The sequence below is a fragment of the Corallococcus sp. bb12-1 genome (assembly GCF_026626765.1).
Taxonomy (GTDB): Bacteria; Myxococcota; Myxococcia; order Myxococcales; family Myxococcaceae; genus Corallococcus; species Corallococcus terminator.
This window is the reverse complement of record NZ_JAPNJZ010000027.1, coordinates 459305-514878: the sequence shown is the minus strand read 5'-3', so window position 1 is coordinate 514878 and position 55574 is coordinate 459305. Positions and strand designations below refer to the sequence as shown.

54 protein-coding genes and 2 tRNA genes (2 of these 56 running past the window's edge) are annotated in these 55574 nt (G+C 68.2%); 27 read left to right on the top strand and 29 right to left on the bottom strand.

What is annotated here, in order from left to right; translation table 11 throughout:
* Together OV208_RS33205 and OV208_RS33200 are read left to right on the top strand one after the other, a co-directional pair.
* Window positions 1–184: the 3' portion of a hypothetical protein gene (locus tag OV208_RS33205; protein WP_267577933.1), read on the top strand. The gene continues 641 nt to the left of window position 1, outside the view; the window shows 184 of its 825 coding nt (coding positions 642–825); its start codon lies beyond the left edge, outside the window; it ends in the stop codon at window positions 182–184.
* Window positions 185–310: 126 nt separating this feature from the next.
* Window positions 311–916 carry a PDZ domain-containing protein gene (locus tag OV208_RS33200; protein ID WP_267577932.1) on the top strand — a complete coding sequence of 202 codons (606 nt, stop codon included), beginning with the start codon at window positions 311–313 and terminating at the stop codon, window positions 914–916.
* 95 nt (window positions 917–1011) lie between these two features.
* Here OV208_RS33200 and OV208_RS33195 read toward each other — a convergent pair whose 3' ends face one another.
* From OV208_RS33195 to OV208_RS33185, 3 genes are all read right to left on the bottom strand, one after another.
* Window positions 1012–2622 (bottom strand): hypothetical protein, encoded by a 1611-nt coding sequence (locus tag OV208_RS33195; RefSeq protein WP_267577931.1) that lies wholly within the window; start codon window positions 2620–2622, stop codon window positions 1012–1014.
* Between the two features lie 123 nt (window positions 2623–2745).
* Window positions 2746–3327: a DUF2780 domain-containing protein gene (locus tag OV208_RS33190; protein WP_267578060.1), complete on the bottom strand. Its 582-nt coding sequence runs from the start codon at window positions 3325–3327 to the stop codon at window positions 2746–2748.
* A gap of 63 nt (window positions 3328–3390) precedes the next feature.
* Complete coding sequence (locus OV208_RS33185; RefSeq protein ID WP_267577930.1) at window positions 3391–3879, bottom strand: NUDIX hydrolase; 489 nt, start codon at window positions 3877–3879, stop codon at window positions 3391–3393.
* 315 nt (window positions 3880–4194) lie between these two features.
* Here OV208_RS33185 and OV208_RS33180 point away from each other — a divergent pair, with 315 nt between their 5' ends.
* From OV208_RS33180 to OV208_RS33170, 3 genes are all read left to right on the top strand, one after another.
* A complete protein-coding gene (locus tag OV208_RS33180) occupies window positions 4195–4701 on the top strand; it encodes a Spy/CpxP family protein refolding chaperone (protein ID WP_267577929.1) in 507 nt (168 codons plus the stop codon).
* 383 nt (window positions 4702–5084) lie between these two features.
* Window positions 5085–5156: transfer RNA gene (locus OV208_RS33175), tRNA-Val, on the top strand.
* Window positions 5157–5167: 11 nt separating this feature from the next.
* Window positions 5168–5241 (top strand) — tRNA-Asp (locus tag OV208_RS33170).
* Window positions 5242–5419: 178 nt separating this feature from the next.
* On the opposite strand, the gene OV208_RS33165 is transcribed toward OV208_RS33170, so the two are convergent.
* Together OV208_RS33165 and OV208_RS33160 are read right to left on the bottom strand one after the other, a co-directional pair.
* Entirely contained in the window at window positions 5420–6865 is a 1446-nt protein-coding gene (locus OV208_RS33165; RefSeq protein ID WP_267577928.1) for a sigma-54-dependent transcriptional regulator, read from the bottom strand.
* The gene (locus OV208_RS33160) at window positions 6855–8351 is read right to left on the bottom strand and encodes a HAMP domain-containing sensor histidine kinase (RefSeq protein ID WP_267577927.1); all 1497 of its coding nucleotides are present in this window, start codon (window positions 8349–8351) and stop codon (window positions 6855–6857) included. Before OV208_RS33160 ends, OV208_RS33165 begins: the two co-directional genes overlap by 11 nt.
* A gap of 173 nt (window positions 8352–8524) precedes the next feature.
* On the opposite strand from OV208_RS33160, the gene OV208_RS33155 reads away from it, so the two are divergent.
* Window positions 8525–10294, top strand: coding sequence for a SulP family inorganic anion transporter (locus OV208_RS33155; RefSeq protein ID WP_324291435.1), 1770 nt, complete (start codon window positions 8525–8527; stop codon window positions 10292–10294).
* A gap of 168 nt (window positions 10295–10462) precedes the next feature.
* On the opposite strand, the gene OV208_RS33150 is transcribed toward OV208_RS33155, so the two are convergent.
* The 4 genes from OV208_RS33150 to OV208_RS33135 form a co-directional block, all read right to left on the bottom strand.
* Entirely contained in the window at window positions 10463–11017 is a 555-nt protein-coding gene (locus tag OV208_RS33150; RefSeq protein ID WP_267577926.1) for a hypothetical protein, read from the bottom strand.
* Window positions 11018–11089: 72 nt separating this feature from the next.
* Window positions 11090–11230 carry a hypothetical protein gene (locus OV208_RS33145; RefSeq protein WP_267577925.1) on the bottom strand — a complete coding sequence of 47 codons (141 nt, stop codon included), beginning with the start codon at window positions 11228–11230 and terminating at the stop codon, window positions 11090–11092.
* Window positions 11231–11706: 476 nt separating this feature from the next.
* Window positions 11707–12060, bottom strand: a complete 354-nt coding sequence (locus OV208_RS33140; protein WP_267577924.1) for a calmodulin — start codon at window positions 12058–12060, stop codon at window positions 11707–11709.
* Window positions 12061–12266: 206 nt separating this feature from the next.
* Window positions 12267–12482 carry a hypothetical protein gene (locus OV208_RS33135; protein ID WP_267577923.1) on the bottom strand — a complete coding sequence of 72 codons (216 nt, stop codon included), beginning with the start codon at window positions 12480–12482 and terminating at the stop codon, window positions 12267–12269.
* Window positions 12483–13377: 895 nt separating this feature from the next.
* Between OV208_RS33135 and OV208_RS33130 the strand changes: the two genes are divergently transcribed.
* From OV208_RS33130 to OV208_RS33105, 7 genes are all read left to right on the top strand, one after another.
* Window positions 13378–13860 carry a hypothetical protein gene (locus tag OV208_RS33130; RefSeq protein WP_267577922.1) on the top strand — a complete coding sequence of 161 codons (483 nt, stop codon included), beginning with the start codon at window positions 13378–13380 and terminating at the stop codon, window positions 13858–13860.
* Between the two features lie 373 nt (window positions 13861–14233).
* On the top strand, window positions 14234–14779 hold the full coding sequence (locus tag OV208_RS33125; protein WP_267577921.1) for a hypothetical protein: 546 nt from the start codon (window positions 14234–14236) through the stop codon (window positions 14777–14779).
* A 62-nt stretch (window positions 14780–14841) separates the two neighbouring features.
* Complete coding sequence (locus tag OV208_RS41435) at window positions 14842–15297, top strand: DUF1398 family protein (protein WP_420715074.1); 456 nt, start codon at window positions 14842–14844, stop codon at window positions 15295–15297.
* A gap of 378 nt (window positions 15298–15675) precedes the next feature.
* Window positions 15676–16329, top strand: coding sequence for a beta-ketoacyl synthase N-terminal-like domain-containing protein (locus tag OV208_RS33120; RefSeq protein ID WP_267577920.1), 654 nt, complete (start codon window positions 15676–15678; stop codon window positions 16327–16329).
* 4 nt (window positions 16330–16333) lie between these two features.
* On the top strand, window positions 16334–17470 hold the full coding sequence (locus tag OV208_RS33115) for an AHH domain-containing protein (RefSeq protein ID WP_267577919.1): 1137 nt from the start codon (window positions 16334–16336) through the stop codon (window positions 17468–17470).
* Between the two features lie 44 nt (window positions 17471–17514).
* A complete protein-coding gene (locus OV208_RS33110) occupies window positions 17515–18105 on the top strand; it encodes an imm11 family protein (RefSeq protein ID WP_267577918.1) in 591 nt (196 codons plus the stop codon).
* 17 nt (window positions 18106–18122) lie between these two features.
* A complete protein-coding gene (locus OV208_RS33105; protein WP_267577917.1) occupies window positions 18123–18926 on the top strand; it encodes an Imm49 family immunity protein in 804 nt (267 codons plus the stop codon).
* Window positions 18927–19056: 130 nt separating this feature from the next.
* Here the strand turns inward: OV208_RS33105 and OV208_RS33100 are convergent, their stop codons facing one another.
* The 5 genes from OV208_RS33100 to OV208_RS33080 form a co-directional block, all read right to left on the bottom strand.
* On the bottom strand, window positions 19057–19452 hold the full coding sequence (locus OV208_RS33100) for a type II toxin-antitoxin system PemK/MazF family toxin (RefSeq protein WP_267577916.1): 396 nt from the start codon (window positions 19450–19452) through the stop codon (window positions 19057–19059).
* Window positions 19453–19557: 105 nt separating this feature from the next.
* A complete protein-coding gene (locus OV208_RS33095; protein WP_267577915.1) occupies window positions 19558–20100 on the bottom strand; it encodes a DUF2378 family protein in 543 nt (180 codons plus the stop codon).
* A gap of 319 nt (window positions 20101–20419) precedes the next feature.
* On the bottom strand, window positions 20420–20890 hold the full coding sequence (locus tag OV208_RS33090; RefSeq protein WP_267577914.1) for a hypothetical protein: 471 nt from the start codon (window positions 20888–20890) through the stop codon (window positions 20420–20422).
* 46 nt (window positions 20891–20936) lie between these two features.
* A complete protein-coding gene (locus OV208_RS33085) occupies window positions 20937–21158 on the bottom strand; it encodes a hypothetical protein (RefSeq protein ID WP_267577913.1) in 222 nt (73 codons plus the stop codon).
* A 194-nt stretch (window positions 21159–21352) separates the two neighbouring features.
* On the bottom strand, window positions 21353–21805 hold the full coding sequence (locus tag OV208_RS33080; RefSeq protein WP_267578058.1) for a GNAT family N-acetyltransferase: 453 nt from the start codon (window positions 21803–21805) through the stop codon (window positions 21353–21355).
* Window positions 21806–22050: 245 nt separating this feature from the next.
* On the opposite strand from OV208_RS33080, the gene OV208_RS33075 reads away from it, so the two are divergent.
* Window positions 22051–22404 carry an EthD domain-containing protein gene (locus tag OV208_RS33075; protein WP_267577912.1) on the top strand — a complete coding sequence of 118 codons (354 nt, stop codon included), beginning with the start codon at window positions 22051–22053 and terminating at the stop codon, window positions 22402–22404.
* 172 nt (window positions 22405–22576) lie between these two features.
* Here OV208_RS33075 and OV208_RS33070 read toward each other — a convergent pair whose 3' ends face one another.
* The gene (locus OV208_RS33070; RefSeq protein ID WP_267577911.1) at window positions 22577–23281 is read right to left on the bottom strand and encodes a lysoplasmalogenase; all 705 of its coding nucleotides are present in this window, start codon (window positions 23279–23281) and stop codon (window positions 22577–22579) included.
* Between the two features lie 157 nt (window positions 23282–23438).
* Here OV208_RS33070 and OV208_RS33065 point away from each other — a divergent pair, with 157 nt between their 5' ends.
* From OV208_RS33065 to OV208_RS33050, 4 genes are all read left to right on the top strand, one after another.
* Entirely contained in the window at window positions 23439–23630 is a 192-nt protein-coding gene (locus OV208_RS33065) for a hypothetical protein (RefSeq protein WP_267577910.1), read from the top strand.
* A gap of 494 nt (window positions 23631–24124) precedes the next feature.
* Entirely contained in the window at window positions 24125–24331 is a 207-nt protein-coding gene (locus tag OV208_RS33060; protein ID WP_267577909.1) for a hypothetical protein, read from the top strand.
* Window positions 24328–24486 carry a hypothetical protein gene (locus tag OV208_RS33055; RefSeq protein WP_267577908.1) on the top strand — a complete coding sequence of 53 codons (159 nt, stop codon included), beginning with the start codon at window positions 24328–24330 and terminating at the stop codon, window positions 24484–24486. Before OV208_RS33060 ends, OV208_RS33055 begins: the two co-directional genes overlap by 4 nt.
* A gap of 222 nt (window positions 24487–24708) precedes the next feature.
* On the top strand, window positions 24709–25131 hold the full coding sequence (locus OV208_RS33050) for a hypothetical protein (RefSeq protein ID WP_267577907.1): 423 nt from the start codon (window positions 24709–24711) through the stop codon (window positions 25129–25131).
* A 24-nt stretch (window positions 25132–25155) separates the two neighbouring features.
* Here the strand turns inward: OV208_RS33050 and OV208_RS33045 are convergent, their stop codons facing one another.
* Both OV208_RS33045 and OV208_RS33040 read right to left on the bottom strand, forming a co-directional pair.
* Window positions 25156–25818, bottom strand: a complete 663-nt coding sequence (locus tag OV208_RS33045) for a LysM peptidoglycan-binding domain-containing protein (protein WP_267577906.1) — start codon at window positions 25816–25818, stop codon at window positions 25156–25158.
* A gap of 124 nt (window positions 25819–25942) precedes the next feature.
* On the bottom strand, window positions 25943–26779 hold the full coding sequence (locus OV208_RS33040) for an SDR family oxidoreductase (protein ID WP_267577905.1): 837 nt from the start codon (window positions 26777–26779) through the stop codon (window positions 25943–25945).
* A 74-nt stretch (window positions 26780–26853) separates the two neighbouring features.
* Here OV208_RS33040 and OV208_RS33035 point away from each other — a divergent pair, with 74 nt between their 5' ends.
* Window positions 26854–27747, top strand: coding sequence for a LysR family transcriptional regulator (locus OV208_RS33035; RefSeq protein ID WP_267577904.1), 894 nt, complete (start codon window positions 26854–26856; stop codon window positions 27745–27747).
* A gap of 27 nt (window positions 27748–27774) precedes the next feature.
* On the opposite strand, the gene OV208_RS33030 is transcribed toward OV208_RS33035, so the two are convergent.
* Window positions 27775–28896: a hypothetical protein gene (locus OV208_RS33030; RefSeq protein ID WP_267577903.1), complete on the bottom strand. Its 1122-nt coding sequence runs from the start codon at window positions 28894–28896 to the stop codon at window positions 27775–27777.
* A gap of 73 nt (window positions 28897–28969) precedes the next feature.
* A complete protein-coding gene (locus tag OV208_RS33025; protein ID WP_267577902.1) occupies window positions 28970–30952 on the bottom strand; it encodes a fibronectin type III domain-containing protein in 1983 nt (660 codons plus the stop codon).
* Between the two features lie 142 nt (window positions 30953–31094).
* Between OV208_RS33025 and OV208_RS33020 the strand changes: the two genes are divergently transcribed.
* Window positions 31095–32420 (top strand): hypothetical protein, encoded by a 1326-nt coding sequence (locus tag OV208_RS33020; RefSeq protein WP_267577901.1) that lies wholly within the window; start codon window positions 31095–31097, stop codon window positions 32418–32420.
* Window positions 32421–32485: 65 nt separating this feature from the next.
* Here OV208_RS33020 and OV208_RS33015 read toward each other — a convergent pair whose 3' ends face one another.
* Window positions 32486–36436 (bottom strand): hypothetical protein, encoded by a 3951-nt coding sequence (locus OV208_RS33015; RefSeq protein WP_267577900.1) that lies wholly within the window; start codon window positions 36434–36436, stop codon window positions 32486–32488.
* Between the two features lie 327 nt (window positions 36437–36763).
* Here OV208_RS33015 and OV208_RS33010 point away from each other — a divergent pair, with 327 nt between their 5' ends.
* Window positions 36764–38740, top strand: a complete 1977-nt coding sequence (locus OV208_RS33010) for a hypothetical protein (protein ID WP_267577899.1) — start codon at window positions 36764–36766, stop codon at window positions 38738–38740.
* A gap of 69 nt (window positions 38741–38809) precedes the next feature.
* On the opposite strand, the gene OV208_RS33005 is transcribed toward OV208_RS33010, so the two are convergent.
* Genes OV208_RS33005 through OV208_RS32965 form a run of 9 tightly spaced genes read right to left on the bottom strand, consistent with a single transcriptional unit; the run spans window position 38810 to window position 50253 of the window.
* Window positions 38810–40183 (bottom strand): aldehyde dehydrogenase family protein, encoded by a 1374-nt coding sequence (locus OV208_RS33005; RefSeq protein WP_267577898.1) that lies wholly within the window; start codon window positions 40181–40183, stop codon window positions 38810–38812.
* Window positions 40184–40215: 32 nt separating this feature from the next.
* Window positions 40216–42393: a 3-hydroxyacyl-CoA dehydrogenase NAD-binding domain-containing protein gene (locus OV208_RS33000; RefSeq protein WP_267577897.1), complete on the bottom strand. Its 2178-nt coding sequence runs from the start codon at window positions 42391–42393 to the stop codon at window positions 40216–40218.
* A 38-nt stretch (window positions 42394–42431) separates the two neighbouring features.
* The gene (locus OV208_RS32995; protein ID WP_267577896.1) at window positions 42432–43643 is read right to left on the bottom strand and encodes an acetyl-CoA C-acetyltransferase; all 1212 of its coding nucleotides are present in this window, start codon (window positions 43641–43643) and stop codon (window positions 42432–42434) included.
* A gap of 32 nt (window positions 43644–43675) precedes the next feature.
* Window positions 43676–44824, bottom strand: coding sequence for an acyl-CoA dehydrogenase family protein (locus tag OV208_RS32990; RefSeq protein ID WP_267577895.1), 1149 nt, complete (start codon window positions 44822–44824; stop codon window positions 43676–43678).
* A gap of 28 nt (window positions 44825–44852) precedes the next feature.
* On the bottom strand, window positions 44853–45992 hold the full coding sequence (locus OV208_RS32985) for an acyl-CoA dehydrogenase family protein (protein ID WP_267577894.1): 1140 nt from the start codon (window positions 45990–45992) through the stop codon (window positions 44853–44855).
* Between the two features lie 24 nt (window positions 45993–46016).
* Window positions 46017–47855, bottom strand: coding sequence for an AMP-dependent synthetase/ligase (locus OV208_RS32980; protein ID WP_267577893.1), 1839 nt, complete (start codon window positions 47853–47855; stop codon window positions 46017–46019).
* Between the two features lie 48 nt (window positions 47856–47903).
* Window positions 47904–48746 (bottom strand): SDR family oxidoreductase, encoded by an 843-nt coding sequence (locus OV208_RS32975; RefSeq protein ID WP_267577892.1) that lies wholly within the window; start codon window positions 48744–48746, stop codon window positions 47904–47906.
* The gene (locus OV208_RS32970; RefSeq protein WP_267577891.1) at window positions 48743–49414 is read right to left on the bottom strand and encodes a TetR/AcrR family transcriptional regulator; all 672 of its coding nucleotides are present in this window, start codon (window positions 49412–49414) and stop codon (window positions 48743–48745) included. The genes OV208_RS32975 and OV208_RS32970 overlap by 4 nt, the downstream gene beginning before the upstream one ends.
* Window positions 49411–50253, bottom strand: a complete 843-nt coding sequence (locus OV208_RS32965; protein WP_267577890.1) for an enoyl-CoA hydratase-related protein — start codon at window positions 50251–50253, stop codon at window positions 49411–49413. Before OV208_RS32965 ends, OV208_RS32970 begins: the two co-directional genes overlap by 4 nt.
* Before the next feature lie 106 nt (window positions 50254–50359).
* Here OV208_RS32965 and OV208_RS32960 point away from each other — a divergent pair, with 106 nt between their 5' ends.
* The 6 genes from OV208_RS32960 to OV208_RS32935 form a co-directional block, all read left to right on the top strand.
* Window positions 50360–51133 carry an SDR family NAD(P)-dependent oxidoreductase gene (locus OV208_RS32960; protein ID WP_267577889.1) on the top strand — a complete coding sequence of 258 codons (774 nt, stop codon included), beginning with the start codon at window positions 50360–50362 and terminating at the stop codon, window positions 51131–51133.
* A gap of 17 nt (window positions 51134–51150) precedes the next feature.
* A complete protein-coding gene (locus OV208_RS32955) occupies window positions 51151–52374 on the top strand; it encodes an acyl-CoA dehydrogenase family protein (protein ID WP_267577888.1) in 1224 nt (407 codons plus the stop codon).
* Between the two features lie 3 nt (window positions 52375–52377).
* Window positions 52378–53394, top strand: coding sequence for a phosphotransferase family protein (locus OV208_RS32950; protein ID WP_267577887.1), 1017 nt, complete (start codon window positions 52378–52380; stop codon window positions 53392–53394).
* Window positions 53387–53749, top strand: a complete 363-nt coding sequence (locus OV208_RS32945; RefSeq protein WP_267577886.1) for a DUF6285 domain-containing protein — start codon at window positions 53387–53389, stop codon at window positions 53747–53749. Before OV208_RS32950 ends, OV208_RS32945 begins: the two co-directional genes overlap by 8 nt.
* A 136-nt stretch (window positions 53750–53885) precedes the next feature.
* The gene (locus OV208_RS32940) at window positions 53886–54917 is read left to right on the top strand and encodes a hypothetical protein (protein ID WP_267577885.1); all 1032 of its coding nucleotides are present in this window, start codon (window positions 53886–53888) and stop codon (window positions 54915–54917) included.
* An 11-nt stretch (window positions 54918–54928) separates the two neighbouring features.
* Window positions 54929–55574: the 5' portion of an AHH domain-containing protein gene (locus tag OV208_RS32935; protein ID WP_267577884.1), read on the top strand. Its footprint extends 395 nt past the window's final position; only the first 646 of its 1041 coding nucleotides appear in the window; the start codon lies at window positions 54929–54931; its stop codon lies beyond the right edge, outside the window.

Here is a 55574-nt window from a genome sequence, read left to right as displayed (position 1 = left end):
CTCCCGCTCCTTCTCGGTGGGGCCCATCATCACCGCGTCGATTGGTAACTACACGGTGCGCACCGGAACCCAGACGCTGAACATCACCGGCGTGGGCGAACGCCCTGGGACGCTGGCCAACGTGGATGACGGCTTCCACGGGCTGTTCACCGTGGGCTTGCGGTTGGCCATCCTCCCGCTCTGAACGTCGGAAGGCCCGGCCTGTCACGGGCCGGGTCTTTGGGAGACGGGTAGAAAAGCGGGACGGCCCTGGAACCGGGGCCCCGGGTGAGGTGTCTTGGGGCGCGACCCCCACCTCCCCGGAGGGAGCATGTCTCGCAAGGTCTTGGCGGCGTTGGCCGGGCTGGTGCTCGTGCTGTCCCTGGTCTTCGTGTGGCTGCGCGCGGGCGTGCAGCCCGTGACCGTTCGCGAGGACTCCGCGACAGCGTCCACGCCAATAGGCGCTCCGGCGTCCGGTGGCCCGCGGGCCTCAAGGCAGGACGTGGCGACGGCCTCCGTGGAACAGCCGATGCGAGAGGCGGACGGACGCTTCGAATTGAAGGACCTGGCGCCGGTCGCGCACCGGCTCACCGCCTGGAGCCGGGGCAGGGAGCTGGTGGACCGCCAGGTGACGCTCGCCTCCGGCAAGACGCAGGCCCTGGGGGACTGGCGCCTGGGTCCTCAGCGCGTGGAGCCGGGGCGGCTGGGGCTCGGCTTCGCGATGACAGGCAAGGACGTCATCGTCAGCGCCATCCTGGAGGGCGCGCAGGTCGCGGGCCTCCAGGTGGGAGACGTGGTGCGCTCCATCGACGGGGCGGTGGTGCTGGACACGGGCGAGGCACGGCGGCGCGAACTGGGCGCACCGGGCAGCCCGGCGGTGCTGTCATTCCACCGGGCAGGTCAGCCACTGTCGCTCACCTTCACGCGCGCACGCTGAAATGGCCTGGGACTGCATGGAGGAGACGCACGTCGCGCGGGCCGTCGCGACGTGCATCTCCTCCATCGAAATGCGCAAGGGGACGCCGGGACGGCTCAGGCCGCCTTCTGCGTCTGCTGGGATTCCATCCACTCGGCCAGGTCCGCGGCGGTGCCCTTCTTCTCCATCGGCGGGACGATGGCCGTGCGCCGCGACACCTCCAGCTCCCAACTGGCGTTGAAGTAGGGGCCCACCTTGATTTCAGGCGCCAGGGCGATGCCCTTCTGCGTGTACGGCGTCGCCTTGAGGCTCACGTCCGCGTCCTTGCCCGCGGCCTTCAGCGAGCCCGGCACGTCGCCGGTGAGCAGACGGCCCAGGGCGCCGCTCTCCTGGAGCTTGCGCGAGTTGCCCTCGATGCTGACCTCCACCGCCACGCCCGCGCCGTTGCCCTGGTACGTGCCGGAGCCTTCCATCGACAGCGTGACCTTGCTCTTCTTGCCGGCCCCCATCTCCTCCTTCGCGGCGCCGAGCGTGCCCTTCGGATCCTCCAGGAGCTTGTCCACCGTCACGCCGGAGGGGATGGGATAGCGCGTCTCCATCTCCACCTTGCCGTTGACCTTGCCGCTGCCGCCCAGCGACACGCCGCCCTCGAAGGGCAGCTTCATGTTGTCCGGCCCCGTGAGCGTGCCCTTCGGACCCAGGCCCTTGCTCAGGCCGCCGCTGAGCTCCACCTGCATGTTCTCCTTCAGCACGAGCTCGGAGGGCTTTCCGTCCTTGTATTCGATGCGCAGCGACTTCTCCGCGCGGCCCTTGATGCCCCCGCTCACGGAGTCCGCCAGCGTCCCCTTGAGATCCAACTCCACGGCCACCTGCGCGACGCTGGCGCCACGCACCTCCAGGGCGGACATCTTGCTCTGGAGCCAGTCGAGCTCCTCGGCGGAGGGCTGCGGCCTGGGCGTGCCGGCGATGTTGCACTCCGCACCGGACTGCATGCGCCCCAGGATGTCCTGCGCCTTGGCCACGTCCTGCGGTGTGTCGAGCTTGTATTCGACCTTGCCTCCGCCACCACCCAGGGCCTTGAGGTCCAGCGCCTTGACCTTGCCGGGGCCAATCCCTCCCAGCACCTCCGCGTCCATGCTCAAGGTGTAGACAGGCTTCTTTTCCTTCACGCCCGTGTTCGGGTCTGTCTTTTCTTCCGCGTCGCAGCTGACCTCGTACTGCGCCTTCGTGTTCAGCCGGCCCATCTTGAAGCCACCGTCGAAGCCACCGGAGAGCGAGTACTTGTCGCCCGGCTTCATGGATTCGATCTGCTTCTGCGCGTCGAGCACCTCGGGCTTCGCGTTGCTCAGCGCCTTCAGCGTCCCGTCCACCTTGGACTCCAGCCAGGCGTAGCCGGGCAGGTTCTGGCGCGCGGACTCCTGCAACTGCTCCAGGACCCCCGGCGGCTCCGCGGAGGCCCCCACGCCCCCCGACGCCTGCAACCCGGGCAGGGCGGCCCCCTCAACGCCGCCCGCCACTCCCAGGCCCCCGTGCGCAGCCTCCACCCCACCCGCGACACCGCCACCGGCAAGGGGCCCCCCCGGTCCCCCTGCCTCGAACACATCCGCCGCGCGCCCGATGGCGGGCTGCTGCGCCGGACGGTTCGCGGGTCCCTGCGTCGGCGGCTCGGGCGGCCGACGCGGGGCGACCGGAACCATCGAAGGCTGCATGCGCGAGAGGAAGGTCATGGCCAGGCTCCTGGGCAGGGTGGAAGCTGCCTCACCCTTCCAGGACATCCGGGCCGGAATTCTTTTGCATTCCTGGCCGCATCTTCCGAAACCCCGGGACGTTTCCGGCCCGGGGCCCGGGTGCTACTTGCCCAGGAGTCCGCCGAGCATTCCGCCCAGCCCGCCCCCGCCCTGGGAGCCGCCCCCGCCCGCGAGCATGGGGGCCACGGCGAGGATCTTCCCCACGAGGCCCGGGTCCAGCCGGGACTTGAGGAAGTCGAGGAGGAGGGGGGCGACCAGGGTGGCCTTGCCCGCGTCCAGGTTGAAGCGCTGGAGGATGGCGACCACGCCGGCCACCTCGCCCGCGTGGGCCGCCGCGCCGCCCAGGGCGCCCATCAGGCCGCCGCCTCCGCCACCGCCCATGAGACCGCCCAGGGCGCCCATCAGGCCCCCGCCGTCGGCCGCGGGGGCCTGGGCCTCCGCCTTCTGCTGCCAGCCCTGCATCTCCGGGATGGCCTGGTCCATCTGCTTCGCCGCGTCCGGGCCGACCTTCTCCTGCACCGTGCCCTGCACCATCTTCAGGAGGGAGCCCGCGAGCCCCTGTGCCTGCGTGCCATCCACTCCAAGCTGCTGCGAGAGCTGTCCGATGAGGTCCATGCCGCGCTCCTTCGTGTCCGCGTGAGAGGCGGAGGTTGTAGCGGGCCGGAAGGGAAAGCTCGCGGGAATCCGTGAGGGGCGGTCGCGCGAGCGTTGGTCCGCGGACGGGCCCCAGGCCCTGCGTCCGGGCCGCTACAGTCGGGTGAAGGACCAGCTCACCGCGTGGCCGTTGGCGTAGGGCATGACGCCGTGGAAGGGGCGGGGGTCCGCGTCGAACACGAGCGGCAGGAAGTGCCGGTCCCCGTCCCAAAGCGACAGGGACAGGATGGACGACACCGGGACCCAGGACAGGGAGCCCTCGGGGTTCTTCTCCAGGGGCGTGCCCTCGAAGGCGTCGATGCGGAAGATGAAGCCCAGCCAGTCCTCGCCGTGCTTGCCGAAGCCGGGCCAGGACAGGGTGCCCCGGAGCACCATGCGCGTGCACTCGATGCCGGCCTCCTCACGGATCTCCCGGCGCATGCACGCGGCCATGTCCTCATCCCGGTCCAGCTTGCCGCCCAGCCCGTTGTACTTGCCGTAGTGGGCGTCCTCCGGCCGTGCGTTCCGGTGGATGAGCAGGACCTGCTGCCCGTCCGGCGACAGCACGTAGCCCAGCGTGGCGACGATGGGGGTGTAGGGCATGAGCGCGTCTCCTGGAGGAGGGGAAGGGACGCGCGGACATACCGCGACCGTGCCTGCCCGCAAGGTGGGAAAGCGGTCGTACGGACCGTCGGAGTGGGAAACACAATCGGTAACGCGAGGGACATTTTCGCGGCACATGCGCGGCGCACCATCTCGTCCTGTCAGCCCGGAAGCCCCGGGCCTCGGCGACACGGGCCTTCGTGGGGGGCAAACCCCTCCCAGTCGGCCCCCCACGGTGTCCACGTGCCGCCAGGCCCCGGCTTCCGGGTGCGGTCATCCCGCGCACCCCGCGCGAAACCATGGAGGAGCGTCACCATGAAGCGCCACCTGTTCATGTTGGGCCTGCTGCTGTCCGTTCCCGCCTTCGCCGAAGCCACCACCTCCACCACCCAGTCCGCGCCCCGGCCGCCCCACGAGCGCAAGTCCCAGGTCCAGATGCTGCTCGAGCACCGTCAGGACCTGGCCCTCACCGACACCCAGGCCGCGGGTCTGGAGCGGATCCAGTCGGCGCTGGACACGAAGAACGCGCCCCTGAAGCAGTCCCTCGAAGCGCTGAGGCCGCCCCGGCCACCCGGAGACGGGATGCGCCCCCAGGGCCCGCCGTCGGGAAGCGGCACGGACGACGCCACGCGCCGTGCGAACCGGGAGCAGGCCCAGGGCCTCTTCGACCAGCTGCGCACGAACGACACCCAGGCCTACCAGGAGGCCGAACAGCTCCTGAGCGATGCCCAGAAGACCCATGCCCGGACGCTCATCCAGGCGGAGATGGCGGCCCACCGGCCAGGGCATGGAGGCCGGGGCGGTCCTCCCCCTGGGGAGTAGCCCAGGAAGCGCGTGGCCTGACCTCCCGTCCGCCCGGAGGACCGGAAACCCGCCTGTTGGAACGTCGTTTCCTGAAAGTCACGAACTCCCCGTCAGGATGTCAGAGGGTCTGCGTATGTTTCCGGGAACATGGGGGCGCAGATGCAGACGATGTTGGTGTTCGTACCGGTGGTCCTGTTGGTGGGGGCCGTGTTGATGATTCCCCGCTCCCGTCGCCGCGTGCGGCGGTGGAAGGTGCGGGCCGGGTAGGGTGGATCCGGGGTCCGGATCCGACCCCCGAAAAGGGGGTGGAACGGAATGATCAGGGGGACGAAAACGTATGCTTGACTGAGGCGTACGGGCTCGGTACAAGCGGCCTCACTGAAGCAACGGCGGGCCGCCAAGGGCGGATAGCTCAGCGGTAGAGCGGCGCCTTTACAAGGCGATGGTCACAGGTTCAATCCCTGTTCCGCCCAAGAGATTTTGTGGGGAGTTAGTTCAGTTGGTTAGAACGCCGGCCTGTCACGCCGGAGGCCACGGGTTCAAGTCCCGTACTCCTCGTCACTGAAGGGCCCGGAACCGAAAGGTTCCGGGCCTTTCGTCTTTCTGCGCTTCCCCAGCGCGCCCCTCCGACGTGGCGCGTGGGCCCTCACCAATTACCGCGCAGCCGAAGCTCCGCGCACCCACGCAGGCGTGCGTCAGCGCACCCACGCGTAGGCTCCGCGTCCGACGCGCGGGCTCAGCGTGAGAGCCCACCCTCGGATGTTCCTTTGAAGTCTGCGGCCGACAGTCCGTGCCGCTTGAGCAGGTCGTAGAAGTCGCTCCGGTTGCGCCCGGCCATTCGAGCCGCGGCACTGACACTGCCGTTGCTGCGGCGCAGGGCCTCCTCGAGGTAGGCGCGCTCGAACGCATCGCGTGCTTCGCGCAGCGAGGGCAAGGCCGCTGTCCCGCCTGGAACGCCTGGCAGTTGCGCGCTCTCGGCTGGGGGGCGCTCCAGCGCCTGACCGAGGCGAGGCACATGTCGCGGTTGAAGTTCGTCCGTGCCGGCCAGGAGCACCGCGGCCTCCATCTCGTGGATGAGCTCCCGGACGTTGCCAGGCCAGCCATAGCGCTGCAGGAGCTCCACCGTCGCAGGCGCAAGGCGCGGCGGGCGCAGGCCATAGCGGTTCGCCGTGCGCTCTAGGAAGAGCTGCGCGAGCAAGGGGATGTCCTCGATCCGCTCGCGCAAGGGTGGCAGCTCGATGGGCACCACGTGCAGCCGGAAGTAGAGGTCCTGACGAAAGCGCTTCGCGGCCACCTCTTCCGCGAGGTCTCGGTTGGTGGCGGCGACCACCCGCACGTCCACGGGCTCTTCCACGTCCGCGCCCACGCGCGTGAGCCGCTGCTCCTGCAGCACGCGCAAGAGCTTCACCTGCACGGACGGGGACGCCTCGCCAATTTCATCCAAGAACAGCGTGCCGCCGTTGGCCGCGCCAAACAGGCCTTCGCGCTCGCGCACGGCCCCGGAGAACGCGCCCTTCACGTGTCCAAACAGCTCGCTCTCCAGCAGCTCTGGCGGAAGGGCGCCGCAGTTGACGGCGACGAAGCGCTTCGCGTTGCGGCGCGAAAGCACGTGGAGCATCCGCGCCGCCAGCTCCTTGCCGGTGCCACTCTCGCCGGTGAGCAGGACGGTGGCGTCGGTGGGGGCAATGCGGGCAATCACCTCGCGCACGCGCGAAGTGGCCTCGCTGATGCCCAGGAGCAGGGGCTCACCGTCTTCACCCATGCGCCGCCGCAGCTCGGCCACCTCCCGGCGCAGCCGCGAGCGCTCGAGCGCGTGCGTGAGCTTCTGCATGAGCTCGTGGTCGTGAAACGGCTTGGTGAGAAAGCCGTAGGCCCCCTCCTGCATTGCCTGCACCGCGGTTTCGATGGAGCCGTGCGCGGTGAGCATGATGACAGACAGCTCGGGAGCACGCTGTCGCGCGGCCCGGAGCACATCCATTCCATCCATGTCCTCCAGGCGCAGGTCGAGCACCATTGCGTCCACGCGCTCCTGCGCGAGCCTGCGCAGGGCGCCTTTGCCCTCGCTCTCCACGGTCACGTGGTAGCCGCGTGAAGTCATCCGGATGGACATGAGCTCCGCGAGCTGGAGGTCATCGTCCACCAGGAGCACATGGGGCTGCTGGACGGAGGGCTCATGTGTCAAGGCGGCTTCCAGGTGACGTAGGGTCTTCAAGGGGAATCCAGAAGGTGAAGGTGGCTCCAGGCCCGGACGTGTCCGCGAGCGACAGCTCGCCTCCGTGCGCGGTGATCATCTCGCGCGCGATGGCAAGGCCCAGGCCCGTGCTGCGGCGCCCGCCCACCTCGAGGCTCGCGAAGGACCGGAAGATCCACTCGCGCGCGTGCACGGGCACGCCTGGGCCCTGGTCCGCGACGGACAGCTGGACCGCGGGCATGGGGCTGGCGGCGCCAGGGCGCTTGCGGCTCACCAGCTCACACGTGATGCGCACCGTCTGGCCCGCGCTGGAGACCGCGATGGCGTTGCTCACCAGGTTGGACAGGGCGCGCTCGACAAGAGGGTCATCCATGGGCGCACGCACGGGCTTCGCGGCTGCGTCGTACACCAGCTGGACCTTGCGCTCATCCGCTTCAAAGACGAGGTCCTGAAGGACGTTCTGGACAATCTGGTCCACCGAGGCCCCGGCATTGCGCTGCAGCGGCTGGCCGGACTGCACGCGTGACAAATCCAACACGGAGGTCACCAGGCGGATCTCACGCTCGCACGCTGCCTGTGCGAGCTTCACCACGCGGGCCTGCTGCTGCGTCAGGGGGCCTGTGCTGCCATCGCCCAGGAGCGAGAGGGCTCCGCGCACGCGGGCCAGCGGCGTGCGCAGGTCGTGCGACACCGAGGCCACGAACGCGCTCTTGAGCTGGTCCAGCTCCGCCAGGCGCCCACGCATGCGGTCCAGATCCAGCGAGAGCGCGCGCAGCTCCTCGGGTCCGCGCAAGGGGGGCAGCGGGCTGAAGTCGCCCTGGCCAATGCGGCGCGCATGCGTGGAGAGCAGCGCCACCGAGTTCGACACCGCGCGCGCCTGGGCGAAGGCGAGCCCTCCCGCGGCGAGGATGCCCAGGAGGCCGAAGAGTCCGCCTGAGCGCAGCGCCGCCGAGGCGATGGAGCGCGCGCGGTCCTCCTTCGCCTGGATGGCCAGGCGCATGTCCCGCGTGCGCTCGGACCACACCGTGGTGAGGGCCTCATCCAGCTGCAGCCGCCGCTCACGCAGGGGAAACGACAGCATCGACTCACAGGTGCCGGCCTGCTCCAATTGCAGGGCGTACCGCACATAGTCCTGGGCGCTCGCGCGGATGCCCGCATCGAGCTGCATCGTGCCGGCGCCGAGCGCGGTCTGGAGCACCTGGCGTGAGCTGGCGACAGCGCGGTGCACGGTGGGCGCGCTGCTGTCGTGCTGCTCGCAGGCCACCACACCGCGCCGCACCGCCAATTCGAGCGCCCAGGCCGCGACGTACACACGCTGCTCTTGCTCGAAGGATGCGAGCTCCTGCTGGCGCAGGCTTGCCACCAGCTCGTGGGTGCGCATGAGGCCCACGGCCATCTGTGAGAACGCCGCCACCAGCAGCGCGGTGACCACCGCGTAGGACAACAGGAGCCGGGAGCGCAGTCGAAGCACCAACATGGCGCGCAATCTAACGCGCTTCCATGCGCGCGCCCCGTCACTTCGCATGGCCGTCTGTCGGCCCCGACAGTGTTGGTCTGAGCCGACAGGGGGTCTGCTGGGATGGACCGACAGCGGGGGCACGCTGCCCTCGGACACGGCCTTGGCACGACATCTGAAAGACGCCGTCGTCCATGCGTTCGACGACCGTTTTCTCCAAGCGACCTTTCTGGACCCAGCGTGCGGGCGAGCTCATCCACGGCTGGCGCGAGATGGTGCACCCAAGCAGCCTGCCAGCCGATGCGGCCGCCGGCTTGAGCGTGGCGTGCGTGGCACTTCCTCTCAATGTCGCGCTCGCGACCGCGGCGGGACTGCCCGCGAGCGTGGGGCTCGTCTCCGGCGTGGTGGCTGGAATCGTGGGCGGGCTGCTCGGTGGCAGCCGCTTCCAGGTCACGGGCCCGGAGGCGGCGCTGCTGCCCCTGGCCGCGGCCATCGTGGCGGCGCATGGGGCCGCGGGCCTAGCCATTGCCACGGTGCTCGCGGGCGCCATGCAGGTGGCGTTGGGGCTCGTGCGCGCCGGGCGGTTCGCGCGGCTCATCCCCCGTCCGGTGGTGATGGGCTTCACGGTGGGCATCGGGCTCTTGCTGCTCAACACGCAGTTGCCGCGGCTGTTCGCGGTGGAGGGCACGCACGCGGATGCCGTGGCGCTCGTGCTGCAGCGCACCTGGGGCGGGCACGTGGGCTGGCTCGGGGTTGCTGCCGGAGCCCTCACGGCGCTGGCCATGTTGACCCTGCCCCGGCTGCACAAGCGCATCCCCGCGGTGCTCGTGGGGCTGACGCTCGGCACCGGGCTCATGGTCTGGCTCGGGGCGGGCTACGACGCGGTGGGCGCCTTGCCGCGCTCGCTGCCCATGCCGACGCTGCCGTCCTTCGAAGGCGTGCACCTCGCGGGACTCCTGCCGGCGGCCTTGGGCCTCGCGCTGCTTGCGTCGCTCGGCTCGCTGCTCGCGACGAGCTCGCTCGATGCGCTCACGGGTGCGCGCACCCACAGTGACCTGGACCAGGACCTGGTCGCGCAAGGGCTGGCCAACGTCGCGGCCGGACTGTGCGGCGGCTTCCCGGTGATGGGCGCCATCGTGCGCGCCAGCGCGTCCATTCAAGCGGGCGCGCGCACCCGCGCCGCCTCCGTCATGCATGCACTGTGGCTCTTCGTGGCCATGGCGCTTCTCGCGCCGCTGGTGGCGCGCATCCCCATTGCCGCACTCACCGCCATCCTGCTCGTCGTGGGGGTGCGGCTGCTCAACCTGGAGGGCCTTGTTGCCATGTGGAATCAGTCCAAGTCGACGTTGAGCGTGGTGCTCGTCACCGCGCTGGGCATTGCGATGTTCAACGTGTTCGCCGGCATCGGTGCCGGGCTCGCGCTGGCGACCCTCCTCTACGTGCGGCGCCACGGCGCCCTGCGGCTGGAGGTGCAGCGGGTGACGGATGCGTCGCAGCTGCAGCGCAACCTGCACGTGCAATCCCCGGAAGCGCCCAACGCCCCCCAGGCGCTGGACCTCCTGGTTGCGCGCGTGGGCGGGCCCATCCTGTTCATCAACCACCTCAAGCTCTACGATCTCGTCGACGGCCCACCCTGGGCGAAGCTCGTGGTCATCGACCTGTCGCGTGTGTCGCTCGTGGACGCCGCCGGTGTGGCGACGCTCAAGTATCTGGCGGAGTTCCTCTCCGTGCGCAGCGCGCACCTGGCCCTGGTGAAGGTGCCGCCCCAGTTGGAGGCCGCGCTCGAGCCGCTTGCGCAACACCTGCTCGAAGCGCGGATGCACGGCTCCCTCGAGGAGGCGCTCTTGGGAGCAGGCCTCGTGCATCCAGCGCCCATGGAGCCCGCGCATGCGCATCGGCAGGAGATGGGCCATGTCCCTGTTGGAGGTGAGGGCTGGAGGGGCGGAGCCGAGGAGGCCCGCTGACGGGGCCGCCCGAGCAGTGAGCCCGGCCGGTGGAGCGGCCGGGCAGCCCCCTTGGGGTACATGCCGGCCCTGGCCACGCTCCCATGGGGTGCGTGGCAGAGGCCAGGCGCTCTTGGCTGTGACGGCTTGAGCCTCGACACCCCGGGGCTCGCGGGGGCTCTCTGGAGGCTACGGGACCGGATAGACGCAGACGGCGAGCGCGCCGCAGCCGAACTCGACCGCGAGCTTGTTGCAGCCCGGCTTGAAGTCCGACCGGTACATGGAGTGGGTCTGGGTCCGGCTGTAGGGCCCATTGACGCCCACGCCGCTGTAGCTGATGGACACGGTGAGGTCGCCGTTGTTCCCGGTGCCAGGAGGGATGAGCGTCGTGACGCTGCACGCGGTCTCCGCGCTCGCCTTCACCGGGATTCCTTCACCGCCAATCTTCACGCTGTTGATCTTCGTCTCCCCGCTGTTGTCGAAGACCACGTAGGCGGTGGCCGAGTTGTCGATGAGCTCGCCGTCCTTCAGCGTGAAGTCGCAGGCCCCGGGCGTCCAGGTGCCCTGCTGGTACTGGCCCAGGAACGTGTTGGTGCCGTTCTGGGGCTTGAAGCGCATGGTGGTGCCCTCGAACACGACCTCGTAGTCGGGCAGGTTGTGGTTCGCATCCCAGCGGATCATCCGCGGGCTGATGAGCCGGCCCTTGTAGAGGCCCGCGGAGGGGGAGCCGGGCAACTCGCACATGTACACCCGGTCCGACGACTGGCCCGCGATGCCGCCATACGCGATGTCGGTCTGATAGCCGAACTCGCTGCCCTAACGGCTCCAGATGCCGGTCACGACCATGTTGTCGCCGCCGGTGTCCGTGTCGTCATCGTCGGCGACGCTGGCGTCACAGGCGCTCAGGGAGGTGGACAGGACGCAGCCGAGGATGAGACGCGCGAGGGAGAGATTCACCGGAGTTCCTTCCGTGAGGGGAGGGTTCGCAGCACACCCCATACCGCTCAGGGCGACAAGGTACTGGCGAACTCCCGCAGGTCCTGCGCCAACGCGTCCGGCACCTCCCACGCGGGGAAGTGGTCGCCGTGCGTGAAGGCCCTCCAGTGGGTCACTTCGAGCGTAGAGGCGGGAGAGAAGCCATGTTGAGGGTGAAGGCTGGAGCGGAGGATCCGAGGAGGGCCGCAGACGGGGGCTGACAACGCCGTCCACGCCGAGGAGGCGGCCGCGCGGTACGCGGAGCCGGCCCGAGCGGTCGCCAGCGCAAAGAAGTCGCTGGCGGCCTTCGTGGGGGCGCGTGAGATCCGCTCCCAGGAGCCGGTCCCGAAGACCTGGCGACGCGCACTCGTCACGGGGGCGTGAGGGTGGGGTGGCTTGTCGTCAGACGGGAACCGTGCTCGGCGAGCACCGCGACATGAGGTCGCGGCGCGCGCCGCCTACCCCTTCAGTTCGCGCGTCAGCCTCGAATCCCACGGGCACCAGTGGCTGCCAGGGAGGAACGCGCCGCCGGCTTCGTCCAGGTGCTCCTCGACGTACATCATGTTGGCGTCGCACACCTCGATGGCCATCGCGAAGAACCGGATGGTCGAGGGGTCGATGTGGAACGAGAACTTCGGATTGTAGGGCGCGGTCCTCTTGATGATGCGCCCGTGGACATGAACCTCGTTCTTCTCCTCTCCGGCGAGAATGCGGCGCGCGTGGGAAATCGTCGACTCGTCAGTCAGCTCAATGACGAATTCGGCCCCAGGCGAGCTGGGCTGGGTGAAGACGAAGCGCGTGGAGGTTGCCATTGCGAGGCTCCTTTTGTGGTGGCCGCCCGGTGTAGATGATTGGGTTTTCTCTGGGAACTGGCTTTGGGGTGGATGGGTGTGTTTGGAACCTGCCAGTGCGATGCGTGGGGGCGCCCCTGCGCGCCGTGAGCGACTCGACGCGGGGCTCGACCCTGCACTGGCCCACAGGTGGGCGATTCGCTACTCCCACTCCGATTCGGTTGTCATCATCGCTCCAGCCTCGGCGCAGCTTGAGGAGACCCCGGGGGATGTCCCGGGAGCCGCTCTTCCAGGGACTCGGTCAGCACGCGGCGCAGGCGCTGCGCATCGTCGTCAACGAGCTGCTTCAGCTCGACCAGGTGCGAGAGCGCCGCGAGCACCGCCTTCTCGTCGACGCCGAAGTCGATGAAGCAGGCCGACTCATCAGCGCCGATCTCCACCATGGGCAGGCAGGAAGTGGGTGTGCCGATGAGCGCGTAGAGGCGGGAGAGAAGCCATGTCGAGGGTGAGGGCTGGAGCGGAGGATCCGAGGAGGGCCGCGGGCGGGGGCCGCCCGAGCAGTGAGCCCAGCCGGTGGAGAGGCCGCTTGAGCCCCCTTGGGGTACACGCCGGTCATGGCCACGCTCCCATGAGGTGCGCGGCAGGGGCCTGGTGCTCTTGGCTGTGGCGGCTTGAGCCTCGACAACCCCTCGGCCCGCGGGGGCACTCGCGTCGGGGCCAGGCGGGCCCCCCCCTCCTGGCGGGAAAGACTGTTCCCAGGAAGGAACCACCCCCGTCAAGGCTGGATGAGCATCGTGACGCTGCACGCGGTCTCCGCGCTCGCCTTCACTGGGATTTCCTCACCGCCAATATGCGCAGGAGCGCAGAAGGGTGGAAGGTCGCCATCCACGCCTTTGCCCAGGGCGTGTCGAAGGCCCGCCTGACCGGATGAAGGGCCTGCCCACCCGGTCCTCCTGGTCTTCCGGTTGCTCATCCACGACCATCAGCCGTGCCCCCGGCTGGTGTCGGTCGGACTGCTGGCGGGCTGTGGCGGCGCGGAAGAGATGGGCGAGGCGGCCAGCCGGACGAGCAGGGGCAGGTCAAGCACGGGGAGACACGCTGGGAGTGCGTCAATAGCCGTGACAAGGTGTATTGCCCGTGCCTCTACGCCCCCAGACGGGCCCGAAGCCTGCTCCAAAGTCCGTCTGTGGCAGTTGCCAGGCGTTCTGCCTCTCCCAGTGCCCTCCGTGAGCTGAGGACGACTGGGATTGCATCGGCGCGCTCGGCCGAGAAGAGGTCGAGCGCAGGGGGCAGATACTTCTCTGGGCAAGGGGCCATCAGAGGGTATGAGGAATGCCCATGAGCAATGAGCGCACGCCTGCCGAGCCCGAAGTCATGGAACCTACGTTCTGGCGGAAGAACGGCTGGACGGCCAGGGTCATCAAGAACGAGGAGGACGACGGCTGGGCCGTGGAAATTCACAAGCAGGGGCTTTCCGAGCCCGCCCTCATCAGTCCGTGGGTGATGGGCCGCGATAAGAAGAATCCCAAGCCCTTCGATGCGACGGCATTCGCGACCTTCGTGAAAACGGCCTCGGAGGTCCTGGACCGTTCCGCGCGACAGCGCGACCAGGCCATGACCAAGAAGCTCTCCATCGCCTGGGAGGGCCGCTGGTACGAGGTTCGGCTCGAGATCGTGGCCGATGAGTATGAGCCCCACGCGCTGCTCTCGGCCATCGACGACGCGGGCGCGACCGTCGCGAAGCATCGCGTGCCGGTGAACTTCAAGTTCACCCGAGACGTCGCCAACGAGTGGGTGCGCGGCGGCTTCCGCGAGCCCTGAGCGGGTTCTCCTCTGGCGCTCAAAAGCATCCCGCGCTCGGGGGGGCTTGTGTGGGCTTCCAGGTCCCAGCAGATTCAGCAGCCAGAACTGGGGCCTGTGGCCTGACATGCTCGCAGCCACGCCGGCCCTGGCCACGCTCCCATGAGGTGCGCGGCAGGGGCTTGGCGCTCTTGGCTGTGGCGGCTTGAGCCTCAACACCACGCGGCCTGCGGGGGCGCTCGCGTCGGGGCCAGACGCGCACCTGCCGTGGGCAATCCCAGGTGCTCCAGAATCGCGTGCACCCCTCTCGCTTCCTTGCTGATTGGCCGCGCGGGGCCCTCCTCCCAGGCCGCGGAAGTCACAGGGAGGGCCAGGGTAGGCTCCAACGATGGCCATGCCCCCCGACCAATACGCTCGCGCCGCGGTGGACGCGGCGCTGCACGTTCAAGTCGAGATTGAGCGCGTCGAGCTGCCGCCTGGAACATCGGGCGAAGCGGTGGTGATGGGACGGGTGGCGCGCGTGTTCCGAGGCCCTCCAGAGATGCTCTCCTCGCGCATCTCTTTCGAGGTGAGCTGCCTCCGCGAAGACGACGACTCCCCGCCGGGCGGCACGCTCTGGAAACGCGTGGAGGACCTGGAGCAGGCGAAGGTGATGGAGACCTACCTCGACCGGGACGGCCAGGGGCGCTTCCATGTCCCCCGGTGGCAATCCTTCATCATCGACGAGGTGACGGACACGCCGTTGTTCCTCGTCACCGAGGAGGAGGCCCGCAGGCTGGAGGACGCGTTCGGGCCTCCTCGGACGCGAGCGCGCCGACTCCTCTACGCGATGAACACGGTCCTGCTTGTCCATGGGCCGGTGTTCCTCCTGGGTCTCGGGGGGTTGGCCGCGATCATCTACTTTGTCTGGACGCTGGTGGAGTGGCAGCGCACGCCGTGACCCAGGCCGTCGGGGCGCAGCAAGATTGTGACGGTTCGGAGCCTCTGCATACGCTGCCGGCCATGCAAATCGCATTCACTTTGGAGGACATCGACCGGGCCCACGAAGGGGTGACCCAGGAAACGGTTCGGAAGTACCTGGCAGACCTGCACGGGCTGGGCGTTTTCACATACACGACGTATATTTCGGACGGGCACTCCGAGTACTTCGATATCAGGGGCAACAAGCTCTCATCCGCGCCCGTTCATGAAGCGTATGCGGTTTCGGACGGGGCAGATCGAGAAGCCATGCGGCGAGCCCTCGACGCGCATGGCCGAAGGGAGATGGACTACTTCACGTTCGTCAGGCAATTGGCTGCCGCAGGGGTGTGTACCTGGGTCATGAACCCGGTTGGAATGACTTGTTCGTACCATTCCAAATCTGGCGAGCTGCTGCGCTCCACGCGAAGGTCGGGCCGGTCGATGCCCAAGCCTCTCTCGAGGTCCTTCCGAACGCGACCCGCGAGAGGGTCGTCCTGAACTTCCAGCCTCCCGGGCCGCCGACGGTGGTGGGCTGGGCGGTGGCCGACGACTCGGCCTTCGACGCGACCCGAGGTTGGGGATGGCAGGACGCGGCCGGTCTCCAGACCCGAGGCGACCGCAGCGGCGCCCGCGATCCACGCCTCGCCAGCTTCGTGGTGACGACCGGAGGGAAATTCCGGCTCCAGGTTCCCGATGGCCGCTATCACGTTGCGGCGTCCGTGGGAGACAATGCGTTCGGCTCGGGCCTCGCGAGCGTGGAGTTCGCGGGCGCGGGCATCGTCTACGGTGTCGGCAAGGGCAACACGGCCCCTGTTGTCGCGGCGTGCGCTTCCCATTCCTCCTGCGCTGCGCTCCTGCTTCTACGGAGGACCCGCGGTGTTCGCTCAGGCTGTGACGCAGGCCGTCCGGCGGCTGCGCACTCGCGAACTCGACCGATGCATCATCGGCGGCATCGACACCTGTGTGCATGGCACTCCCCTGGCGGATGTCCATGCGCTGGGGTTGCTGCGCACGGAGCAGAAGCCTTCCGGGTTCTTCCCGGGAGAGGCAGCCGGATTCGTTCTGCTGGAGCGGGCGGATGCCGCGCGGGCGCGCGGTGCGCGGGCCGAGGCACTGCTGAGCGCCTCGGCGATGGCGGAGGAATCCTTCAACCGCTTTTCGGGGGGGCCCCCCCAGGGCGTCGCCCTGACGGCCGTCACCGAGGCCTGTCTCCGGGAGACCCAGGCGCGTCCGGGGCTTGTCATCGTCAACCTCAATGGTGACGAGTTCCGGGCCCGCGACTTCGGCACAGCGCTGGTGCGTCTGCGAGGAGCGGTGCTGACCGACGACTTCCGGCAGTGGTTTCCCCCCGTGTCGTTCGGGGAGACGGGCGCGGCCACAGGGGCAGCCGCCGTGTGCCTGGCTGTGCGAGGCTTCAGGCGGGACTACGCGGGCAGCCGTGCGGCCCTGGTGCTGCTCCTGGGAGACGACGAGGCGCGGGGCGCGGTGCTCGTCGAGGACCTGCTCTCATCACCCACTCAAACGAGGTAGAGCCATGGACCTGGGCGAAGCACTGCAGCGAGCAACGGCTCACTATTCCGAAGCGGCCACCAAGGGGCGCGAGGCCCAGGTCCTGGCGGAGCAGGCCCGCGAAAAGGCCGCCCAGGCCCAGCCAGACCTGGACAAGGCCCAGAAAAACCTCGCCAAAGCCGAGCAGGAGAAGAAAAGCCTGACCCAGGCCCGCAAGGAGCTCCGCGAGGCTGAGAAGCCCGGGAAGGCCGCCGAGAATGCCCAGAAGAAGGCGAACAAGGCGGAGAAGGACGCGCACATGGCGCAGCTCACGACCCTGGAGAGCCACCAGCCGGGGGAGGACAAGGGCTGCGTCACCCGCTGTGTCCGGGAGCAACGAGGTCCCGCGACGGGATGGAGACCCGGGCGGGCCATCTTCGATGGTCACGACCACAAGGAAAACGCCATCCGGTACCACGTCGCCAACGAGGCGTATTGGTACAACCTGCGCTTCCATCTGGAAGGCAGCAGGGAACGCAAGCGACTGTTGGCCGCGACCTCCTGGAAGTACAATTCCGACGACGACAGGCCCGCCAGTGAAACGGAAGCAGAAGGGAAGAAGCGGGTGGAGACGGGCAGGAAACGGCAGCTCAAGATGCGCCTGGCCTCGCGCGAGGATCGCAACAACCCCCTTGTCACCGCCGGGGCCTGGGACATGGGGTTGTCAGGCGAGAACTTCTGGTCAGACGGCAACAAGCCCTGGCACCATGAGGCTCACCACATCATCCCGACCAACGCCCTCGCCGAGGCGTTTGGGGTGGACATGGCGCTGTTGCAACAGCTCACATACAACATCAACAGGGGCATCAACATCATCATCCTGCCCACGCAGCACAAGATGGGCACGGTCTTCCTGCTGCCTGCCCACGTCAACAGCCATCCAGGCTACAGCAACACCCTCGAAGCCCGTATCCGCGCGGTGCGCAATGATGTTGGCGAGCAACAGGAGAAGCAGGAAGGGCACCCCGAACTGTCCGAGGCCGAGAGCAAGCCCTGGAAGGCGCGGCTGGAGAACATCTCCAAGTCGCTGCGCAAGCAGCTGCGCAAGACAGGCCTTCGCGAGGGGCTGTCCGGCAACGACGTGACGCTGGACCAAGTCTTCGCAGCGGCAGCCTCCGCCTAGGTGGAGCCCCGACGCGCCCCTTTTTTCCTCTTCTGGTACACCTCATGGCCCACGACTACTTCCTCCTCATTCCGGACCGTACGGACGAGAACTGCCTGGTCAACACGCTGCCCGGCGAGCTGAACAAGACCTCCTGGCCCGCGGCCAAGGGGGTGCCCATGGCGGACAAGTATCCCTCGGGCGTCCGGCTGGAAATGGCCGCGCGCCACCTTGGGCTCGTCGTCCCGGACTTCGTTCCCAACACCCTGCTGCTGTACCTTGTCTCCGGGCGGATGAAGACCCTGTTGGAGCAGGAAGCCGGGGTGGAGATCGAGTTCCTGCCTTTCGCGCTCCACGACCACAAGGGCCGCGCCGTCGCTCCGGACTGCTCCATCGCCAACGTCATTGGCAGCCAGGACTGCGCCGACCTGAAGAAGACCCGCGGGGAGAAAACCGTGGGTGCACCCGGGAAGTTCGAGGTCATCACCCAGCTCCAACTGGACCCGGTGAAAGTGTCCACGGAGCTGAAGCTCTTCCGCCTGGGGGCGATGCCACGCTTTCTCATCATCCGCGATGATTTGCGTGCCACCTTCGAGCAGAACGGCGTCACCGGGGTCCGTTATGTGGCCATGGGCGAGCGGGGCTACTTCGTCTGACCGCCGAGGCGCGCGCCATGGACCTGGAAACAATTCAAGACAACGCCTGGTTCGCCCTGGGCAACGCCCTGAAAAGCATCTCCGAAAAGACAGACGCGGAGCGCACCGGGAGGGCCCATGGCGTCGCCGCCTTCATGTACCACCGGCTGGCGTTGTGCGAGCTGCTGGCCGAGGCCCGCACGGACCGCTTCCAGGTGCTGCTCTGCAAGTCCGCGCTCGCACGAGTCTCCATGCTGCGCCTGGCCACGAGCAGGCGCTTCGAGCCCATCCTCCTCTGCGGAAGCAGGAACTTCTCCTTCGTGGACGCGGTCGCGGCCGGGCAGCTCGACGTGGCGGCGGAGTTGGCGCGGCTGTCTCCGGACCGCCACGAGCCCCGCTGCGAGTACGAGGATGACTTCCTCCTGCACCGATTCATGCAGAAGCGTTTGCTGCACCTGCACCTGCACATGGCGGAGGACCACGACTTCCAGGCGATGCTGGAGCGCTGGGCCCACGTGGTGGAGGGCGAGCACGCCCCGTACCTCGACGTGTGCCGGGCGCTGTTGCTCCGCGACGCCGAAACCTTCCACACCGCACTGCTCGCGTCGGGCGAGGAGCGTGCCCGCCTCTTCCGCAAGAAGGACGCCTACCCCGAGGACGCGCGCCGCACCGACGGGGCCGTGTTCATGAACGGGTTGGCCCTGCTGCGGCTGGCGGAGCTGAGCGGAATGCCCACGCAGCGCGAGTACCCCAACATCCCAGACATGGCGCGTCTGCCTGTCGGCACGCTGCCACTGCCACTCGACATCTGGATGCGTCCGGACGCGGGGCTTCCCACGTAAGGGCCCGCATCGTTCGCTCCACGGAAGGATAGGGGGGGCGCCCCGCTGACTCGCGGATGGGCGTGACTCGCGAATCCAAGACGAAGACCCACCGGGACTGGCTGGCACCACAGCCCCCGGCCCGTGATGGCTAACGATTGAAGAAAGACGCCTGCTGGAAGCGCATCCCGGCCAGGATCTGTCGCACCCGCTCGTCGGACAGCGTCCCGATGTATTCACCCAGCCGGGTCTTTTCGACTGACGACACCTGCGACACGACCAGGACGCTCTGCCGGGGCAGGTTGCCTTCGCCCACGTCGAGCAGCACGTTGCCGGGCTCGTTCGCCCGCTTCAGGTTCGAGGTCAATGCACAGACAACCACGGTGTGGATGCGGGAGCGGTTGAAGACATCCTCCTGGATCACCACGTGGGGGTGAGGGATGGCCGGAATCGACCCTCGTGACTCGTCCGACTCCATCCAGAAAAGGTCTCCTTGATGGATGTCGCCCGGTCCCCGGTCCGTGCGTGTGGCTGTCTTCGTCTCCATGCGAGCACCTGGCGGAATGTGACCCCTGCGCCAGGACTCCTACCCCAGCGCGGTGGACGGGCAAAGCCCCTGCTGCGGTGACGAGGGGCTCCGGGTCGCCGCGGCTCAGGGCTCCCAGCGGACGCGGTAGGAACAGGCGTGGCCGTCGAAGTCGAAGGGTTCGACCCGCAGGTTCCGGGCCCCGGCCTTCGTCAGCCCCGCCTCGATGATGCCCTGCAGGTAGCCCGGGTTCCCGTTGCACTCACTCACCCGGATGACGTGGTGCGCGGGGCCCTGGGTGTCGAGCTCGGTCTTCTGGTAGTTGTTCACGGTGGCGAAGCTCTCCCGGATCCGGACGACGACCCGCTCCGGACCGAAGATGGGCCACATCGACACGAGCGCTTTGCCCAGCATCGTCTGCTCCACGCCCTGGATGATACTGATGCCGAGCTGCCGGTAGCCCTCGGACACCTCCGCGTCCGGATGCAGATGCTGCGCGGTGATCCGCAGGACCTCGGCGAAGACCGTCCGGGGCGTGTTGCGGGGAATCTGGACGTCGAGGTCCAGCCCTGCGTCTCGCAGCTTGTTCTTGAGGTCTGGTGTGAGACGTCTGCCAATGGAACGGAAGAGTCCTTCAATCGTATGGCGATAGACGATCTCATCACTCATGTGACATCCCCCCGGTCACGGCGTCCCATTCCGCCGTGTGCACACAAGGGTAATGCATCCGCTCTGGGAACACGCAAGGCCGCACCCCGCGAAGCGTTCACTCCTTCTTGAATAACAGTGATACCTTGGAAGCCTTGAGCCATTCCCGTCCTGCTGCGACGCGCGGAAGGGAGCCCACTGCATCGTGTGCTTCGCACCGCATCCCGGGTTTCGCGTCTCCCGCCCGATGAATCCAGTGACGCGGTCTCTTTCCTGGAGCGCTCCCTCTACATCGTGGTGCGTCCAGGCAATGGCTGCTGGCCAATGGCTATTGCGAATCCTACCCCAGCGGTCGAGGACGGGCCCAGAGCACATCCCAGGTCCAGGCAGGGGGCGTGTGACCGGGCATGACGAATTGAGCGACGATCCGGGTGGCGGCGACCTGGGCCCTCTGTTGCCGCGCCTCGGCGAACAACTGCGCAAGCAGCGAATCGCCATCCACGTAGCTCGCGAACAGCAGGCCCGACTCCCCCACGGGGACGGCCGGTGCGTGGTCCGGGGTGCGTGAATCGAGCCCCCAGGCTACGAGGACGTCCTCGTAGAGCTCGTCCAGGTCGTACAGGGGTGCATGGAGGCCCCGTGCCCCACAGGGACAATTCCAGCCAAAGCCCCCTGCCAGCATGCCCTGGTGGAGCAGCTTGCCGCGCGACGGTGTTCCACAGAAGCCACACTTCACCGGGGGCAGGTCACCCACCAGCTTCTGCTGGGCGTCGAATTCGATGCGGATCTCGTCGGTGGGTTCAGGTGCCATGAGAGGCAATCACATCACCCGCACCCCCCGCCTGTCTCTCCCCGCGTCAGCCCTCGTCCCGGACCTGCCCCATGGCCAGCCTCACCGCCTCCAGGAGCGCGTGGAGGGTCCGTTCGTTGGTGGCGGGGGCCATGACGGTCGCGCGCGGCCAGCGCGTTCCCCCGACCCTGGAGGACGCCAGGTGGAAGCGGCCGTCGGCGATGAGCCGGTCTCGGAGCGCGACCTGCTTCGGGTCGCCCTGCGCATCGCGGTGGCGGAAGCAGACCACCCGTGCGCCTGTCCCGTCTGTCTTGATGACGCCAGTCTACATCCGGCCGGTGAAGATGACGATCGGAGTGCCCGCGCAGTAGCACGGGCCTGACAGGGTGGCGCTCCTTCGCGTTCTACCCCCCTTCAGGGAAGTTGCTTGAGGACGCGGTGCGCTGGGAACCGGCCTGCGTCCCGCGGGCAACCCGGCTCATACTATTTCGGACCAAGCGTCATGAGTACCTCAGCAACTCCGTCCGCGTGCTGCTGGTTCTCCTGGGCCGCCGTGCGGAAGCCACACTTCTCGAGGACGCGGATCGACCCGACGTTGTGGACAGCGGCCCACGCATGGAGCGGACGAATCGACTCAAGCACGAGGAACTCCGAGAGCGCCCGTGTCGCGATGCCCTTGCCCCAGTGCTCGCGACCCATCCAATAGGCGACGAGGCGCTTGCCGTCCTGTTCCCAACTGCCGATGTACCCAGCGACCAAGCCGCCAACGACGATCGTGCGGGTCACGTTCTCTGGGCGGAGAACCTTCGTGCGCCAGTGGGTCAGGAAGGCATCGCGCTCCCGCGACGGAAATGCGGCCATGCGCAGCGCGACTGCGTCCCGTTGGTGCTCGAAGAAGATCGGGAGGTCTTCATCTGTAACGTTGTGCAGGATCACCAAGAGAGCCGGTCTCCGCGAGCCGAGTGACGAGCCGACTCTAGCCCGCGTCCCACGCCGGGGTCGATGCTGCCGTGCCCCGCGCCACCGCTCCCGTCCTTCGCGACACCCTCTCTGCGCGACTCCCACCATCGTCTCCTGGCGCCCCGTCAACGCGCCCAGCGAATGGACGGCCCGGCTCCGCGAGCAGACGCAGTACGTTCGGGTGGAGGCCGAGGTCAACCCCTACTCGCTGGAGCCGTGACATGTTGAAGGTGCTCGCCTTTCTCACGAAGAAGCAGGGACTCGAGACGCAGGCTTTCATCGAGTACTACGAGAAGAACCACGTGCGGCTGGTCTGCGGCCTGGCGCCTCCGCCCATCGTCTACAAGCGCAACTTCCTGGTGCGAGGCGATGCGCTCAACATGGAGGACAGCTCGATCGATTTCGACGTCGTCACCGAGCTGGTGTTCCCCGACCGGGAGGCCTTCCATGCCTGGGGGGCCCTGCTCTTCGCTCCTTCCAACGGTGACGCGATCGCCAAGGACGAAGAGAATTTCCTCGAACGCTCACGGACCCGGGCCTACGTCGTCGAGGAGCACGTGACGACCTCCGGGTGACCGGTGGCCCCCTCCGTCTCATGAGCAGTCATCACGACCGCTCGGCCCCGGTGCGGAGCCGAGCGACGGGGGCGCTCAGCCTCCGGCGGGCATGTCGCACGTCCACGTATGCTGGTAGGTGCAGACGCAGTTGCTCGTGGTCTGCGCATCCAGGCAGCACTCTCGCCAGACATCAGGCGGTTTGTTTCACTGCCGCGCCGGGGTCCAGGGCGCTGGCGTCCGACGTGCCCGGCCCCCTCGCGGAGAGGGCGATGCAGAGCTGCGCGGCCCAGTACAGCAGCATGATGGCGTAGCCCGCGCCGGGCAGGGGACGCACGAACAGCTTGATGGACAGCAGGCCGTCACTGGCTGCGAACAGCAGCGCGCCCGCGAACGCCAGCCACTGCTCGCGCCGCGCCAGCCCCGGAGCTCCCATCAAGGCCCAGGCCCGCCAGCCCATCGTGCAGATGACGGCGACATAGGCCATCACCGGCAGCGCCATGCCTCCCAGCCCGGGCCCCAGGGCCACGCTGGCTCCCACGGCCAGGACCCCGAAGGGAAGCGCCCTGGCCAGATGCAGCCTTCGCGTCACGGTGAGGTACGCGGCCGCATAGCTGACATGCGCCAGCAGGAACGCGCCCAGCCCCGGCAGGAACAACTCCGGCCCCACGTCCAACAGCACGTCTCCGAGCAGCGAGAGCGCCAGCCCGGCGAAGATCCACCGCGAGTAGCGCCCCCGGGGCTCCCACAGCCACAGGAGCAGGCAGAGCATCGGCAGCGCCTTGGTGACCACGCGGATGTCCCGGCGCTCCAGGTCCAGGACCAACAGGAAGCCCACCGCACCCGCGAGGCCCACGCCCGCGAGGATCCTCGTTCCACCTGTCAGCTCCCGGCCCATGGCGGACACCTTACCCCGCCGGTGTACTTCAACCCCAGACAGATGCGTTCCCATCTCCCAGGACTTTTTCCGCCCCTGGAAAAAATGCTCGACCCTGGGCCTTGTGGCCTGCGGGGCGGGCTGTCACCATTTTGGGCGAAAAGCTGAATATGCCGGGATGGCGGATTTCGATATGGATGCCATTCGAATGGAGATCAGCGTGCAACAAACGGATGTAATCCGGCTCACCGACGGCCGCCTTCGGCATCACGAGCACTTCGGAGATTCGTCGCGGGTCGTGTTGCGCGTCAGCGAGCGCTACCAGGTTCGCCCTGGAGGTGCTGGCGCGGCGGGACGCGCGTCTTCGTGACGTCGCGGGCCGTGTCGAGGCGTTGGACGCCGCGACGGCGGAAACCGTGTTCGGCGACCTGCTCGTGCGTGCGGCGCTGGAAGCCGCGATCAGCCGACTGGAGACGTCAGGCGCGGACGGTGCCGCGGGCGAGGAGCTGCCCGGGTTGCTGGGGGAGGCCCTCGCCTGCGTCGCGCGAACGCCGGGCCAGTGCCTCTCCCGGTCGGCGATGGGACGCGACCTGTCCGTGGGCCCCGGGGGCAAGGTCTGGGTCTGGGATCTCCCGGAGGAGTCGACGCCCCTTCGCGACAGGCTGCGCGAGAGCATCCGCACGGGCTTCATGCCGGGCGCCGAAGGCAGCGTCGAAATCATCCGTCCCACCCCGGCCAGGGTCGCGGGACTGGAGCGCGCTTGCGCGCTGATCCAGCGGCTGGTGCCGGTCCATCGCCATCGCGAACATCCGAGGCACCCGGGGCCGGATGTTGACGGGCTCCGGAGGGGACGGCACCCCGTGCATGTTCTTCACCGACCCGCACGAAATGGAGAACCCCTGGGATACGGCGGGCCACATCCTGCATAAGGCGGTGCACCTCAAGCCCTCCGACCTGACCGCTTCGCCGGGACTCGGGGCCGAGCGCGCCTGGGCCCAGCTCGCGCCGACCCTCGAGGGACTCGTGTCGAGTGGAATGATCGAACCGGTCTCCGAAGGGCGGGTGTCGTGATGGGCGCTTCGGACGTCATCCACGCGGCGGACCGGGCCCTCATCGCGCAGCCCTCCTTCGGAGACTCGCCGAGGATCCTCGCGAAGGTCCTGACCCGCTATCGTTTCGGATTGGAGTTGTTCGCCGAACGGCTGCCTCCCTGGCGCGCGCGGTGACCACTGTTGCTGGACTCGCTCTACGACGAGCTGGGGGAGGAGGAGTTCGTCAAATCCTACGCGGAGGTCCGCAAGGCCTGGGCGTGACCCGCCTGCCTGCCTGCCCGACTCCGGGCGCCATGACAGAACCATGACAATCACGTGGCGGCCCCATGGCCACCCGGAGTCACCCCACCCGGTAGGTTGAGCACCGTCGCTGACCCCAGCCCCGGTGCCTCCACCATGCGTGTGCTGACCTCCGATCTCCTCGTGGCCGCAGTCACGGAACTCTCGAAGGGCTCAAGGCTTGTCAGGGCCAGGGATGTGGTCGCCTGGTGTGAGTACAACGGCGTGGACGCCCAGGGCGACGGGTTCAAGGACCAGGCGCTCTGGGAGGCGGACCACGACGAGGCCCGGGGCCGGCACCGGCTCCTGAAGTTCCGGAGCGGGGAGAGCCGGCAGTCCCGGATGGGATGGGCGCTCGTCGCTCACGGGGCCCGGGCGCGTGAAGCCGCGGCGCAGCTGGGCTGGGGCGAGCAGTGCTGGAGCGGAGAGGCCTGGGACTGGCTCAGCGGAGGCCCTCCTGTCCCGACGCGACGCTACGGGGCGGCGGCCCATGAAGAACAGGGCGGGTGCCCCACGACGGAAGGCACCTCGCCGGGTTGAGCCGCCTTCCCCGTGCCGTGGGCGCTACACGATGGGGCGGAAGATCTTCAGCCCGGAGCGGCCACCGGCCCCCAGCGTGTTGCGCTCGATGAAGTCGCTCACGGAGGAGCGGCCGTCGCCGGTGGTGATGGCCGTGTGGCCGTAGATGCTGCCCAGGCGCGACGACGTCTTCTCCCAGGTGAGGACGAGGCCCGGGGTCTTCAGCGCCTCCGCGAGCGACATGTTGACCTGCTTGAACTTGTCCTTCGGCAGGTTGTTGTCGATCTGGTTGCCATTGCCCCAGACCTTGACGCCAAAGGCGTTCTGGATGGCCCGGCTCACGCCCGTGGCGCACAGGCCCTGGCTGTTGTACCCGCCCATGCCCATCGCCGCCGCACGGCCCGCCGCCGCCAGCTTGCGCATCGCGGGCGTCGCGCCGCCTGAATTTCCGGCGCCAGCGCTCGAATCCACCTTGCCGCCACCCTTGGAGCCGCTGGGGGCCTTCGCGCCGCCAGAGCCCTTCGAGCCGCCCTTGGCCGGCTGGAAGCTGTCGCTCCCGCTGTGGCCGGGAACGCGCAGGGACGCGCCCGCGTAGATGAGGTTCGGGTTGGCGATCTTGTTGGTGCGCGCCAGCGCGGAAACGCTGGTCTTGAAGCGAGCGGCGAGGGCCGAGAGGGTGTCGCCTTGACGAATGCGGTAGTTGGACATGCGGATCTCCTGGACCGATTGTCGAAGCGACCTTTACGGAGTTGCGCGAGTTTCCCATGTTCTAGGAATCCGCTTGTCTTCCGTTGAGAGCGTTTCGGGGCGGATCCGCTGTCGCTGAAGAATGTCAGTCGCGGCGATAGCCGAAGCTCTTGCGCATCAGCGCGAGGTACTCGGCCTCGGAGGTTTCGCGGCGGGCCTTCACCAGCGCCTGGATTTGCGGCGTGGCGACGTAGCGGAGCTGATCCGTGCCGTCGGTTGCTGCGCCGAAGATGACCTCGGCCACATCGTCGGAGGTCGCGCCAGCCCGGGTGTTGCGCAGGCCCGCGAAGACCTCGTCGGCGTGCGCGAGGAACGGTGCGTAGTCCTCGATGCGCCCGGTCCGCGCCGCCTCGCTGCCGCTGCGCGAGACGAACTGGCTGTCGAGCACGCCGCCGGGTTCGATCAGCTTGACGGTGATGCCCATCCCGACGAGCTCGTAGCTCAGCGCTTCGGAGAAGCCCTCGACCGCGAACTTCGACGCGCAGTACAGCGAACTCATGGGCACGCCGAACACGCCGGCGCCCGACGTGATGTTGAGGATGACCCCGGACCTCTGGCGACGCATCTGGGGGAGCACGGCGCGCGTGACGTCCATCAGGCCAAAGAGGTTGACGTCGAACTGCTCCGCCACCTTCTCTCGCGGCGTGGATTCGAACACGCCATAGAGGCCGAAGCCCGCGTTGTTGATGAGCGCGTCGATGGCGCCGAACCGGGCGATGCCCGCCTCGACGGCGGAGGTGATGCTCGCGCCATCCTGGACATCGAGCCGGGTGACGAGCACGTTGTCGAGCCCGTGGAATTCACGCCCTGCTTCCGGCGTGCGCAGGGTGGCGATGACATTCCAGCCCGCGCGCGCGAAGCGGCGGACGGTGGCCCGGCCGAAGCCGGTGGAGCTGCCAGTGACAAGAGTGGTCTGGGGCATGGTCGGGATATAGCGACCGTGCCGTGGTGCTGGAACTGCACGAAGTGGCATGCACTGATGCAGGGAATCGCACAATGAGTCGGCTCTCGGAACTCCATGCCTTCGTCTCCGTCGCGCGGCACCGCAACTTCCGGGCGGCGGCGGCCGAGCTGCGGATGTCCCCCTCGGCGCTCAGCCACGCCATCGCCGCGCTCGAAGGGGAATTGGGCGTGAGGTTGTTCCATCGCACCACGCGCTCGGTCGCGCTCTCGGATGCCGGGGAGCACCTGCTCGCGCGCGTCGCACCGGCGCTTGAACAACTGACCCAGGCGGTGGAGACCCTGGATGATTTTCGTGCCACGCCTCGCGGCACGCTCCGGATCAACACGTCGCAGGTGGCGGCGCGCTGGGTGCTCATGCCGTTCGTGCGCGAGTACGTGAAGCGCTTCCCCGACGTCCATCTGGAGCTCGTCACCGAGGACCGGCTCGTGGACATCGTCGCGGAGGGCTTTGACGCCGGGGTGCGCACCACCGACCTCGTGCCGCGCGACATGGTGGCGGTCGAGTGCAGCCCGCGCATCCGCTACGTCATCGCCGGCGCGCCGTCGTACTTCGCCCGTCGGCCGCCGCCGAAGCGTCCGGACGACCTGCTCAAGCACGACTGCATCCGCTTCCGCATGTCGAACGGTCGCGTGTTTCACTGGGACCTGGAGCGACGGGGAGAGGTGCTGTCGCTGGAGGTCAACGGCCCGCTCACGGTCAGCAGCGATCAACTGGTGCACCAGGCCGCGCTCGATGGAATCGGCCTGGGCTACTTCACTGAGTTCGTGGTGGGGGAGGACCTGGCGGCGGGGCGGTTGGTGCCCGTACTCGAAAGCTGGGCCCCCGAAGACGACGCGCTCAATCTGTACTACCCGGGGCACCGGCACGTGCCCGCGAGCCTGCGTGCCTTCATCGACGTCATCAAGGAACTGCGCGGCCGTCGCTGAGCGTCGCGACGGCGCGCGCGGAGGCCCTCAGTTGATGGGGCAGCTTCCTCCCGAACAGTAGAAGCAGGCGCTGGTGCAGTTGGAGCCACTGCAAAGGGAGATGTCGGGGCCGTGGCAGGACGGCGACGAGATGTCCGTCATCGTGTAGTCGGTGTAGATGTCGCCGCAGGCAATCACCCGATCATCGGTGCCGCCATGGGTTTCCACCGACAGGCTGTTGCCCACGTACGTCGCGCCGCTCGCGGGCTTGCCCGTCTTCCACTGGCCATAGCTCACGAAGCTGGCGGCGTTCCCGGGAACGATCTCCGACCCCAACTTGACGTGGAGCATGCCGTTGAGCGGCACCTGGACGGTAGAGGTGCTGGCCGTGCCCCGCCTGTAGTTGAAGTCCACGGGCCCATTGCCGGTGCAGTTGGCGACACCGAAGTGGGCGAAGTGTCCCGGGTGATTGAAGTTGAGGTCACCCCAGTTCGTGGCGCGCAGGCGCACGACGGTCGCCTTTCCCTGGACGATGTCGCAGGAGCGAAGCTTGGGCTGGCACGTCCCCTTGTCATAGGCGCCGAGCGTGTAGTCGCAGCCGCTGGTGCAGTACGTATCGGTCGGACGGACGGTCCCGATGACCTCCTGGCTGGGGTCCCCGCACGTGGCATCGTCATAGACGTTGCCGACCCAGTCGCGGAAGGATTCCGAACAGCTTGCCGCGAGGGACTGACCTCCGGAATCGCTGGTCATGGGCAGGCTGGCGAGCGCGTCCGCGTTCTCCCGCTGGAGCTGCTCGCGCGTGTCGCGGTCCACCGCGAGGCGCGCGTTTCGTGCGAGTGCCGCAGGCAGCTCCTGGTGGGCGGGGGCCACCGCCAGGAACACCTCCGCCGCCGTGTGCGACTTGAGGAAGCGGGGGGCGATGAGGGGGCGCGACGGATAGGTCGCCGCGACCGCCACATCCACCTCGCCCTGGTCGTTCTCCAGGAAGAGGACATGGTTGCCGGGCGTCCCGCTGACCCGCGCGATTTCACGCGGCTCGGAGGACGCGGGCGGTGCCGCGTGGACGGGGGACGCGCCAATGAGCCAGCCAGCGCCGACGAGCGCCAGGGCGAAGGAAGTCGAGGACGGTTTCACGGGGGGATGCTCCAGGGGGAGGACGGCGTTCATTCGCCGTTCCCCCCCGGAACGTGGGTGCCCGGTTCTTCTCCTCACCCCTGGGTGCGATTTCCGGGGTGGGGCCCTACGGCGTGGTGACGCGCACGTCGTCGTAGGTCGCGACGCCGGTCGCGTAGAAGCCCACCTTGCCCGCCCCCAGGCCCGTGTCCGTTCCCTGCACGCGCAGGACGCCATCCACATAGCCCTGGAGGGACGTGCCCTGGACGACGAGCGTCAGCGTGTAGAACGCCGACGTGCTCGCGGTGAACGGCACCGACTGCACGGTCTGGGTGGTGCCCGCGACCTTCTTGTTCAGCACCAGGTTCCCGTTGTGCAGGATGAAGAAGTAGAAATTGTTCCCATCCACGTACCGCGCGACGAGGCCGGTGCGGAGGCCCGTCGCGCCCGTCTTCACCCGGGCCGACCAGGTGTAGTTCGTCCACGTGGGCTGGCCCGCAGTGACGATGTACGTCGCGGACGAAGAGGACTGCTGCTTCGCCGCCTTCGTCCCGTCCGTGACGAGCGCCCAGCTCCCGTTGCCGCTGGCGTTCGTCCAGCCTCCCGACGGGAAGCTGGTGGACGACTCAAAGGTGTCCGACAGCAGCACGGTCCCGGTGGACGCCTGCGTCGTCACGTTCACCGTGTTGCTCGCGGAGGAGGCATTGCCGGCCGCGTCGTAGGCCCGGACGGTGTAGCTGTACGTCGTTGACGGGCTCAGGCCCGTGTCACTGCACGCGCGCGCCGACACCGTGCACACGGGCGTGCTTCCACGGGACACCTTGTAGGACGTCACCCCGACGTTGTCCGTGCTCGCGCCCCAGGCCAGGTCCACGGTGCTTCTGGAGGACGCGGTCGCGGTCAGCCCCGCGGGCGCCGTGGGCGGGGTCGTGTCCTGGCCGCCGGTGCAGGGGGCTGTCGGCGTGCCCACCGAACTGCTGCCCGTCACCGGCGTCGCCGTCGAATCGAACGTATTGCCGCAGAAGGTGTCCTGCGGCGCGCTGTGGTCGTTGCGGATGAAGGCGCCCGTCGCCTGCCGGAAGGTGTTGTTCCGGGCGGAGTTGCCGCCCTTGTCGTAGGCGCCGGAGTCGGACTTCAGCTTGAGCGCGTAGCTGCGGCTGCCGGTGATGACGTTGGAGTCCAGCACGTTGTCGTGGCCCCGCAGCTCGATGAGGCTGCCGAGGAACTCCAGCGGCTCGTCGTTGTTGCGGCAGTCGTTCCTCGCGAACGTGTTGTCGTGCGCGTTCTCCTTCACGTTGAGGCACTCCGACCCGAACGTGTGGACGGTGTTGTCGTGGATGTCATTGAACGCGCTGGGGTCGTTGGCATACATCGGCTGGTCGGTCGACTTGGGGCTGGTGCCAATGTAGACGCCCTCGCCGTTGTGGTACTTGTAGCCGTCCACGTCGTCACCCTTGCCGTACATCCCGCACCACTGGATGACCGAGTTGGCGACTTCATTGTGGTGGGCGTTGCTGCGCATGCGGATGCACTCGCCGCCGGCCCCATTGAGGAACATGTCGCGAATCACCACGCCCGTGATGTCGCGCGAAGTCTCCGACGAACCGATGTAGATGAGCCGGCCGTCGGCGATAAGCCCCTGGTTCGCGTCCTTGAAGCTCCGCACGCTCGAAAGGGCCGTGGGCCAGGTCGCGTTGACGAGCTTCTCCTGCCCATCAATCGTGAAGCCCTCCAGCACGTAGTGGCTGTGGTCGATGTTGAAGATGCGCCCCGTGCCGAACAGCACCGCCTTGTAGCGCCCCGAGCGCGCCTTGCCGGTCTCCGGCCCCTTGAGGGTGATGGGCGCGGACGCCGTGCCCGCCCGCTTCGTCACCGGCCGCTCGCGGTAGATGCCCGCGGCGAGCTGGATCGTCGTGCCCGCGGTCGCCTTGTCCAGGGCCGCCTGGAGCGTCTTCAGCGGGGCCGTGGCGCTGCCAGCGTTCGAATCGGAGCCGCTGGGGCTGACGTAGAGCGGCGCGGCGCTGGCGGTGAGCGGCAGGGCCGTCAGCAGGGCCAGGAGCCGGGGAAGGAGGTGGCGCGGAGGAAAACGGAGGGGAGGGGAGGGGCTCAAGAAAGTTCCTCGAGGTGGGGGATGTCCTGCTTTCCGAGTTTATGCCCACGTTTCGGCCCATTGAACGCGGGAAGTCCATGGCCAACGGATGCGTCACGGGACGCACGCGAGGTGTCGCGAGGCGTGGTCTACCGGGAGCGACATGCCCTCTTCCCAAGCGTCGCGGTACGCCCTGCTCGGCCTTCTTCTCGTGTTCATGTCCGCCTGTGGTGACGACCCGGAGCCGGGGACGGGCGGTCCTTCCGACGCGGGCACCTCCCGGCCGGACGCGGGCCTGCCTCCGCCCGTAGTCGTCGCGATTCCCCGCACGCAGGTGACGCTCGGAGGGCGCGAGTACCGCGCCTACCAGCGGCCGGGCGACACCTTCCGCATCGTCTGCGAGGAGCCCTGTCCCATCGAGGAGACGTACGTCTTCGCGCGCTACGCGGGGTTCCTGGCGGTGAAGGAAGACCTGATCGCGGTGGCGGGGGTGGACGTCGCGCCGCGGATGGTGCCGGTGGACATCCATCTGGCGGGCGACAGCCTCTGTGGTCCGAAGGGGGCCGCGTCCGGCAGTTCGTTCATGAACCAGACCGGGCTCGAACCGGGACCGGGTTCGAATGTCTGCCTCTGGGAGCTGGAGGCTTCACGGGCGAAGCCGCCGGAAATCGCGCGGCCCCTGACGGTGGAGAACGCCGTGGCGCGCGCGAGCCAGGTGCTGGTGGCGCACGAGTACGCGCACATCGTGCTCTTCCTGAGACAAGAGCTGTCCCATGAGTGGCTCGTGCGGGCCATCTCGTACCGGGTGGGCGGACAGGCGAGCAGTCTCTGTGATGACATCAACCAGCAGTTCGCCCCCACCGCCTGGGAACTCTGCCAGCGCAACGGGCTGGACTACGCGCAACTGGCGGAGGGCTTGCGGAAGGTGGACACGCTGTGGTCGACGGACGGTGGCACCGTGGTGCTTCACGCAGGGGTGCCGCGCGCCACGTCGGTGTACCAGTACCGGCGCGTCCTGGATGGACTGGCGGGTGGTGACACGCTGGCCGCGTGCATCGCGGGCGGTGAGCTGAGGCCGAACCAGTGCGGAGACGCCTCGCTGTTCACGCCCGCGGGGGGCACCGTGTCCATGTACGAGGGGAGGGTGCGGTGGGAGCTGCCCGCTGGCGCGCTGACGGCGGAGGTGCGGGTCGAACCGGGGTCCTGGCGCTTGGGCATGGTCGTCCCGACGCAGTGGAACTCCTTCATGTTCGCGCACAACTACAGCTTCGAGCCCGCCTCCGGAGTGTTCAAGCAGCCGGTGCGGCTGACCGTGGCGTACGACCCGAAGCTCATCCCGGAGGGAGGCTCGGAGTCCTCGCTCACGCTGTACTGGAAGGCTGACGACGCGCCGGCCCAGGCAGTCTCCGGGGCCGGGGTCGACACGGAGGCGAACACCGTCAGCGGGGTCGTCTCCAAGCTGGGGCGCTACATGGTCGCGCCCCGCTGAAACCGCCAGGGCCCCCGCCTCACGGGCCGCGGGAGGAAGTTCCCCCGCGGCCCAGGGGCCGTCACTCAGTGCGGGACGCTGAGCCGCAGGCGCAGCAGGGTGGGCTCCACCCAGGTGCTCGCCTCGGGACCACCGGCGGCGGCCTGACCATCCAGGGACGCGTCGATGGTGGCCTTCAGCAGGTCGGCTCGCGACGTCACCGCCGGGTGCAGGTCCGCCAGGAGGTTGTGGGTCGGCGGCGTGGTGGCGACGCTGAACAGCGCGTACATGTCCATCACGTCGTTCATCACCGGCGTCACCTCCACGTCCTGGAGGGTGTCGTAGCCGGACATCACCCCGTCCTCGCCGTACAGTAACCCGCGCAGGTTCTCGTCGTGGTCCAGCGACAGGGGCAGCGCCAGCGCCACATAGGCCTGCCACAAGAGCCGCGTGCCCGTCATGCGCTTGGACTGGAGCTGCAACGCATCACCGCTCTGGTTCATCCGCGTGGCGATGGAGCCGTAGAACTGACGCTGCTGGTCCTTCAGCGCCTCCACCACCCGGGTGCGCACGGTGGCGCGGAGCGGGTTGGCCGCGGGGACGAGGTAGTCGGACGACGCGATGTTGCCCTGGACGTAGCCCCAGCGCTTCACCATCGTCTCGTTGGAGTTCTCCGCCGAGTTCGGGTTGTACGTGGGCCGGTCCACCCCTCGCACCAGGACGACGAGATCGTAGCCGCCGGTGAAGATGTGGGCGAACACCCGTTCGGACTTCACCGTGTTCGTGGCGGTGTCCCAGTAGGTGTAGCGGACGTAGATGTTGGACTGCAGCCGGTACTTGCGCTCGTAGTAGCCGCCGAAGCCCGTGGGGACTTCCGAGAAGAGCTGCCAACTGCCCTCGCCGCACAAATCGACGGCGGCGCTGTCCACGTTCATGTTGTCCGCGATGAGCAGCGGGCGCAGCACGTCATGGTTCCAGCGGGCGGGGTTCACATACATCTCGTCCGGCGCCCCGTCCGCGTTGTAGTCGCCCCAAGGGCCGCCCGCGCACGGCACGATGGGCTTGTCCCCCTGCTTGAGCACATGGGTCGCCGGCTCCTGCTCCGGAACGCCCCACAGGTCGATGCCGTGCAGCCCCCGGTTGGGGTCGTTGCGCCAGGTGGTCTCCGCGTTCTCGATGAGCGTCTTCAGCAGGCTCCAGTCCGCCTGGTAGCGCGCGTGGAGTTCGGCGAACAGCGGCTTGCCAATGTTGCGCAGCGCCGTGTCCAACTGCGTGCCGGCGGTGATGAGGTTGGTGTGCCGGGTGGCGAGCATGGCGCCGCCAAGGAGCGGCTGCTCCTCGAAGAGCTGCGCGTAGGCCTCCGAGCCCGCCATCCAGTCCTTCGGGCTGGAGATGCGCTCGGCGTGCAGCATCCCCAGGCCCAGTTGGAGGGGGAACTCGCGCAGGTAGTTGATGTTGTAGGTGAGCGGGTGCGAGGACAGCTCATCCGCGGGGCTGACGTCCGGGTTGGCGCCGCGCCCGTCGATGCCCGCGAGGATGGTGGAGAATCTCGCGTCCACCGCGCCCCACTTGGAGAACTGGTTCTCCGCGGGCACGAACTCCTCCTCATAGCGCATGGGGGTGGGGTGGCGTGAGTTCCAGCCCAGGTAGGACCACGCCGACAGTTCGAACGCGTCGTTCTTCGAATCGTTGAAGTATTCGTACATGCTCTGGTCCACGCGGCTCAGCCCCGCCTGCAGCGAGTGCAGCGACTGCTGGACCTCCTGCACGTTCTGGTTCACCAGGCCCAGGTTCCAGTCCACCAGCGCGAAGCGGTCTTGCATGTCCCGGTGGATGTCATTGAGCTTGTGGTCCACCCGGTCGAAGCGACTGACCATCCGTCCCTGCAGTTGTTCCACCAGTTGATGCAGCTTGCGGACCTCCAGGAGGATGGTCTGCTCGATGGGCGGCTCCGCCGGCTTGCCCAGAAGCGAGAAGATCTGGAAGACGGCGCTGATAAGCTGTCCGGTGAACACCGCGCTGCTGATGATCTCGAAGCCCTTGGCGCCCAGGTCCAGGAGGCCGCTGACCTTCTCCGCGATCTTGACGGAGCTCTCCGCGTACTTCGATACCGCCTCCAGGGTGGTGTTCAACGCCGCGCTGAACCTCACCAGGTCGTTGGCGAAGTCCTCCTCGCCGTCCCTCCGGAAGAGGTCCGCGACCAGCCCGAGTCCGCCGGTGACGCCTTCACGCACGCCGTTGAGTTGACCCTTCAGCTCCGTGCCCCGCACTCGCGCCGCGTCGATGGCCGTCCTCAGGGCGGTCTCCTCCGGCGTGGCGGTGGTCGTCGTCATCACGGCCTGCTCCCCGGTGCCGCCCGTCAGGGTCAGCGGGGTGGTGGGCTTCTTCAGCGCGATGGCGGCCCGGTACGCCTGCTCCGCCGTGTTCAGGGCATGGAGCATGTTGGAATACTGCTGCACGGCATCCAGGCCCTGGGTGCTCGCGGTGGCCATGAAGGAGCGCGCATCGTTTTGCGTGGCGGACAGGCTCCCGTCCGACGCGAGGCGGGGCAGGATGAAGCCCGCGAGGGGCCCCAGGGGATGCACCGCGAGCATCTGCGCGGCGTGCTGGGTGGTGTGGACGCCCATCGCGCTCCCGATGCCACCGCCATTCACGGCCGCCGCCAGCGCGGCGTTGCCCTGCGCCAGGTCGAACAGCTTGCCCCAGGTCTCCTCGGTGAAGGCCTCGGCCTCCGCGTAGCGCTCCACCTGGGAGTGGGCGGTGGCCAGCCCGCGCTCCAGGTCCAGGCCGTTGTGCATGCTGGCCAGCAGGGCGCGCGCGTGGGCACGCAGCGCCCGGCCGGGCGCCGTCGTGGTGGACATGGCCGGCTCGGCGCGGGCGAGCATGCGGAGCATCACCCGCATCAATGGACCGCTGCCGTCCTTCGCGGGGTCGAAGGGGTAGGCGTCCAGCGCGGTGGAGAGGGTGTTGATGCCCGCCGTCAGCTCGGCCTGCGTCAGCGACGGGTTGTCGCGAGCGAGGACGTACGCCGCACCCGCCAGCAGGTGCAGCTTGGGCGCCTTCTTGTACATGGCCACCGTCGCGTACACGCGCCGGTTCACCTCCTGCCGGCTCAGGGAGAAGCCGTCGCGGCACTCCGAGCAGATGATGGGCGCGTCATGGACGGGCGAACCCAGGCTTCCGGATGCGGCCCATTGCGCCGTGGCCTGGGCCTGCACCTGCGCGACCGTGGAGCCGCCAGCGGCCTGCCCGTCCACGAAGCCCGCGCCACAGTCGGCGTCCGGTGCGGTGCCGTGGCTGGCGTCACGGCAGGCGTTGTAGAGGGGCGAGACACTGCCGGAGCCGCACGTGCCCACCATCGTTCCGCACAACTGAGCGTCGGTGACCCAGGCGCCATTCACCTGGCACGTCTGGGGATTCACGCACGCCGCCGTACACGCCGACGCCACGGTGCCGCACTGGGGCCCGGTGCCCGTCCCGACGACCGGGAAGTTGGCGAAGGTGATGTAGCAGGCTTCCGGGCCCACGCTCGCGGCGGCCTTCCGGGACGCACCTCCCCCGCGCACGGATTCCTCGCCGCCCGGCACCGGCAGGTTGCCGATGTACCAGAGCCAGCTGATGCCTTGTTGCTGCGCGGGGGGCACATGCTGGCTCACGTAGCCGCGCGCCAGCGAGTCGCACGTGACGCCCGACAGGCTGTCGAAGGGCAGCACCGCGTCGTGGATCTGTCGCTGGTAGCCGAAGTCCTCGTGCTGGCACGTGGCGTAAGACGTACACGTCTTGGGGGTGGTGTCCTGGCCGCACACCGCGGAGGTCGTCCGCGCGTAGCACTCCAGGCTGTAGGTGAACTGGCCGGTGCACGTCCACTCACCGGTGGCGATGTCGTCGGCGGTGCAGGACAGGCCCTGCTCCACGTCCCGAAGGGCCGCGGGCGCTTCGGTGGGCTCCGCGACGGGCACGGCCTCGCCGCATCCCCAGAGCCCCAACGCGGCCACCACGCCCTGGAGCCAGCGCGGACGCCAGCCTCCTGTGCGCACAGGCGCCCCCGGTGGACGCACCCCTCCCAACAATGACGGTTCTTGAGACGTCTGCATGGTGGACTTTCCCCCCCCGGTAAGGACGCGCGACGCGGTCCGGGACGACGGTGGTCGCCCGGGAGCGATACGGAGGGAAGGCGCAATCCTGGTTCAGTCTCCGATAAGTAAAGACGCGACCGGGCGCCGAGGTCGGGCTGACGCACTGCGTATTGTGGCCCCCCTGCCCGGGGCCTAAACAAGACGCTGTTGTCACTGTGCCAATAAGCGATGGAGGCCGCGCCAATGAGATGGAGATGGAGCCGTGAGTGGGCGTTATCGAGTTCCCTGATGCTCACCCTGGTGGTTTCCAGGGCGAGCGCGGACCCCCTGCCGTTGCTGGAGACGACGGCACTTCGCTCGCCGTTTTCGGCGGCCTGCGCTGGCAAACCGGACGCCACGCCGCTGCCGGTGGACCCGCGCACCCTGGTCGTGCCGGGTGTCAACAAGCCGGGGGCGGCTGTGCAGTTCAATGCCTTCTGGGTGGACCTGCACACGCCGCCCGCGCCGTTCGTGTCGAACCTGGCCCCGAACCCACAGACCTGCGGCGAGTTCCGCGCGAGCGTCAACCGGGGGCGTTCGAACATCTCGACGAAGGGCTACTTCCAGCCGTTCAGCAACGCGCTGGCCTATTACAACATGTATCTGCTCTGGGGGTACCTCATCCGCCCCAGTGACTTCGACGAGCAGATCATCAATCGCTACGGGCTCGCGAAGGCCCCCTTTCGCAATCCCTACCCGCTGCCGTGGGAGAACCCCAACCTCACGCAGGGCGGCAGCGGCCAGCTGCCCATCGGGCTCGTGCAGGAGAGGGACGCGAACGGGCGCTACACGGGCAACATCGGTTCCAGCTGCTCGGGGTGCCATGACTCGCGGCTGGGGACGGAGCAGGAAGCCGGCTTCACGTGGGGCCGCTCCAGCGACGCCTCCGACTCCGGGTTGATCCAATCCGACCTCTTCCGCTCCACGGGCGTGGGCAACGTGCTCCAGCTCGCGCCCATCCCCTGGAGCGTGGGCCGGGGTTCGAGCGACGCCATTGGCATCGTGGACCTGCTGCCCGCGCTCTTCGACATGGACTCGCTCGCGCTGGCGCCCAGCCTGCTTGAATACTTCCCCACCCACGCGGGTGGCATGTCCCGCGCGCCCAACTGGTGGCAGCGTGCCTTCAAGACGCGGCAGTTCTGGGACGGGGCGCTCACGTCGGACAACGTCCGCTCGGAGATGGCCTTCGGTGTCGCGAACCTGGGGCTGTCGCCCACGCAGCGGCGGGGGCTGACCGCCGAGTTCGAGGACAATGACAACTTCTTCATCTCGCTCTCCCCGCCGCCCTATCCCACGACCCTCGACACCGTGCTCGCGGAGCAGGGCGCGGTGCTCTTCCACGAGCGCGACCTCTGGGCGAATGGCGCCAATGCCAACATCCCCAAGGCCGCGGGCAACGGCTCCTGTGCCAGTTGCCACGGCGTCTATTCGCCACGCTACGCGGCGAACCCGGCCTACCTGCCGGACCCGCGTCTCAAGGGCGTCGCGGGCGTCGTCACGCCCATTGAAACCATCCGGACGGACCCGGCGCGCAAGGAGTTGATGGCGGACGAGCGCAAGCGCAGGGCCTGGAACACGTCCATCCTCGCCTACAACGACCAGGCGCCCAACCACGGCCCCTTCTACGACGACCTCATCATGAGCGCGCTGCGCCGCGTGCCGCGCAGCGCCTATGACAACAGCAAGGGGCCAGTGTACTCCCCCGAGGGGCCGAACATCTGGCTCAAGCCGTTTGGCTATATCGCGCCGCCGCTCTACGGCGCCTGGGCCTCCGCTCCCTTCTTCCACAACGGCAGCGTGCCCACCCTCTGGGACGTGCTGAAGCCGTCGGACCGCCCCAAGGTGTGGAAGCGCAAGCAGACCGCCGCCAACGCGCTGGGCAGCAACGCGGGCTACGACATGAGCTACGCGGCCTATGACTTCGCGAAGCTGGGCTGGAAGGTGACGGCGCTGGCCTGCGGCGATGTGCCGTCCCGCGACCCGTTCATCCCGTGCAGCCAGGAGATGGCGACGCCGGACATCGTCTTCGCGAACATCGCCAACCTGGTCGCCAACTACAACTCCCTGGCCTACCAGTCGCCGCCGCCCATCACCCAGAAGCAGATCCGTTCACGAATGATCTTCAATTCGCACCTCTACGGACTGGGCAATGAGGGCCATGACTTCACCCAGTCGCTCACCGACAGCGAGCGCTGGGCCGTCATCGAATACATGAAGACGTTGTAGCCCCCCAGCGACGCGGAAAAGGCAGGTGGCGCCGGGGATGGAACCCGGCGCCACCTGCCTTCATTTCTGTCACATGAAGCGCTTGAACAGCCCGAGCTTCCCGGCGTAGGGCGGGTAGCGCAGCTTCATGTCGAGCGCGAAGGGCCGCTTCACCACGCTCTTCTTGTGGCTGAAGGCGTCGAAGCTGGACCGGCCGTGGTAGCCGCCGTTTCCCGACTCCCCCACGCCGCCAAAGGGCAACCCCTCCGCGGCGAAGTGGACGCAGACATCGTTGGTGACCGCGCCGCCGCTGGAGGTCTCCGCGAGGACGCGCTCGTTCACCGCCGCGTCCTTCGCGAAGCTGTAGAGGGCGAGCGGCTTCGGACGGGAGCGCACGAAGCGGATGGCCTCGTCGATGCTCGCGCAGTCGACGAGCGGGAGCAGGGGGCCGAAGATCTCCTCCTGCATCAGCGGACTCGACAGGGGCGCGTCCGTGATGACGGTGGGCGCGAAGTAGCGGCTGGCCGCGTCGCGCTCGCCGCCGAAGGCGACCTGTCCGTCGGCCGCGAGCGCGCTGATGCGCTCGAAGTGACGGGCATTGATGATGCGGCCGTAGTCGCTGCTCTCGCGAGCATCCGCGCCGTAGAAGTCCGTGACGGCCTGCCGCACCAGGCCAGCGAAGCGGCTCTTGAGGTCCGGGGGGATGAGCACGTAGTCCGGCGCGATGCAGGTCTGCCCGGCGTTGACGTACTTGCCCCAGGCGATGCGGCGCGCGGTGACCTCCAGGTCCGCGCTCCGGTCGATGATGCAGGGGCTCTTGCCCCCCAGCTCCAGCACGGTGGGCGTGAGGTGCCGGGCCGCGGCCTGGGCCACGATGCGTCCCACGCCGGGGCCCCCGGTGAAGAAGATGAGGTCCCAGCGCTCTTCCAGGAGCAGGCGGCTCTCCTCCGCCGCACCCTCCACCACCGAAACGACCTCCGGCGGAAAGGCCTGGGTCAGCATCCGCGCGAGGACGCGCGAGGTCGCGGGGGCGTGCTCACTGGGCTTCACCACTGCGGTGCAGCCCGCGGCGAGCGCCCCGATGAGCGGTGCGATGGACAACTGGTAGGGGTAGTTCCAGGGCGCGATGATGAGCGTGACGCCCAGCGGATCCGCGTACTGGTAGGCCCGCGCCGGCTGGATGACGAGCGGGGCGGAACCCCGCCGGGGCTCCATCCACGCCTTCACGTGCTTGAGCGCGTTCTTGATCTCCCCGTAGATGCTGCCGACCTCGGTGAGGTAGGCCTCCTCCGGGCTCTTCGACAGGTCGGAGCGGAGGGCATCGAGGATTTGTACCTCGTGCTGGCGCGCCGCCCGCTCCAACGCCCGCAACTGCTCCCGCCGCCATTCCAGCGGGAGCGTGACGCGGGTCTCGAAGTACGCACGCTGACGCGCGACGAGCGCCTTCGCGTCGAGCGGAGCCACTGCCTGGGACTCCTCCCTGTCGAGGGTGGCGGCTACGGTAGGCATTGGCCCTTCTCGGCCTTCTCGACGAGGGACGCGGGCGGCAGGAAGTGCTTGCCGTAGCGCTCCGCGAGCTGGCGCGCGCGGGTGACGAAGCCGCGCGGCCCGGTGCCGGCGGGCCCTTCATAACCGTTGATGTACTGCACCACGCCGCCCGTCCAGGCCGGGAAGCCGATGCCGAGGATGGAGCCCACGTTCGCGTCCGCAGCGGAGCGCAGCACACCCTCGTCGAAGCAGCGCACCGTGTCGATGGCCTCCGCGAACAGCATCCGCTCCTTCATGTCCTCGAAGGGGATGGTGTGGCCCGGCTTCGTGTAGTGCTGGGTGAGCCCCGGCCAGAGATTCGTGCGCTTGCCGTCCGCGTAGTCGTAGAAGCCGCCTCCGGTGGAGCGGCCCTTGCGCTGGTGCTGGTCGATCATCGCGTCCATCACCGCGTAGCTGCCGTGCACCTCCCACGTCTTGCCCTCCGCCTCGACGGCGGCCTGGGTCTCCTTGCGGATCTTCCGGGGCAGGGTGAGCGTCAATTCGTCCACCAACTGGAGCGGGGCGGCGGGGTAGCCCGCCTGAAGGCCCGCCTGTTCGATGGACGCAGGCGAGATGCCCTCACCCACCATGGCGATGGCCTCGTTGAGGAACGTGCCAATCACGCGGCTGGTGAAGAAGCCCCGGCTGTCGTTGACGACGATGGGCGTCTTGCCAATCTGCACCGCGATGTCGATGGCCTTCGCGAGCGCGGCGTCACTCGTCTGCTTGCCCGCGATGAGCTCCAGCAGCGGCATCTTGTCCACGGGGGAGAAGAAGTGCATGCCCACGAAGTCGGGCGGCCGCGTCACGCCTTCGGCCAGCAGGGTGATGGGCAGGGTGGAGGTGTTGGATGCCAGGAGCGCGTCCGGGGCCACCACGCCCTGAATCTCCTGGAAGACCTTGTGCTTGAGCTTCACGTCCTCGAAGACGGCTTCGATGACCAGGTCGCAGCCCGCGAGCGCGGCGGGGTCCGCGGCGGGGGTGATGCGCGCGAGCAGCGCGTCGCCCTTCTCCTTCGTGGAGGAGCCCTTCTGGATGGCCTTCTCCACCAGCTTCGCGGAGTACTGCTTGCCCTTCTCCGCGGACTCGAGGCTCACGTCCTTGAGCACCACGTCGATGCCGGCCTTGGCGCAAACGTAGGCGATGCCCGCGCCCATCATCCCGGCGCCCAGCACGCCGACCTTCTTCGCGGTGTGCTGCGGGAAGCCCTTGGGGCGGCCACCGCCGGAGTTGATGTGCTGCATGTCGAAGAAGAACGCCTGCATCATGTTCTTCGCGACCTGGCCCACGGCCAGCTCGGTGAAGTAGCGCGACTCGATGGTGAACGCGGTGTCGATGTCCACCTGCGTGCTTTCGACGGCCACCGCCATGATGGCGCGCGGCGCCGGCATGTTCGCGCCCTTGAGCTGCTTGCGCAGGTTGGCGGGGAACGCGGGCAGGTTCGCCGCGAGCGCCGGGGTGGACGGGGTGCCGCCCGGAATCTTGTAGCCCTTCTGGTCCCACGGCTGCTGCGCCTTCGGGTTCGCCTTCACCCAGGCCTTGGCCGCGGGCAGCAGCGCGTCCACGGACTCCACCACGTCGTGCACGAGCCCCAGCTCCTTGGCCTCCTGCGGGCGGTAGCGCTGGCCCTGGAGCAGCACCTTCATCAGCCCGTCCACGATGCCCAGCATGCGCACCACGCGCACCACGCCGCCGCCGCCGGGCAGGAGCCCGAGGGTGACTTCCGGCAGGCCAATCTGCGCGCCCTTGACGTCCGCGATGATGCGCCGGTGACAGGCCAGCGCGATCTCCAGCCCACCTCCCAGCGCCGCGCCGTTGAGCGCCGCGACCACGGGCCTACCGAAGGTCTCCAGCGTGCGCAGCTGCGACTTGATCTCCTCGCCCAGCTCGAAGACCTGCCGGGCCTCTTCCTTCTTCACGCGGCGCAGGTCGTTGAGGTCACCGCCCGCGAAGAAGGTCTTCTTCGCGGAGGTGAGGACGACGCCGGTGATGCTGTCCTTCTCCTGGACCAGCCGGTCCACCGCGGCGCGCATGGACTTCACATACGCGGCGTTCATGGTGTTGGCGGACTGGCTCGGGTCATCCAACGTCAAGACCACGATGCCGTCGGCGTCCTTGTCCCAGTGCAGGGTGTTCTGTTCGCTCATGGGTTCGCTCGAATGTTGTCGAAAGGAAGGGGGGAGGTTCAGACGCGCTCGACGAGGGTGGCCACACCCATTCCGCCGCCCACGCACAGGGTGACGACCGCACGGCGAGCCTTGCGCCGCTCCAGCTCGTCCACCACGATTCCGAGGATCATCGCGCCGGTGGCACCCAGCGGGTGGCCCATGGCGATGGAGCCGCCGTTGACGTTGAGCTTCTCGTCCGGGATGCCCAGGTCCTTCTGGTATTTGAGGACCACGGAGGCGAAGGCCTCGTTGAGCTCGAAGAGGTCGATGTCCTTCACCGTGAGGCCGGCGATGCCGAGCAGCTTCTTGGTGGCCGGGATGGGGCCGGTGAGCATGATGGTGGGGTCCGAACCGGACGTGGCCACGGCGGCGATGCGGGCGCGGGGCGTGAGGCCCAGCGCCTTGCCGACCTTCTCCGAGCCCACCAGCACGAGCGCCGCGCCGTCCACGATGCCGGAGGAGTTGCCCGGCGTGTGCACGTGGTGGATGCGCTCCACGGAGTGGTACTTCTGGAGCGCCACCGCGTCGAAGCCGCCGGCCTCGCCCATCACGCTGAAGGACGGGTTGAGCTGTCCCAGCGAGGCCACGGTGGAGTCCGGGCGCATGTGCTCGTCACGGTCCAGCACGGTGAGGCCGTTCTGGTCCAGCACCGGGACGACGGACTTCTTGAAGTAGCCGCCCGCCCAGGCCTTGGCGGCGAGCACCTGGGAGCGCGCGGCGTAGGCGTCCACGTCCTCGCGGGTGAAGCCCTCCATCGTCGCGATGAGGTCCGCGGAGATGCCCTGGGGCACGAAGTAGGTGTCGTAGTTGGTGGCGGGGTCCAGGGCCCAGGCGCCGCCGTCGGAGCCCATGGGCACGCGCGACATGCTCTCCACGCCGCCCGCGATGACCAGGTGCTCCCAGCCGGAGCGCACCTGCTGCGCGGCCAGGTTCACGGCCGTAAGGCCGGAGGCGCAGAAGCGGTTGAGCTGCACGCCGCCGGTGGTCTCCGGCAGGCCCGCCGCGAGCACCAGGGTCCGCGCGATGTCCGCGCCCTGGTCTCCCACGGGGGAGACGACGCCGAGCACCACGTCGTCGATGTGCTGGGGATCCAGGTTCGGGTTGCGCTGCTTGAGCGCGTCCACCAACCCGATGAGCAGCGACACCGGCTTGGTGCCGTGCAGCGCACCCTTCTTGCCCTTGCCGCGAGGAGTACGGACGGCGTCGAAGATGAAAGCTTCCTGGCTCACGGGGGAGCCTCCTTGGGAGACGGGTGATGGGGCTACAGGGAACGTGCGACGAGTTCTTTCATGACCTCGTTGGCGCCCGCGAGGATTCGCAGCACGCGGGTGTCCGCGAACAGGTGGGCGATGGGGTACTCCTTCATGTAACCGTACCCTCCAAACAGTTGAAGACAACGGTCCGCGACGATGCAGGACTGGTCCGTCACCCAGTATTTCGCCATGGCGGCCGTCGTCACGTCGAGCCTGCCCTCCAGGTGGGAGACGATGCAGTCGTCGATGAAGGTGCGACAGACGCGTCCCAGGGTCGCGCACTCCGCCAGTTCGAAGCGCGTGTTCTGCAGGGCGAAGAGCGGCTTGCCGAAGGCGTGGCGCTGCTTGGTGTACTCGACCGTCACCTCCACGGCGCGCTCCAGGCTGGCCATGGCGATGAGCGCCGTGCTCAGCCGCTCCTGGGGTAGCTGGCTCATCAACTGCCCGAAGCCCTTGCCCTCCTCGCCGCCCAGCAGGTTGACGGCGGGGACCTTCAAATCGTCGAAGAAGAGCTCGGTGGTGTCCTGTCCCTTGCCCCCCAGCTTGTCGAGGATGCGGCCCCGTTGGAAGCCGGGCGTCGAATCAGAGACTTCGGCGCACACCAGGGAGATGCCCGCGTGGCCCTTCTCGTCGCCGGTCCTGACGACGATGATGATGAAGTCGCACACGTGGCCGTTGGAGATGAACGTCTTGGAGCCGCTCACCCGGTAGAAGTCGCCGTCACGCACCGCGCGGGTGGTGATGGCCTGGAGGTCGGAGCCCGTCCCCGGTTCGGTCATGGCGATGGCGCCCACCCATTCCCCGCTGGCCAGCCGGGGCAGCCACTTCTGCTTCTGGGCCTCCGACGCGTAGGCGAGCAGGTAGTGCGCGACGATGGTGCAGTGCACCGCGAAGCCCATGGACGGGTCCCCGGCGCGCACCTGCTCCTCGATGAGGATGGCCTCGTGCGCGAACGTGCCCCCGCCGCCGCCGTAGGCCTCCGGGATGGACATGCACAAGAGGCCCAGCTCACCGGCCCTGCGGTAGAGCGCCTTGTCCGGATACCCCTGGGCCACGTGCTTGGGCACGTTGGGGAGGACCTCCTTCGTGAAGTAGGTCGCCGCGAGTCCGCGCACCTGTTCGAGTTCGTCCGAGCTCCACCGGGGCCGCGTCGTCATGTCTGTCTCCCTGCGCTCATGTCGCGCCCTACAGTCCGAACGTCTTGCCAATGATGTCGCGTTGGATCTCGCTCGTGCCGCCGTAGACGGTGGAGATGACCGTGGCGCGCAGGTGCGACTCCATGTCGTATTCGGTCGCGTAGCCGTAGCCGCCCAGCATCTGCATGCCTTCGAGCGCCACGCGCTTGGCCGTCTCTGTCGTCTTCAGCTTCGCCATCGAGGCCTCGCGGGGGAGGGTCCGCTCCGGGGCCTCGTCCGCCATGGCGGCCACGCGGTAGATGAGCAGCTCGCAGCAATCCAGTTCGGTGGCGAGGTCCGCGATCCGGTGTTTGATGGCCTGGAACGAACCGACGGGCTTGCCGAACTGCTTGCGCTCCTTCACGTAGGCGAGGGCGTCGTCGAACGCGCGACGACCGCGGCCGAGCATGGACGCCGCGAGGATGAGCCGCTCGCTGTTGAGGCCCGACATCAGTTGCGGCCACGCCCGGTCCACGATGCCCACCACGGCGTTCTCCGGCACGAAGCAGTCGGTGAAGAAGACGTCGTTGACCTCCTTGCCGCCCAGGGTGGGGATGCCGCGAATCTCCATTCCCGGCGTGCCTGCGGGAACGCAGAACATGGTGAGCCCTTCGTGCCGGGAGCTCAGGGCGTTCGTACGCGCCACGAGCAGCAGGTGGTCCGCGAAGTGCGCGTTGGAGCACCAGGTCTTCTGCCCGTTGATGACGAAGCCCCCGTGGACCCGGGTCGCGCGACAGGTGATGGCGGCGGCGTCCGAACCGGCCCCCGGTTCGGAGATGGAGATGGCCTCCACGCGGCCCCGGGCGATGCCTCCGAGGATCGTCTCGCGCTGGGCCTCGGTGCCGAACTTCGCGTAGGGGCCGGCGGCGACCGCGGTGGTGATGTAGCCGCCCACCGGGGCGAGCCCGTAGGAGGTCCGCTCCGCGAACAAGCAGATGTCGGACATGCCGCCGCCGGAGCCGCCGTGCTCCGTGGGCAGCCCCACGCCGAGCCAGCCGAGCTCCGCCATCTGGGCGTAGAGGGTAGGGCTGTGCGCCTCCGTGCCGTGGTGGGTCAGGGCGTCCCGCTGCGCGCGCGTCCCGGTCCTGTCGCGGCAGAACGCATCGATGGCGTCAGCGAACGCTGCTTGCTCCGGTGTTCTCACATGCATGGGGTTCTCTGGGGAGGTGGGGTGTCAGGCGTCCGCGTAGAGCGCGGCGATGCGCTCGGCGTACTGCGCGAGGAGGACGCGGCGCTTGAGCTTGAGGGTGACGGTGAGCTCGCCCGTCGCGGGCGACCACGTGTCGGGGACCACGTCGAAGCATTTGATCTGCTCCGCGCGGGACAGCCGGGCGTTGGCCGCGCCGACGAGCGCTTCGAGTTCGGTCCGGACCGCCGGCTCGCGCGCGAGGTCGGCGAGCGTCACCGACGCGAGTCCCTGGGACTTCGCCCAGAGCGGCGCGGCTTCCGGATCCAGCGCGACGAGCGCCGTGACGTAGGGCCGGGTGTCGCCAATGGCGATCGCCTGTCCCACGAGGGGGTGCGCGCGCAGCATGCCCTCAATCTTGGACGGGGCGATGTTCTTCCCGCTCGACGTGATGAGCAGTTCCTTCTTGCGGTCGGTGATGGTGAGGAACCCCTCCGCGTCGAGCGTGCCGATGTCGCCGGTGGCGAGCCAGCCGTCCGCGTCCAGCGCGCTGACGACCTGGCCCTCCGCGGAGAGGTAGCCGGAGAACAGGATGGGGCCCCGGACGAAGATCTCCCCGTCCCCGGCCAGCCGCAGTTGCAGCCCGGGGAGGGGACGGCCCACGGCGCCCACCCGGAAGTCGGTGGGCGTGTTGATGGTCGCGCAGCCGGTGGTCTCGCTCATGCCCCAGACCTCCAGCACCCGGATGCCGAAGCCGCCGAGGTACTCCAGAATCTCCACGGGGATGGGCGCCGAACCGCTGCTGGCCCATTCGAGTGCGTCCAGGCCCAGCGTCTTGCGCAGCGGTGCGAGGACCCGGGCGTCTGCCTCCGCGACCTGCTGCTGGAGTTCCGGAGGCACGGCGCGTCCGGAGCCCTGGAGTCGGAAGGCCTCCAGGGCCAGCGCATGGGCGGCGAGGATGGGGTCGCGCCGGGCGGGTTCGAGCGCGCCCAGCTTCACCTTCAGGCCCCCCGCGAGCTTCTCCCAGAGGCGTGGCACGCCGAAGAACGCCGGAGCGCGCGCCTTGGCCAGCAGCGGCACCACGCCCGTGGGGTCCGTGCAGATGTGCACGTGCAGCGCCTTGTAGAGCGCGCGGTAGAGGCCGAGCTCACGCTCCGCGACATGCGCCAGCGGGAGGTACGCGATGGACGGCACCCGCATCTGGACGGGGATGGCGGCGTCCACGGCGATCGCTTCATAGAAGGCGTTGCGGTGGCTCAGCACCACGCCCTTGGGGTCCCCGGTGGTGCCCGAGGTGTACATCATCGCGATCGGATCCTCGGGGCGGATGCCGCTCCAGCACTCCTCGAAGACGCGGGGCGCCGCCCGGTGTGCTTCGAGCCCTTGGGCCTCCACCTGCGAGAAGGAGATGAACCGAGAGTCTCCGGCTGGAATGGCCGCCGGGTCGACGACGATGATCCGCTTGAGGGCGCCGAGCGTTTCGAGCACCGGCCACCACCGGGCGACTTCGTCCTTGCTCTCCAGCACCACCACGGTGGCACCGCTGTGCCGTGCGACGTAGCCCACCTGTTCGGTGCTCAGGGTCTGGTACGCGGTACAGGGAATGGCGGAGAGGTGGACGGCGGCGAAGTCGACGACCCAGTGCTCCGGCCGGGCGGACATCATGATCATCATCCGCTCGCCCCGCTTCAGCCCCAGTGCGTCCAGGCCCCGGGTGAGCGCGGCGGTCCGCTCCCGCAACCGCGCCCAGGTGAGGGTCGTGTCTCCGGCGGTGAGGGCAGGGGCGCTCGCGTATTCCTCCGCGTTGCGTTTGAGCAGGAGCGGCAGCGTGAGTTTATCCGCCAGGGATTGGCACTGCGCTTCCATTTCCGCGCGCGACGGACCCATGGGCAACCGCCTCCGGTTCAATAGACAAACGGGCTGCTACGTTCCTCTTCAGGGATCGACGTAGAGGTCGAGCACGACGTCGGGGCCGCCCCCGTAGCGACTGAAGTCGGTGACACCTTCGGAGCGCAGGACGTCCTCGTCGATGAAGGTCTGCCCGGTGCATTCGTGTGGCGGGCGTTGGAGGAGGGCCACGGCCGCGTCCGCCATGATTTCCGGCGCGCGGGCCCGTTGCATGGAGGTATCGCCCCCGAGCAGGTTCTTCACTGCGGCGGTGGCGATGAGCGTCCGGGGCCAGAGCGCGTTCGCGCCAATGCCAGCCTCGGCCAGCTCCGCCGCCCAGCCGAGCGTGAGCAGCGTCATCCCATACTTGGCGAGCGTGTACGCCGGGTGCAGGCCCATCCAGTGCGGCGCCAGGTTGATGGGCGGCGAAAGCGACAGGATGTGGGCGTGGGAGGAGCGCCGCAGGTGGGGGATGGCTGCGCGCGTCAGCAGGAACGTGCCCCGAAGCTGGATCTGCTGCATCAGGTCGAAGCGTTTGACGGACAGCTCTTCGGTCTTGATCGGCGCGAGGGCGCTGGCGTTGTTGAGACAGAAGTCGATGCCGCCAAAGCGCGCCACGGTTTCATCCACCGCCCGCTGCACGTCCGCTTCGTCGCGCACGTCACCCACCACGGCGAGCGCCTGGCCTCCCGCGGCGGTGATCTCCGCGGCGGCCGTGTGCACCGTTCCGGGCAGCCGTGGGTCCGGCGTGTCTGTCTTCGCCAGGAGCGCGACGTTCGCGCCCAGCCGCCCCGCCGCGACCCCGACGGCCAGCCCGATACCCCGGCTGCCTCCGGACATCAACAGCGTGCGTCCCGCGAGCGGTCCCGGTGGCAACGTTGGGCCCGTCACCGCTTGGGCCCCGACTTTGGCGCCCGGGCCTCGCCGCGCGCGGGTGCGGGCTGCTGGGCCAGTTGGGGGAAGACGTCGCGCACGATGACGATGAGCGCTTCGCTCAGGAGCAGGTGCGCGTCTTCACGGGAGAGGGTTTCGCCGCGAATCCATTCGCGGATGGTGGCCTTCACCAGACCGCCGTAGGAGCGCATCATCGCGCGGTGGCGCGCGTCGCTGCCGACCTCGATCTTCAGGCCCAGGAACTCCAGCGTCCTCGCCGCGGCGACGTCATCCGCCTCGGAGATGATGCGCTCGACTTCTGGATCCGCCCCAATGCCTCCCATTCCGGTGACGGCCACGTACGTCTTGCCGTGGGTGGCCACCGTATCGAGGTACCACTCGACGCTCTTCTCCACCCGCTCCCGCAGGGTTCCGGTCATGGTCACGCTCGCTTCCAGGCCGGGCATGAGCAGCATCCTCTTCACGACCTTCAGATACAGGTCCCGCTTCTGCCCGAAGTAGTGGTTGAGCAATCCACGGGCGACACCCGCCTCCTTGGCGATGTCGGTGGTGGAGACCTCCGCGTACGGGCGCTCACCGAACAGCCGCGCGGCGCACTCGAGGATCTGCTCCCGGCGTTCGTCCGGTTCGAGCCGCTTCCAGCGGGGCGAGAGGGCGGGGCTCATGAGGTCTGCTCCCGCCATGGGAGGAACGCCGGCAGGTCCTGCTCCACCGTCCGGGAGAACTTCGCGGGTCGCTTTTGCATGAAGGCCATTATGCCCTCCAGTGCGTCAGCGCTGTCTCCCAGGCTCGCGATGAGCTGGCTGTCGAGTTCGAACGCGGGTTCGGGAGAGGGAAGGGCGCTCATCCGGTAGAGCGCCTGACGGATGACGGCCACGGAGACCGGCGCGGTGGTCTCCACCAGCTCGTGGGCGAGCGACAAGGCAGCGTCTAGCAGCGCTTCGGGTTCATGGAGGGAGCGGACCAGCCCCGCGCTCAGTGCCTCCTCCGCCTGAATCAACCGGCCGCTCACCATCCAGTCGAGCGCGCGTCCCATGCCGACGAGGCGCGGCAGGAACCAACTGGAGCCAGCTTCCGGATAGATGCCCCGGCGGCTGAAGACGAAGCCGAAGCGGCTGTTCTTCGCGGCGAGGCGGAAGTCCGCGGGGAGGATCATCGTCGAGCCGACGCCCACCGCGGCGCCCTGGATGGCGGCGATGACAGGCTTGCGCAGCGCGAACATCTGGCGGCTCACCCGCGTCGCCGGCTCCACCCAGGCGCCCTCGGGGACGCGGGTGCTCGTCACCTCGAGCGAGCTGCCGCTCAGGTCCGCGCCCACGCAGAAGTCCTTGCCGGCGCCGGAGAGGATGACCACGCGCACACCTTCGTCCGCATCCGCGGCGGACAGCGCGTGGGCAAGCTCATCCGCCATCATCACGGTGAAGCCATTGCGAGCTTCAGGACGGTGCAGTTCCAGGGTGGCGACCCGGTCCTCGACCGAAAACCGGATGTGCTGATAGCTCATGGTGAAGTCATGATGGTAGCTTGTTGGCGGAGCGTCAACAGCAAGAAGCATTGCCGGTGCTGTTTGGCTTTTCGACCTTTTGCGTCATTCCGTGGGAGTTCCCTCCATGCAGCCAACCTCCTTTCGTCTGGAGGGCCGTCGGGCCCTGATCACAGGCGCCTCCAGTGGTCTGGGACTGCACTTCGCCGGGGTGTTGGCGCGGGCGGGTGCTGAAGTCGTGTTGGCCGCCCGCCGCGTCGACGCGCTGGCCGCCGAAGTCGAGCGGCTGCGGGCCTCGGGTGCGCGGGCCCACTGTGTGGCATTGGATGTGACCCGCTCGGAGTCCGTGCAGGCGGCCGTGGCGGAGGCTGAAGCGCTCGCTGGGGGAGCGATGGAGGTGTTGGTGAACAACGCCGGGGTGTCTGGCGAGCATTTCTTCCTGGAGGTGGAGGAGGCCGAGTGGGACTCCGTGGTCGACACCAACCTCAAGGGCGCCTACCTGGTGGCGCGTGCGGTGGCCCGCCGTCTGGTGGAGCGGGGCCTGCCTGGAAGCCTCATCAATATCGCCTCCATCCTGGGGTTGCGGGTGGGCGGCGCGGTGTCACCCTACTGCGCTTCGAAGGCCGGGCTGATCCACCTCACCAAGGCGATGGCCTTCGAACTGGCGCGGCACAAGATTCGCGTCAACGCCCTGGCCCCCGGTTACATCGAAACGGATTTCAACCGCGGGTTCTTCGCCAGGGAGGCCGGCCAGAAGATGGTGGCGCGCATTCCCTTCCGGAGACTCGGCCTCATGCAGGAGTTGGACGGCCCGCTGCTGCTCCTGGCCTCGGAGGCCGGCAGCTACATGAGTGGCAGCGTGCTCGAAGTGGACGGCGCCCATCTCTGCTCGACCCTGTAGTCCTCCTGGAGTCCCTGATGGATTTCTCCCTCTCCCCCGAAGTGGAAGCCTGGCGGCTGCGCGTGCGTTCCTTCGTGGAGCAGCACGTGCTGCCGCTGGAAACCCAGCCGGAGCTCTTCGATACGCACGAGAACCTCCGCGAGGACGTGGTGGCCCGCGTCCGTGCCCAGGCCCGTGCTGAAGGGCTCTGGGCCTTCCAGATGCCGAAGTCGCGTGGAGGGCAGGGGCTGGGCGTGGTGGGCATGGCGGCCTGCTATGAGGAAGCCGCCCGGTCGCCCTTCGGTCCTGTGATGTTCAACGCCGCGCCTCCCGACGACGGCAACATGATCCTCCTGGAGAAGGTGCTGGAGACGGAGGCCCTGAAGCAGCGGTGGTTGCAGCCCATCATCGACGGGAAGGTGCGCTCCGCCTTCGCGATGACGGAGCCCGAGGGCTGCGGCTCCGACCCTTCGCTCACCTACACCCGGGCGGAGAAGTGGGGGGATGAGTGGATCATCACCGGCCGCAAGTGGTTCATCACCGGGGCGGAGGGAGCGCAGCACTTCATCCTGCTGGCGCGCACCTCCGACGATGAGCGCAAGGGGCTCTCCGCCTTCCTGTTCGACGCGAGCCAGCCCGGGTGGCGCATCGAGCGCCGCATTCCCATCATGGGACCGGAGGAGCATGGCGGCCATTGCGAGCTGGTCTTCGAGGGCTTGCGGATTCCGGATGCGCACCGCCTGCTGGGCATTGGCGATGGCCTGAAGGTCACGCAGATCCGTCTGGGCACCGCGCGCCTCACGCACTGCATGCGCTGGCTGGGATTGTCCAAGCGGTGTCTGGAGGAGGCGGGGGGCTACGTCACGCGGCGCATGAGCTTCGGGGAGACCCTGGCGAAGCATGAAGGAGTGCAGTGGATGCTGGGGGATGCGGCCAAGGACATCCATATCGGGAGGTTGCTCACGATGAGCGCCGCGTGGAAGCTGGACCAGGGCGACTTCGCCCGCACGGACATCTCCATCGCGAAGATCCACGTGGCGGACACCCTGCACAAGGCCGCCGACACGGCCATCCAGTTGATGGGTGCCCGCGGCTATTCGAAGGACACGCTTGTCGAATGGATCTACCGCTACGCCCGTCAGGCTCGGCTGGTGGATGGGGCCAGTGAAATCCACAAGATGGTGCTGTCACGCGCCTACCTGGCCGAAGGCCCGGAGTTCTTCACGTGGGGCGTGCCCGCCGCTTCCACGAAGAAGGGGTGAGGCATGCGGGAAGAACAGAAGCGGGCGCTGGAGCATTTCCTGGCTGGCAGGGCGGGTGCCAGCGCGGTGCGGATTGACGACGTGCACCTGCTGTCTGGAGGAGCCATCCAGGAGAACTGGTCGCTGACCGCCACCGTGATGGGAGGCCAGTACGAGGGCGTCCTGGAGTGCGTGCTGCGCTCCGATGCGCCCTCGGGTGTCGCCGTGTCGCACGGCCGCGCACAGGAGTTTGCCCTGCTCCAGGTGGCCTTCAATGCCGGCGTGACGGTGCCCGAGCCCTTGTGGTCCGGTGACGCCTCCGTGTTCGGCCGGGAGTTCTTCGTGATGCGCAGGGCCCGGGGGGCGGCCTCCGGTCATCGCCTCGTGAAGGAGCTGAACCTGGGCGGTGATCGGGAGCTGCTGGTGGAGCGTCTGGGGGAGGAGCTGGCGCGGCTGCATGCCATCCGCCCCCCGGTGGAAGGACTCGACTTCCTTCGTGCACCGACGCTGTCGCCAGCGCTCCAGGGCGTGAAGGACTTTCGGAACTTCCTGGATGGACACCCCAGGGCGTTTCCGGCGCTGGAGTGGGGCCTCCGCTGGTTGGAACGGCATGCACCGGCGACTCCCGAGCTGGTGCTGACACACCGTGATCTCCGCACCGGCAACTACCTGGTGGACGAAGCCGGGCTCACGGCCGTGTTGGATTGGGAGTTTGCTGCCTGGTCGGATCCGCTGGAGGACCTTGGCTGGCTCTGTGCGCGCTGTTGGCGCTTTGGACAGTTTGAAAAGGAAGCGGGGGGCATGGGGTCCCGCGAGGCGCTCTTTCGTGGCTATGAGCGCGTGAGTGGGCGGCGCCTGACGCGTGAGGCCGTGTTCTATTGGGAGGTCCATGCGCACGTGCGGTGGGCCGTGATTGCCTTGCAGCAGGGTGCCCGCCATGTCTCCGGACAGGAACCGTCCCTGGAGCTGGCGCTCACGGCGCATGTCGTTCCGGAACTGGAACTGGAGATCCTGAACATGACCGGAGGGCGGCATGCGTGAACCGCCAGAGGGGGCCGCGCTGCTGGCGATTGCCCGTGAGGTGCTGCGCAAGGAATTGCTGCCCCTGCTGCCAGGGGACAAGGTCTATGCGGCGCTGATGGTCGCCAATGCCATGGGCATCGCCGAGCGCCAGTTGCAGCAGGGCGAAGGCCCCCAGAGGGAAGAGCAGCAGGCGCTGGCTGCCCTTCTCAAGACCGAAGGGGCGCTGGAATCATTGAACCGTGAGTTCGCCACGCGGATCCGCCGTGGCGAATTTGATGAGGATGACGAAGCCCGCCGGCTGCTCTGGGAGTCCACCGTGCAGCGGGTCCGGGAGAGCGCACCGAAGGCCCTCCCTGCCTATGGGCTGAAATAGCCGCCGAGGTGTCCTCGGTGGGACTGGCGCCTGGCTGGCTCATACCCTGGGTGTGGTAGCTTTCGGGTCGGTCATGGCTCCCCTGCGTCTATCCATTACCGGGTTGGGAATGGTCAGCACCGTCGGATACGACGTCGTGTCGGCTTGTGCCGCGCTGCGAGCAGGCATCACCCGGCCCGCCCCGCTCGACTTCCAGGTGGCTTCCCGCGACGACCTCGCCGTCGAAGCCGTCATGGGCCATCCGCTGACCGGGGTGTCGGATGGCTTCTCGGGGCTTGGGCTCCATGTCCATCTGGCCTCGCTCGCGCTTCGCGACCTGCTTCACTACGGGAAGCTGGATGCCACGGACACAGGCTTCTGGCGGGACACGGCGCTGTGGGTGTGCACCTCCCTGCCTCGAATCGAGGAGGAGGCGGACGGAGAGGCACTCCAGCGACTCCTCGAGTCGCGTCTGTGCTCCGCGCTGGTCCACCGCGTGGGGCTGGCCATTCCTCCGGACCAGCAGCGATTCATGCCTCGGGGACACACGTCCGTTCTGGGCGGGGTGGCCGAGGCCTTCGAGGCCCTTTCCCACGGGCGCGTCCGTCGAGCCCTCGTGGTGGGGGTGGACAGCCTCGTAGGCGAGGAAGAGCTCCAGTGGTTCGCGTTCCATCGGCGGTTGAAGACGCCCGAACAGGCAGTAGGGCTGATGCCGGGAGAGGCCTCGGCGGCGCTCCTGCTGGAGTCCGAGGGGGAAGCCCGGCGTCGCCAGGCTGTCTCCTCGGGGCTCGTCAGCGCCGTGGAGGTACTGGAGCCCTCCTTGGACTCGCAGGACGTGCCGCCGGGGCTCTCGCTGGCCCGTGTCATCGAGGCCACGATGGCCCAGGCTTCCCGCATCCACACCGTCTACGGAGACCTCAATGGCGAGGAGTGGAAGGCGCGCCAGTGGGGCTCGGCCCTGGTTCGCCTCTCCTCCCGTCCACCCTTTCAGGCCATGCGGCAGTCCTGGCCCGCGATCTCGCTGGGCGACACGGGGGCCGCCAGCGGTGCCATCCAACTGGCGCTGGCGTGCCGGACCTTCCTCCGGAATCCCTCCAGCGGGGACACGGCCCTTGTCTGGTCCCAGTCGGATTCGGGGGCGGTGGCTTCGGCGCTCGTCCACCGGGCCCAGGCCAACACCCCTGTTTGAGGAGGCGACCGATGCCCGAAAACAGCACGCCACCGCCGCCGTCGCCGAATCCCCTGAAACGCAGAGGGCCTCCCGCGAAGAAGGGCAAGGTCATTCCGCCCGAAGCCAGGCCGGAGAAGAAGCAGAAGGCCGGGACCCAGGGTGACCATCTGGCCTGGGATGGGCCCTTCAACAACCACAAGGACAGCAAGGGCGGCCATGGCTGCATCTGGAGGCACCCCATCGAGACCCGGGGGTGGAGCGAGAATCCCTGCAACTATCCCCTCAATGGATTTCATGTCTCGTCGGATGAAGGCGGGAACCGCTATGCCCTTTACTCGGCGGACTTCCGCTCCCGGGCGGAGGCCCTGGGCTACGTGAAGGAGGGCGAATACCTGTCGGATGTGGTCCAGCAAAACATCCAGGCCGCCGGAGCGCGAATCATCGCGGAGGGATTGCGCAAGGAGGAGGGTTTCAACCTCAAGAAGTACGTCGATCTGGCCAAGACGGCTTTCTACTGGCTCAAGAGGGAGGATGGCTGGAAGATCAACGTCAGCTGTTCGGACTCTGCGCCAAAGCCTCATTCCGAGAGGTCATTCAAGAGGAACCAGCCCCACTTCCTGCCCCGGCAGGATAAGGAGCGCGGTGGGCATGGCGCCTGGTACCCGTATGAGCACA

Excerpts from the sequence above, each read along its gene's own strand:
- OV208_RS33200 (WP_267577932.1), top strand. The coding sequence starts at position 311 with ATGTCTCGCAAGGTCTTGGCGGCGTTGGCCGGGCTGGTGCTCGTGCTG.
- OV208_RS33195 (WP_267577931.1), bottom strand. The coding sequence starts at position 2,622 with ATGACCTTCCTCTCGCGCATGCAGCCTTCGATGGTTCCGGTCGCCCCG.
- OV208_RS33185 (WP_267577930.1), bottom strand. The coding sequence starts at position 3,879 with ATGCCCTACACCCCCATCGTCGCCACGCTGGGCTACGTGCTGTCGCCG.
- OV208_RS33180 (WP_267577929.1), top strand. The coding sequence starts at position 4,195 with ATGAAGCGCCACCTGTTCATGTTGGGCCTGCTGCTGTCCGTTCCCGCC.
- OV208_RS33160 (WP_267577927.1), bottom strand. The coding sequence starts at position 8,351 with ATGTTGGTGCTTCGACTGCGCTCCCGGCTCCTGTTGTCCTACGCGGTG.
- OV208_RS33155 (WP_324291435.1), top strand. The coding sequence starts at position 8,525 with ATGCGTTCGACGACCGTTTTCTCCAAGCGACCTTTCTGGACCCAGCGT.
- OV208_RS33150 (WP_267577926.1), bottom strand. The coding sequence starts at position 11,017 with ATGTGCGAGTTGCCCGGCTCCCCCTCCGCGGGCCTCTACAAGGGCCGG.
- OV208_RS33140 (WP_267577924.1), bottom strand. The coding sequence starts at position 12,060 with ATGGCAACCTCCACGCGCTTCGTCTTCACCCAGCCCAGCTCGCCTGGG.
- OV208_RS33135 (WP_267577923.1), bottom strand. The coding sequence starts at position 12,482 with ATGGTGGAGATCGGCGCTGATGAGTCGGCCTGCTTCATCGACTTCGGC.
- OV208_RS33130 (WP_267577922.1), top strand. The coding sequence starts at position 13,378 with ATGAGCAATGAGCGCACGCCTGCCGAGCCCGAAGTCATGGAACCTACG.
- OV208_RS33125 (WP_267577921.1), top strand. The coding sequence starts at position 14,234 with ATGCCCCCCGACCAATACGCTCGCGCCGCGGTGGACGCGGCGCTGCAC.
- OV208_RS41435 (WP_420715074.1), top strand. The coding sequence starts at position 14,842 with ATGCAAATCGCATTCACTTTGGAGGACATCGACCGGGCCCACGAAGGG.
- OV208_RS33115 (WP_267577919.1), top strand. The coding sequence starts at position 16,334 with ATGGACCTGGGCGAAGCACTGCAGCGAGCAACGGCTCACTATTCCGAA.
- OV208_RS33110 (WP_267577918.1), top strand. The coding sequence starts at position 17,515 with ATGGCCCACGACTACTTCCTCCTCATTCCGGACCGTACGGACGAGAAC.
- OV208_RS33105 (WP_267577917.1), top strand. The coding sequence starts at position 18,123 with ATGGACCTGGAAACAATTCAAGACAACGCCTGGTTCGCCCTGGGCAAC.
- OV208_RS33100 (WP_267577916.1), bottom strand. The coding sequence starts at position 19,452 with ATGGAGACGAAGACAGCCACACGCACGGACCGGGGACCGGGCGACATC.
- OV208_RS33095 (WP_267577915.1), bottom strand. The coding sequence starts at position 20,100 with ATGAGTGATGAGATCGTCTATCGCCATACGATTGAAGGACTCTTCCGT.
- OV208_RS33090 (WP_267577914.1), bottom strand. The coding sequence starts at position 20,890 with ATGGCACCTGAACCCACCGACGAGATCCGCATCGAATTCGACGCCCAG.
- OV208_RS33075 (WP_267577912.1), top strand. The coding sequence starts at position 22,051 with ATGTTGAAGGTGCTCGCCTTTCTCACGAAGAAGCAGGGACTCGAGACG.
- OV208_RS33070 (WP_267577911.1), bottom strand. The coding sequence starts at position 23,281 with ATGGGCCGGGAGCTGACAGGTGGAACGAGGATCCTCGCGGGCGTGGGC.
- OV208_RS33065 (WP_267577910.1), top strand. The coding sequence starts at position 23,439 with ATGGCGGATTTCGATATGGATGCCATTCGAATGGAGATCAGCGTGCAA.
- OV208_RS33060 (WP_267577909.1), top strand. The coding sequence starts at position 24,125 with ATGTTCTTCACCGACCCGCACGAAATGGAGAACCCCTGGGATACGGCG.
- OV208_RS33050 (WP_267577907.1), top strand. The coding sequence starts at position 24,709 with ATGCGTGTGCTGACCTCCGATCTCCTCGTGGCCGCAGTCACGGAACTC.
- OV208_RS33045 (WP_267577906.1), bottom strand. The coding sequence starts at position 25,818 with ATGTCCAACTACCGCATTCGTCAAGGCGACACCCTCTCGGCCCTCGCC.
- OV208_RS33040 (WP_267577905.1), bottom strand. The coding sequence starts at position 26,779 with ATGCCCCAGACCACTCTTGTCACTGGCAGCTCCACCGGCTTCGGCCGG.
- OV208_RS33035 (WP_267577904.1), top strand. The coding sequence starts at position 26,854 with ATGAGTCGGCTCTCGGAACTCCATGCCTTCGTCTCCGTCGCGCGGCAC.
- OV208_RS33030 (WP_267577903.1), bottom strand. The coding sequence starts at position 28,896 with ATGAACGCCGTCCTCCCCCTGGAGCATCCCCCCGTGAAACCGTCCTCG.
- OV208_RS33020 (WP_267577901.1), top strand. The coding sequence starts at position 31,095 with ATGCCCTCTTCCCAAGCGTCGCGGTACGCCCTGCTCGGCCTTCTTCTC.
- OV208_RS33010 (WP_267577899.1), top strand. The coding sequence starts at position 36,764 with ATGCTCACCCTGGTGGTTTCCAGGGCGAGCGCGGACCCCCTGCCGTTG.
- OV208_RS33000 (WP_267577897.1), bottom strand. The coding sequence starts at position 42,393 with ATGAGCGAACAGAACACCCTGCACTGGGACAAGGACGCCGACGGCATC.
- OV208_RS32990 (WP_267577895.1), bottom strand. The coding sequence starts at position 44,824 with ATGACGACGCGGCCCCGGTGGAGCTCGGACGAACTCGAACAGGTGCGC.
- OV208_RS32985 (WP_267577894.1), bottom strand. The coding sequence starts at position 45,992 with ATGCATGTGAGAACACCGGAGCAAGCAGCGTTCGCTGACGCCATCGAT.
- OV208_RS32980 (WP_267577893.1), bottom strand. The coding sequence starts at position 47,855 with ATGGGTCCGTCGCGCGCGGAAATGGAAGCGCAGTGCCAATCCCTGGCG.
- OV208_RS32970 (WP_267577891.1), bottom strand. The coding sequence starts at position 49,414 with ATGAGCCCCGCCCTCTCGCCCCGCTGGAAGCGGCTCGAACCGGACGAA.
- OV208_RS32965 (WP_267577890.1), bottom strand. The coding sequence starts at position 50,253 with ATGAGCTATCAGCACATCCGGTTTTCGGTCGAGGACCGGGTCGCCACC.
- OV208_RS32960 (WP_267577889.1), top strand. The coding sequence starts at position 50,360 with ATGCAGCCAACCTCCTTTCGTCTGGAGGGCCGTCGGGCCCTGATCACA.
- OV208_RS32955 (WP_267577888.1), top strand. The coding sequence starts at position 51,151 with ATGGATTTCTCCCTCTCCCCCGAAGTGGAAGCCTGGCGGCTGCGCGTG.
- OV208_RS32950 (WP_267577887.1), top strand. The coding sequence starts at position 52,378 with ATGCGGGAAGAACAGAAGCGGGCGCTGGAGCATTTCCTGGCTGGCAGG.
- OV208_RS32945 (WP_267577886.1), top strand. The coding sequence starts at position 53,387 with ATGCGTGAACCGCCAGAGGGGGCCGCGCTGCTGGCGATTGCCCGTGAG.